This is a genomic window from Micromonospora sp. MH99 (assembly GCF_021442385.1).
Taxonomy (GTDB): Bacteria; Actinomycetota; Actinomycetes; order Mycobacteriales; family Micromonosporaceae; genus Micromonospora.
Genome location: NZ_MUZA01000052.1, coordinates 1 through 45951 on the forward strand (window position 1 = coordinate 1; position 45951 = coordinate 45951).

30 protein-coding genes and 3 pseudogenes are annotated in these 45951 nt (G+C 69.7%); 14 read left to right on the forward strand and 19 right to left on the reverse strand.

Annotated features, from left to right (window positions below; translation table 11 throughout):
• Positions 1-439, reverse strand: a pseudogene (locus tag B0E54_RS23355) (hypothetical protein); the annotation flags it as partial.
• A gap of 406 nt (positions 440-845) precedes the next feature.
• Between B0E54_RS23355 and B0E54_RS32830 the strand changes: the two are divergent.
• Entirely contained in the window at positions 846-7178 is a 6333-nt protein-coding gene (locus tag B0E54_RS32830) for an RHS repeat domain-containing protein (RefSeq protein WP_234588056.1), read from the forward strand.
• A 411-nt stretch (positions 7179-7589) separates the two neighbouring features.
• Here the strand turns inward: B0E54_RS32830 and B0E54_RS23365 are convergent.
• The 6 genes and pseudogenes from B0E54_RS23365 to B0E54_RS23395 all read right to left on the reverse strand — a co-directional run.
• Positions 7590-8063: pseudogene (locus tag B0E54_RS23365) on the reverse strand (alpha amylase C-terminal domain-containing protein); the annotation flags it as partial.
• 206 nt (positions 8064-8269) lie between these two features.
• Positions 8270-8443: a hypothetical protein gene (locus B0E54_RS23375; RefSeq protein ID WP_234588057.1), complete on the reverse strand. Its 174-nt coding sequence runs from the start codon at positions 8441-8443 to the stop codon at positions 8270-8272.
• Positions 8440-8799, reverse strand: coding sequence for a hypothetical protein (locus B0E54_RS23380; protein ID WP_234588058.1), 360 nt, complete (start codon positions 8797-8799; stop codon positions 8440-8442). Before B0E54_RS23380 ends, B0E54_RS23375 begins: the two co-directional genes overlap by 4 nt.
• Entirely contained in the window at positions 8796-9188 is a 393-nt protein-coding gene (locus tag B0E54_RS23385; protein ID WP_234588059.1) for a hypothetical protein, read from the reverse strand. Before B0E54_RS23385 ends, B0E54_RS23380 begins: the two co-directional genes overlap by 4 nt.
• Before the next feature lie 57 nt (positions 9189-9245).
• The gene (glgB, locus tag B0E54_RS23390) at positions 9246-11348 is read right to left on the reverse strand and encodes a 1,4-alpha-glucan branching protein GlgB (protein WP_234588060.1); all 2103 of its coding nucleotides are present in this window, start codon (positions 11346-11348) and stop codon (positions 9246-9248) included.
• 182 nt (positions 11349-11530) lie between these two features.
• Positions 11531-13606: pseudogene (locus B0E54_RS23395) on the reverse strand (maltotransferase domain-containing protein); the annotation flags it as partial.
• A gap of 261 nt (positions 13607-13867) precedes the next feature.
• Here B0E54_RS23395 and B0E54_RS23400 point away from each other — a divergent pair.
• Entirely contained in the window at positions 13868-14812 is a 945-nt protein-coding gene (locus B0E54_RS23400) for an inositol-3-phosphate synthase (RefSeq protein ID WP_234588063.1), read from the forward strand.
• Between the two features lie 33 nt (positions 14813-14845).
• On the opposite strand, the gene glgA is transcribed toward B0E54_RS23400, so the two are convergent.
• Positions 14846-16051 carry a glycogen synthase gene (gene glgA / locus B0E54_RS23405; RefSeq protein WP_234588065.1) on the reverse strand — a complete coding sequence of 402 codons (1206 nt, stop codon included), beginning with the start codon at positions 16049-16051 and terminating at the stop codon, positions 14846-14848.
• Positions 16052-16123: 72 nt separating this feature from the next.
• Between glgA and glgC the strand changes: the two genes are divergently transcribed.
• A complete protein-coding gene (glgC, locus tag B0E54_RS23410; protein ID WP_234588066.1) occupies positions 16124-17356 on the forward strand; it encodes a glucose-1-phosphate adenylyltransferase in 1233 nt (410 codons plus the stop codon).
• Positions 17357-17385: 29 nt separating this feature from the next.
• The gene (gene pgm / locus B0E54_RS23415) at positions 17386-19029 is read left to right on the forward strand and encodes a phosphoglucomutase (alpha-D-glucose-1,6-bisphosphate-dependent) (RefSeq protein WP_234588067.1); all 1644 of its coding nucleotides are present in this window, start codon (positions 17386-17388) and stop codon (positions 19027-19029) included.
• A gap of 46 nt (positions 19030-19075) precedes the next feature.
• Here the strand turns inward: pgm and B0E54_RS23420 are convergent, their stop codons facing one another.
• Positions 19076-19999 (reverse strand): NAD(+)/NADH kinase, encoded by a 924-nt coding sequence (locus B0E54_RS23420; RefSeq protein ID WP_255787537.1) that lies wholly within the window; start codon positions 19997-19999, stop codon positions 19076-19078.
• An 89-nt stretch (positions 20000-20088) separates the two neighbouring features.
• A complete protein-coding gene (locus tag B0E54_RS23425; RefSeq protein WP_234588069.1) occupies positions 20089-23190 on the reverse strand; it encodes a M14 family metallopeptidase in 3102 nt (1033 codons plus the stop codon).
• Between the two features lie 407 nt (positions 23191-23597).
• Here B0E54_RS23425 and B0E54_RS32635 point away from each other — a divergent pair, with 407 nt between their 5' ends.
• The 5 genes from B0E54_RS32635 to B0E54_RS23450 all read left to right on the forward strand — a co-directional run bounded on the left by B0E54_RS32635 (position 23598) and on the right by B0E54_RS23450 (position 29111).
• Positions 23598-24029: an acyltransferase gene (locus B0E54_RS32635; protein ID WP_308195390.1), complete on the forward strand. Its 432-nt coding sequence runs from the start codon at positions 23598-23600 to the stop codon at positions 24027-24029.
• A gap of 164 nt (positions 24030-24193) precedes the next feature.
• A complete protein-coding gene (locus B0E54_RS23435) occupies positions 24194-25138 on the forward strand; it encodes an NAD-dependent epimerase/dehydratase family protein (RefSeq protein ID WP_234588070.1) in 945 nt (314 codons plus the stop codon).
• Positions 25139-25146: 8 nt separating this feature from the next.
• The gene (locus tag B0E54_RS23440; protein ID WP_255787533.1) at positions 25147-26583 is read left to right on the forward strand and encodes a lipopolysaccharide biosynthesis protein; all 1437 of its coding nucleotides are present in this window, start codon (positions 25147-25149) and stop codon (positions 26581-26583) included.
• 19 nt (positions 26584-26602) lie between these two features.
• On the forward strand, positions 26603-27916 hold the full coding sequence (locus B0E54_RS23445) for a glycosyl transferase family 1 (RefSeq protein ID WP_234588072.1): 1314 nt from the start codon (positions 26603-26605) through the stop codon (positions 27914-27916).
• Between the two features lie 295 nt (positions 27917-28211).
• Positions 28212-29111, forward strand: a complete 900-nt coding sequence (locus B0E54_RS23450) for a glycosyltransferase (protein ID WP_234588073.1) — start codon at positions 28212-28214, stop codon at positions 29109-29111.
• A 16-nt stretch (positions 29112-29127) separates the two neighbouring features.
• Here the strand turns inward: B0E54_RS23450 and B0E54_RS23455 are convergent, their stop codons facing one another.
• Entirely contained in the window at positions 29128-30315 is a 1188-nt protein-coding gene (locus B0E54_RS23455; RefSeq protein ID WP_234588075.1) for an O-antigen ligase, read from the reverse strand.
• A gap of 188 nt (positions 30316-30503) precedes the next feature.
• Entirely contained in the window at positions 30504-31850 is a 1347-nt protein-coding gene (locus B0E54_RS23460; RefSeq protein ID WP_234588078.1) for a glycosyltransferase family 4 protein, read from the reverse strand.
• Positions 31851-32184: 334 nt separating this feature from the next.
• Between B0E54_RS23460 and B0E54_RS23465 the strand changes: the two genes are divergently transcribed.
• The 4 genes from B0E54_RS23465 to wecB are packed head-to-tail and all read left to right on the forward strand — an operon-like array spanning position 32185 to position 36702.
• Entirely contained in the window at positions 32185-33225 is a 1041-nt protein-coding gene (locus tag B0E54_RS23465) for an SDR family NAD(P)-dependent oxidoreductase (RefSeq protein WP_308195391.1), read from the forward strand.
• On the forward strand, positions 33219-34346 hold the full coding sequence (locus B0E54_RS23470) for an NAD-dependent epimerase/dehydratase family protein (protein ID WP_234588080.1): 1128 nt from the start codon (positions 33219-33221) through the stop codon (positions 34344-34346). Before B0E54_RS23465 ends, B0E54_RS23470 begins: the two co-directional genes overlap by 7 nt.
• Positions 34343-35581, forward strand: a complete 1239-nt coding sequence (locus B0E54_RS23475) for a glycosyltransferase family 4 protein (RefSeq protein WP_234588083.1) — start codon at positions 34343-34345, stop codon at positions 35579-35581. Before B0E54_RS23470 ends, B0E54_RS23475 begins: the two co-directional genes overlap by 4 nt.
• Positions 35578-36702, forward strand: coding sequence for a non-hydrolyzing UDP-N-acetylglucosamine 2-epimerase (gene wecB, locus B0E54_RS23480; RefSeq protein WP_234588085.1), 1125 nt, complete (start codon positions 35578-35580; stop codon positions 36700-36702). The genes B0E54_RS23475 and wecB overlap by 4 nt, the downstream gene beginning before the upstream one ends.
• Positions 36703-36806: 104 nt before the next feature.
• On the opposite strand, the gene B0E54_RS23485 is transcribed toward wecB, so the two are convergent.
• From B0E54_RS23485 to B0E54_RS23505, 5 genes are all read right to left on the reverse strand, one after another.
• Positions 36807-38621, reverse strand: coding sequence for a polysaccharide biosynthesis protein (locus tag B0E54_RS23485; RefSeq protein ID WP_374109308.1), 1815 nt, complete (start codon positions 38619-38621; stop codon positions 36807-36809).
• Positions 38622-38819: 198 nt separating this feature from the next.
• Positions 38820-39599: a GNAT family N-acetyltransferase gene (locus tag B0E54_RS23490; protein WP_234588089.1), complete on the reverse strand. Its 780-nt coding sequence runs from the start codon at positions 39597-39599 to the stop codon at positions 38820-38822.
• A complete protein-coding gene (locus tag B0E54_RS23495) occupies positions 39596-40228 on the reverse strand; it encodes a sugar transferase (protein ID WP_234588091.1) in 633 nt (210 codons plus the stop codon). The genes B0E54_RS23490 and B0E54_RS23495 overlap by 4 nt, the downstream gene beginning before the upstream one ends.
• Positions 40225-41280: a GNAT family N-acetyltransferase gene (locus B0E54_RS32835; protein ID WP_234588093.1), complete on the reverse strand. Its 1056-nt coding sequence runs from the start codon at positions 41278-41280 to the stop codon at positions 40225-40227. The genes B0E54_RS23495 and B0E54_RS32835 overlap by 4 nt, the downstream gene beginning before the upstream one ends.
• On the reverse strand, positions 41277-42404 hold the full coding sequence (locus B0E54_RS23505) for a DegT/DnrJ/EryC1/StrS aminotransferase family protein (protein WP_234588095.1): 1128 nt from the start codon (positions 42402-42404) through the stop codon (positions 41277-41279). Before B0E54_RS23505 ends, B0E54_RS32835 begins: the two co-directional genes overlap by 4 nt.
• 226 nt (positions 42405-42630) lie before the next feature.
• Here B0E54_RS23505 and B0E54_RS23510 point away from each other — a divergent pair, with 226 nt between their 5' ends.
• On the forward strand, positions 42631-43587 hold the full coding sequence (locus B0E54_RS23510; protein WP_234588099.1) for a DUF389 domain-containing protein: 957 nt from the start codon (positions 42631-42633) through the stop codon (positions 43585-43587).
• On the opposite strand, the gene B0E54_RS23515 is transcribed toward B0E54_RS23510, so the two are convergent.
• Together B0E54_RS23515 and B0E54_RS23520 are read right to left on the reverse strand one after the other, a co-directional pair.
• Positions 43508-43984 carry a hypothetical protein gene (locus tag B0E54_RS23515; RefSeq protein ID WP_234588101.1) on the reverse strand — a complete coding sequence of 159 codons (477 nt, stop codon included), beginning with the start codon at positions 43982-43984 and terminating at the stop codon, positions 43508-43510. The two genes, B0E54_RS23510 and B0E54_RS23515, sit on opposite strands and share 80 nt — an antisense overlap.
• 21 nt (positions 43985-44005) lie before the next feature.
• Positions 44006-44890, reverse strand: coding sequence for an aminoglycoside phosphotransferase family protein (locus B0E54_RS23520; protein WP_234588103.1), 885 nt, complete (start codon positions 44888-44890; stop codon positions 44006-44008).
• Positions 44891-45951 lie beyond the last annotated feature (1061 nt).

A 45951-nucleotide genomic window follows, 5' to 3' on the forward strand; every position in this document is an offset into this window, starting at 1 on the left:
GCGAGCGGTCGCCGCTGACCAGGTGTGCCATCGGCCCGCTGCCACCTCCGGACAGCGTGATGTCATGCGTGGTGGTGATCGCGGTGACGGCACCGTCGGCCCGTCGGTAGAGGGTGGGATCGAGCTGCTTCCAGTCGGTGCCCACGCGTTTGCGGGTCGGCACGGCGCTTTGGCTGAGCAGGATCTGGCCGTTGGGAAGGGCGGTCAGTTTCTCCGTCGAGGTGGTGGCGGCGGTCGCCTCGACCTGCTTGCCGGTCCGCTTGGCGTGGGCCAGGGCCGTGTCGACCCCGAGCGGTCCGGCCGGGACGGCAGCGGGTTTCGGCGGGGCGGGGGCGGCAGCGGCGGCCGGTGTGGCGAGCGGGACCGTGGCCGTGGCGATGGCGACGGCGGCCACCGCACCCGATGCGACAGCGCGTACGCGCAGTCGTCCTCTGATCATGTGACGTACTCCCCGTGAGTGACGTGAACGCGCGGACGCATCCGATCGAGCGGCCACAGTGAAGCAGTCGCGGCGGCCTACGGGAAACGTCTCTGGTCACTCGGTGCTGTCCTTTTGGCACTCACTGAGATGGGTTTGATGGCATCGAAAGCTGATCATCGTTATCGTTTCGTGACCTAACGAGGTGGTTGGACATGAAACATTGTTCGCGCCACGGGGGTGCATGATCGATCACTCTGTGTGGCCTCTCATTCCATCGCGCAGAGGTGAGGTCAGCATGGCCGTCCACGGGGGATACCGCCTGCTCAAACGTCCCAGACGTCTGGTTGCGACTGTCGCGGCCGCGGCGGTCGCGGCCAGCCTGTTGTCGGGTTCGCCCGCGGTAGCGAAGCCCAAGGGTCCGGAGGTGGCGAAGGCGCCAGCGACATCGCCGGGCCAGTCGGTCAAGGGTGTGAAGCCGTTGCCGACGAAGTTCGTCACGCCGCCTGATGACGCGAAGTCGACGTACCGGCCGACGCGTACGGCGTGGCCGAAGGCCGTGTCGGCGAAGGTCGACCTGCCGGCCGCACCGCTTGCTGAGGCGCGGGGCGCGGCTGCGGCGAAGGCGCGCGTGGCGGATGCGCCGGTGTGGGTTCAGCCGGTCAGGGAGAAGGCAGGCCCGCGCAGCCTGGCGGTGAAGGTCGCCGACCGCAAGGCGGCCGAAGCTGCCGGCGTGGACGGCGTGCTGCTTTCGGTGGCTCCGGACGTGTCCTCAGGCGCCGTGCGGGTGGGTGTGGACTACGCGGGGTTCGCCGAGGCGTTCGGCGGCAACTACGGTTCGCGACTGCGGCTGGTACGCCTGCCATCGTGTGTCCTGACGACGCCGACCCGCAGCGAGTGTCGGGTGGCGACGCCGTTGGCGTCGACGAACGACGCCGCGGAGAAGTCGGTGTCGGCGGAGGTGCCGATGGCGACGGACGCGCGGGCGCAGGCGGTCGGCGGCATGACCGTGTTGGCGGCGGTTGCCGCGGCCGGCGAGGAGGGCGGCAAGGGCGGCACGTACGCGGCCACGGACCTGAAGCCGTCGGGTTCCTGGACCGGCGGGGGTAGCACGGGTTCGTTCACGTACTCGTATCCGGTGACCGTGCCGCCGGCGGCGTCGGATCTGGTGCCGACGGTGGCGTTGTCGTACGACTCGGGCAGTGTGGACGGGCAGACGGCGTCGACGAACGCGCAGGCGTCGTGGGTGGGTGACGGCTGGTCGACGCCGCGCTCGTTCGTGGAGCAGACCTTCGCGTCGTGCATGGACGATCCGGGTGGCAGCGCGTCGCCGGTTAAGACGCCGGACCGCTGTTACGACGGCCTGATGCTGACGCTGTCGTTGAATGGTTCGTCGACGGCGTTGGTGTGGGACGCGTCCAAGAATGTGTGGAAGCCGGAGTCGGACAACGGTGAGGTCGTCACCCACGTCGAGAATTCCAACAACGGTTCGGGGACGTACAACACCGACTACTGGCGGGTGACGCTGCGCGACGGCACGAGCTACGAGTTCGGCCGTAACCGGTTGCCGGGCTGGGCCTCGGGCAAGGCGGAGACGAAGTCGGTGGACCACTCGCCGGTGTACTCGCCGCACTCGGGCGACCCGTGTTACAACTCGGCGGGATTCTCGTCATCGGTGTGCACGATGGCGTACCGGTGGAACCTGGACTACGTCACCGACACCCACGGTAACGCGATGGCGTACTACTACAACCAGGCTACGAACTTCTACGGCCGCAACAAGGGCGCCTCGGACGTGTCCTACATCCGGGACAGCAACCTGGCACGCATCGACTACGGCTTCACCGACGGCGGCGCGTACGGCACAGTGGCGAACCGGGTGGTCTTCAACACCGGCGACCGCTGCCTGTCGGGGACGTGTCAGCCGTTGAACTCGACGAACAAGGCGAACTGGCCCGACGTGCCGTTCGACCTGATCTGCGCCTCGGGAACCGACTGTGACGACTGGAGCCCGTCGTTCTTCTCCACGGTGCGCCTGACCTCGATCGAGGCCCAGCAGTACAACACGGCCACCAGCCAGTACGAGAAGGTCGACTCCTACGCCCTGTCACACAGCATGCCGGCGACCGGTGACGGCACGTCGCCGACGTTGTGGCTGACCTCGATCGCGCGCACGGGCCACGACACCAGCGCCGGCGGCTCTACGGCGGCGATCACGTTGCCGTCGGTGTCGTTCACCGGCATCAAGCTGCCCAACCGGGTCGACGTCACCGGTGGGCTGCCATCGTTCTACCGGCAGCGCATCGCCACGATCACCACCGAGACCGGTTCGGTCATCTCTCCGTCCTACGAGCTGCCCGTGCCGTGTACCGCCCCGGTCACCACCGACCCGGCGACGAACACGAAGTCGTGCTACCCGGTCTACTGGACCCCGGACGGCTACGTGAACCCGTTCAAGGACTGGTTCAACAAGTACGCCGTCACCCGCGTCACGTCCACCGACCCGACCGGCGGCGCGGCGGCCCTGTCGACCAGCTACAAGTACCTGGACGGCGCGGCCTGGCACTACGACGAGAACGAGGTCGTCAAGGCCAAGTACCGCAGCTACGGCCAGTTCCGCGGCTACGCCAAGGTGCAGACGTTCACCGGCGACGGCGTCAACGACCGCCGCACCCAGACCGAGACCGCCTACTACCGCGGCATGTCCAAGAACAACAACACCACCGTGCTGAACCTGACCGACTCGGTCGGCGGCAAGCATGAGGACGTCGACGAACTCGCCGGCAAGGAGTTGGAGAGCACCAAGTACCTCGGCGAGAACGGTCGCGTCGACTCCTCCACCATCACCTCCTACTGGGTATCCGGGGCCACCGCCACCCGGAGCAGGACGGGCTTGTCGGCGTTGACGGCGCAGTGGGTCGCGCCGGTCAAGACGTACACCCGCCAGGCTGTCACCAGCAGCGGCTCGGTGACCTGGCGTACCACCGCCAGCGACAACAGCTACGACGCGAACACCACCAGCGCCACGTTCGGCGAGCTGAAGAACACCTACACCTACACCGTCCCGGTCGACACGGCGTACAACCAGTGCACCACCTACACCTACGCCCCGGCGAACACCAGCAAGAACCTCGCCGGCCTGGTCAGCCAGACCGAGACTGTGGCCGTGGCGTGTGGCGGGTTCGCCCAGGGCAGCCCCGCGTCGGTGCCGGGCAGCGTCAACACCCTGACCGCCCCGAGCAGCGTCAACCGGCCCTCGCAGGTGGTGAAGGCCGAGCGAAGCTTCTACGACGTCCTGGATTTCTCCACGACGTTCCCGCAGGCGGCGGCACCGTCGAAGGGCGACGTCACCCTCGCCCAGACCGCCAAGGATTACACCTCCGGGGCGTACGTCTGGCAGACCACCGAGCGGTCGACCTACGACAGCTACGGCCGGGTCACCGACTCCTACGACGCCAAGGGCAACAAGACAAGCAGCGGCTACACCATGAACGCCGCCAAGCTGGTCACCGCCACCTCCAGCACGAACGCCGCGGGGCACGGTAGTTCCGTCACCTTCGACACGAAGCGCGGCATCCCGCTGGTCAGCACCGACGCCAACGGCATCGTCACCACCCAGCAGTACGACGTGCTCGGCCGCGCGACGTCGGTATGGCTGAATTCCCGTGCCACGAGCGTCGGAGCCAACTACAAGTTCGGCTACACCGTCTCGAAGACCGGAGTGTCCGCCACCACCACGGAAACCCTGAACAACTCCAGCGGCTATCAGAAGTCGGTCACCATCTACGACGCGTTGCTACGCACTCGCCAGACCCAGTCGGTCACCCCGACGGGCGGCCGAACGATCGCCGACACGTTCTACGACACGCGCGGATGGACCCGTGCGTCGTACAACGGCTGGTGGGACGACGGCTCGTTGCCGGCGGTCAGCACACCCGTGTCGGCGGCCGACTTGAGTAAGCAGGTACCGAACCAGACGTTCACCACCTACGACGGTCTGGGCCGGGCGGTCATCGTGACGGCGGCCAAGAACGGTGTGACCGTCTCAACGACGACCACCGTTCATGGCGGCGACCGCACCACCGTCGTTCCGCCCACCGGCGGTGTAGTTTCCGCCACGCTCACCGACCCGCTCGGTCGGAAGAAGGAGTTGCAGGAGTACAGCGTCCGTCCGACGGTGACCACACCGGCGGACACCTTCACCGGCACGTTCACCGTGACCGGTGGCACCGCGACGGTCAGCAAGTACGGCTACGACGAGCACGGCAACCAGTCGACGCTCACCGACGCCAGCAACAACGTGTGGACCTCGACGTACAACCTGCTCGGTCAGGTCGTGGCGAAGTCTGACCCGGATGCCGGTAGCAGCAGCATGAGCTACGACGCCAACGGCAACCTTCAGGAGTCCACCGACGGGCGCGGCAAGACCCTGTCGTTCACCTACGACTCTCTCGACCGCAAGACCGGGGAGTACGCGTCCACGGTGGCGAACCAGTCGTCGGCGAACCAGCGCGCGGCGTGGGTGTACGACAACAGCAACAACGTCGCGGGCGTCACCAACGCGCTCGGGAAGCTGGCCACCACCATCGCCTACCGCGGTGGACAGGCGTACACCACCCAGCAGAAGGCGTTCAATGTCTTCGGTAGCTCGCTTGGCACGACGGTCACCATCCCCGACACCGAGGGCGCCCTCGGCGGGTCGTACGTGTTCGGGCACACCTACTCCTCGACGCTGGGCCTGCCCCTGAGCGACACCTACCCCTCCAAGGGTGGCCTGCCCTCGGAGACCGTGCTGCACGGCTACACCGGGGTCATGGACCTGCCCACCACCCTCGGCGGGTTGGCCGGCTACAGCCAGAGCGTCAGCTACGACGCCTACGGCCGGGTCAACCAGCAGACCCTCGGCGCCGGCACCAACCTGGCGTATGTCACCAACACCTACGACCCGCACACCAGCCGGCTGACCAACCAGCTCGTCACCCGTTCGACGGCAACCCCGTCGAATGTGGACGAGCAGGAGTACAAGTACGACCTGGTCGGCAACATCACTCGCAAGATCAGCAAGCGGCTGGGTGCCACCACCCCGGCGGAGACGCAGTGCTACGGCTACGACGGCCTGGCCCGCCTCACCGAAGCCTGGACCGGCACTGACGCCTGCGCCGCCACGCCCACCGACGCCAACAAGTCAATGGTCGGCAACAGCATCGGCGCGGGTAGCGCCTACTGGACCAGCTGGCAGATCGACCTGATCGGCAACCGCACCCAGCAGACCGAGCACAGCCTGACCGGCGGTACCGACACCAAGACCACCTACGCCTACAACGGCAACGGTCAAAACAAGCCCCACACCCTGACCTCGACCACCACGACCGGCGGAGCCACCGGCACCACGTCGTACACCTACGACGGCGCCGGCAACACCACCGGTCGCAACGCCGCCCAGGGCAACCAGACCCTCACCTGGGACGATGCTGGCAAGCTCGCCGACGTCACCGGCGGCACGAGCGGCAACAACAGTTTCATCTACGACACCGACGGCAACCTGCTGCTGCAGAAGGAGCCGGGCAAGAACACCCTCTACCTGCCGGGGCAGCAACTCACCCTCAACACCGCCACCAGCGCCGTGACCGGCAGCCGCTACTACGCCCTCCCTGGCGGCGGTAGCTGCATCCGCACCGGCAGCGGCACGGCGTACACCTTCGCCATCGCCGACCACCAGGGCACTCCGTCGCTCTACCTCGACAGCACGGCGCAAAATCCGACCTGGCGGCAGTACACGCCGTACGGCGGCGCTCGGGGTGCGGCCGTCGCCGCACCCGACAACCACGGCTTCCTCGACAAGCCGATCAGCCCCGCTGGAATCAGCATCGTCGGCGCGCGCTCCTACGACCCGACGCTAGGCCGATTCATCTCCGTCGACCCACTTCAGGACACGGGGCAGCCGCAACAGTGGAACGGCTACTCCTACGCCAACAACACGCCTATCACCTCCAGCGACCCCACGGGCCTCATCCCCGAAGACTGTATGCACTTCGACTGCTACGGCTACAGCCCGAGCAAGGGTTGCAAAGACGGCTGCGGCAGTACCGCTAACGTCAAATGGGGTAGGGAAAACGGGAAGAGTACCACACGCTCGCGCAAGCGGACCGAGGGCATCAACGCGCCGCCCTTCTACACGAAGGGTCACCAAGGATGCCCCAGTCGAAATTCCTGCCGAGCTGACGACGCGGTGAAGCCCAAGCCGACACCGACGCCTCACCCGCAGCCGGCGCTTGGCTCTCGCCAGGTGACCTCCCCGACCCCTGCTCCGTCGCCGTGGGGAGACACTCTTCCTTACGACCGGGATCCCGCGCTAGACGAGCCGCCGCCGCCAGCCGAGCCGTTCACGTGGATGCTGGCCATCTGCGGCGGGCCCAATGTGCAGTTGGGCGGTGCGGGTTCATATTCCATATGCTTCGGTGTGGATCATGACGGCGTCGGCGTCTATCACGGTGTGAAGACAGGCATGGGTCCGGGTGCGGGTATCGGTGGTTCTGCTGGCTTCACACTCTCCAATGGCGGCGTCCGAGACCAGGGGGGTACGTCGTATTACCTTCAGGCTGGGGTCGAGCAGCCCGTTGGCGCAACAGGGGGCCTGTCGAAATCTACTACCAGTGATATCTATGGGCTTAGTCTTGAGGGTTCTGGAGGTCCCGGCGTTTCTTTTGGCGAGGCCGGTGTGTCAAACTCTTGGGTCTTAGGGCACGTTGACCTCTGGTAGGGGTGCAGGATTGGAGTGAGAGCCTTGGATGTGGTCGAATTCCAGAATACCCCGACGTATAAGCTGTTCGTGCGTTCGGTCCGGGCTGTTCTGCTGAGCTTTGTCGTCTTGGCGGCACTGTTTACAGCCATTACGCTTGGAGCTCCGGCCGTGTTATTCGGATGGATAGCGGCGATTGTAGTGATCACTGCAGTGGTTGCTTCGATGGTTGCTATTCCATGTGCAATGGCCGCGTCCAAATTCGTGAACTCGCTCGGAACCGGAGGGCGAAGCGTCAATGGGCAGCTAGAATTCTTGAAGGCTTTCTCAGGGGACCTGCTGCTTTTGCGACGCTCGCGAAATTGATGTTCCCGAAACCGGGAGGTCTGCGCAAGCGGACCTCCCGGTTTCTCTTGGGGTTGGCGGCCGTCGTCAGCCCTGGCGGAGCCAGATGACGCCCAGCGGCGGCACCTGCAGCGCCACGGACGCGACCAGTCCGTGCCAGGGCACGTCTTCGGCGTGCACCGCGCCCAGGTTGCCCACGCCGGACCCGCCGTAGTGGTGGGCGTCGGTGTTGAGCACCTCGGTCCACGTTTCGCCCGCCGGTAGGCCGATCCGGTAGTGGTGCAGCGGCCGGGCGGAGAAGTTCGCCACGCACACAAGCGTCGAGCCGTCCGGGGCGATCCGGACGAACGACACGGTGTTATTGGCGACGTCGTCTCCGGCGATCCAGCGGAACCCGGCCGGTTCGGTGTCGTGCGTCCACAGCGCCGGGGTGTCCCGGTAGGCACGGTTGATGTCACCGACGAGGCGCTGGACGCCGGCGCGGGTCGGGTCGTGCAGCAGGTACCAGTCGAGGCCGCGCTCCTCGCTCCACTTCCGCTCGTCGGCCAGCTCGGAGCCCACGAGCCCGCCGCCCACCCGGAGCACGTCGCCGAGGTGGGGATCCGCCGACCGTCCCCGACCCAGTCGGTGTTGGCCGCGAACCTGCCGGCCCCTACCGGCCGTCCTCGGGGCCGGTAGGGGCAGAAGTGGCTCTCCGCGCCCGACGACACCGGCCTGTGGCAGCTGCTGCGCGACGTCGGGCTGGTCTGACCGACGGCCCCTCTTGGCTACCGGCCGTCGAACACGTCTTCAAGGACAAGCCTCGCCCGGCCGGGGACCTCTTCGTCCGGGAAGATCTCGGCGCAGAGGCCGAGAACCTCTTCGGGGTTGTTCAGCCCGAGGTGCTCCACGAGGAAGCGGATGTCCTCGGCGTCTCGGCGTCGTGCCGCGAGAACCTTCATGGCGAGCAGATGCTCCGGGGACGCCGCCGAGACCCGCAGGCCAGGGTGATCGAAGACTCGTGGTGCCTCCGGGTCCCCGCCACGGCGACGTACGCGCTCGCCTGTTCGTTCAGCCACCACTGCGGCAGCCCTAGCTCGTCCGCGACGGCCCGCGCTTCGTCGAGGACGATGCCGTGCGGCTGAAAGACGGCGTCGGTGTCCCGCGTCGCCCGGCGGGCGTCGTAGGCCAGCGCCATGGCAGCCCCGCCGAAGATGTACAGGTCGGCGACCACACCCCGCTTTGCCAGCCGGTCACCGAGCCTGCGGAAGGCGTCTTCGATGGCAGTTCGATCGAGCAGCGGGTCGTCGGCGCTCACGCGACCTTCAACTCTTGCGGGGAAATGAACACCCCACGGCGTCGGAATGCCGCAGGCGCGTGCACCACGGCGTCGACGCGGGCGGCGCGGGTGTTGAAGGGGAACCAGAACTTTCGTAGCGACCGCGTCTCGACCCACGAGGGGGCGCCGCGCCCGTCGCGGGCGGAGAGATACTCCGCCAATGCCGCGAGGAAGACATCCCAATGATCGTCACCTGTTGGCGCTGGCTCCTGGGTCAGCAGGTCAGCGCGATGCTCGGATGCTTCCCAGCCGTACTCCTCCAGGAACTCCGCCACCAGACGCCACCGCCTGGTGTCGTCGCTCCCGACGAGCAGGACACCCAGGCGTGCCACCGTCATCGGTTCGTACCTCGCAGCACGATTGCTCACGGCGTCAACGCTAGTACAGGTCTGCGCCGATCGGCCGTAAGCCCTGCCCTCCGGCGATCAGCCCTGGCGGAGCCAGACGGCGCCCAGCGGGGGCACCTGCAGTGCCGCGGACGCCACCATCCCGTGCCACGGCACGTCCTCGGCGTGCACCGCACCCAAATTCCCCACCCCCGACCCGCCGTAGTGGTGGGCGTCGGTGTTGAGCACCTCGGCCCACGTCCCGCCGGCCGGCAACCCGATCCGGTAGTCGTGCAGCGGAGACGCGGAGAAGTTCGCCACGCACACCAGCGTCGAGCCGTCCGGGGCGATGCGGACGAATGACACGGTGTTGTTGGCGACGTCGTCGCCGGCGATCCAACGGAACCCGGCCGGCTCGGTGTCCTGCGCCCACAGCGCCGGGGTGGCCCGGTAGACGCGGTTGAGGTCACCGACGAGCCGCTGCACACCGGCGCGGGCCGGGTCGTGCAGCAGGTACCAGTCGAGGCCGCGTTCCTCGCTCCACTCCCGGTCGTCGGCCAGCTCGGAGCCCATGAACAGGAGTTGCTTGCCCGGGTGCGCCCACATGTACGCGAGCAGCGCCCGTACGTTGGCCAGCCGCTGCCAGGTGTCGCCGGGCATCTTGCCGGCCAGTGAGCCCTTGCCGTGCACGACCTCGTCGTGGCTGATCGGCAGCACGTAGTTCTCGCTCCAGGCGTACGCGAGGGAGAACGTGAGCTGGTGATGGTGGTGCTGGCGGTAGATCGGGTCCTTCGAGGTGTAGAGCAGGGTGTCGTGCATCCAGCCCATGTTCCACTTGAACCCGAAGCCCAGCCCGCCCTCGGCGGTGGAGGCGGTGACACCCGGCCAGGCGGTGGACTCCTCGGCGATCATCACGACGCCGGCGTGGTGCTTGTAGACGGTCGCGTTCACCTCCTGCATGAACGCGATGGCCTCCAGGTTCTCCCGACCGCCGTACTTGTTCGGCGCCCACTGTCCGTGCTCGCGGGAGTAGTCCAGGTAGAGCATCGACGCGACCGCGTCGACCCGCAGCCCGTCGACGTGGAACTGGTCGCACCAGTAGAGCGCGTTGGCGACCAGGAAGTTGCGCACCTCGCTGCGGCCGTAGTCGAACACGTACGTACCCCAGTCGGGGTGTTCGCCCCGGCGCGGGTCGGCGTGCTCGTAGAGCGGGGTGCCGTCGAAGCGCGCGAGGGCCCACTCGTCCTTGGGGAAGTGCGCGGGCACCCAGTCCAGGATCACGCCGATGCCGGCGGCGTGCAGGGCGTCCACGAGGTGGCGGAACTCGTCGGGATCGCCGAAGCGGGACGTCGGCGCGTAGTAGCCGGTCACCTGGTAGCCCCAGGAGCCACCGAACGGGTGCTCCATCACGGGCAGGAACTCCACATGCGTGAAGCCCAGCTCGGTGACATACGCGGTGAGCTGATCGGCCAGCTCGCGGTAACCGAGGCCGGGCCGCCAGGAGCCGAGGTGCACCTCGTACACGCTCATCGGCTCCTGGTGCGGCTGACGCTCGGCCCGGCGGGCCAACCAGTCGTCGTCGTTCCACCGGTACGTCGAGTGGTGCACCACGGACGCGGTGGCCGGCGGCACCTCGGCGTACGCCGCCATGGGGTCGGCCTTGTCCCGCCACTGCCCGTCGGCGCCGAGCACCCGGTACTTGTAGCGGGCCCCGACCCGGGCGTTGGGGACGAACAGCTCCCACACGCCGCTGGAGCCGAGCGACCGCATCGGCCAGCCGTCGTCCGGACCCCAGCCGGTGAAGTCGCCGACCACCCGCACGCCGCGGGCGCTGGGCGCCCAGACGCTGAACGCCACGCCCTCGTCGAAGACGCGCGCGCCGAGCGCGTCCCACAGCCGCTCGTGCCGGCCCTCACCGATGAGGTGCAGGTCCAGCTCGCCGAGGGTGGGCGGGTAGCGGTACGGATCGTCGTGGACGGTGCCGTCGACCTCCACCCGGTAGTCGAGCACGGTGCCCTCGACGTGGCTCTCGAAGACGCCCACGTCGTGCACGCGCTTCATCGGGTGCCGCTCATCGCCGACGAGCAGCAGCACATCGCCCGCGCCCCGGCGCATCGTGCGGATCGTCGTCCACCCGTCGGCGGGGTGCGCGCCGAGCAGCGCGTGCGGGTCGTGCGTCACGCCGGTGATCAGCTGGTCCATCGGTCGTCCTTCGGGGCGGCTTCGGTCGGTGCGGAGGCGGGCGGGCGGGGCTTCGCCGGGCGACCCCCGGCCGAGCGGGGAGGTGCCGGGCGGGGAGGTGCCGGGCGGGGAGCGGACGAACGCGCGGGCGTCCCAGCGCCGGTCGGCGCCGTCCCAGCGCCGGTCGTCGCCGGTCCAGCGCCTGCCGTCGGGCCAGCGCCCGCCGTCGGGGCCGGTGTCGTCGGCGCGGTGCCGCCGGACAGGTCGTCCGGGACGTCGGTGACCGTGAGGTCCGCCGGTTCGACGGCGGCAGGTGCCGGAGCGGTGGGCGCGACCGGGCGGCGGACGGTCAGCACGTGCGCCGGTTGCAGGTACGGGTCGAGGCGTACCGCGTTGCGCTGACCCCAGTCGTAGCTGGTGCCGGTCAGCTCGTCGTACACGGTGAACCGTTCGTGCCAGTCGAACCCCAGCTCCGGCATGTCGAGCGTCGTGTTGCCCCACTGCACCACACGTGGGTCGAACGAGCAGATCACGATGACGGTGTTGCCGGTGTCCGGGTCGTGCTTCGACCAGCACAGCAGCGCGGGGTTGTCGATCTCGTGGAAGCGCAGGTTGCGCAGCTGGTGCAGGGCCGGGTTGTCCCGGCGTACCCGGTTGAGGGTGGCCAGGAACGGCGCCAGCGAGCGGCCCTGCGCCTCGGCGCCGGCCCAGTCGCGGGGGCGCAGCTCGTACTTCTCGTTGTCCAGGTACTCCTCGGCGCCGGGCCGGGCCACGTGCTCGAACAGCTCGAAGCCGGCGTACAGACCCCAGGAGGGGGAGAGCAGCGCGGCCAGCACCGCCCGGATCTTGAACATCGGCGGGCCGCCGTGCTGCAACGAGGAGTGCAGGATGTCCGGCGTGTTCGGCCAGAAGTTCGGCCGCATGTGGTCGGCCGACGCGACCAGCTCCTCGCAGTACTCCCGCATCTCGGCGGCCGTCGTGCGCCAGGTGAAATAGGTGTACGACTGCGTGAAGCCGATCTTGCCGAGCCCGTGCATGATGGCCGGCCGGGTGAACGCCTCGGCGAGGAACAGCACGTCCGGATCGACAGCCTTCACCTCGGCGATCAGCCAGTGCCAGAAGTCGAACGGCTTGGTGTGCGGGTTGTCCACCCGGAAGATCCGGATGCCCTCGCCCACCCAGTGCAGCACCACTCGCAGCACCTCGGCGCGGATGCCCTCGGGGTCGTTGTCGAAGTTGACCGGGTAGATGTCCTGGTACTTCTTCGGCGGGTTCTCCGCGTACGCGATGCTGCCGTCGGCCCGGGTGGTGAACCACTCCGGGTGCTCGGTGACCCACGGGTGGTCCGGCGCGCACTGCAACGCCAGGTCCATCGCCACCTCCAGGCCCTGCGCCGCGGCCGCCTCGATGAAGGCGCGGAAGTCCGCAGGCGTACCCAGGTCGGGGTGGATCGTGTCGTGGCCGCCCTCGGCGGCGCCGATGGCCCACGGCGAACCGACGTCGGTCGGTCCGGCGGTGAGCGCGTTGTTGCGGCCCTTGCGGTTGACCCGGCCGATCGGGTGGATCGGCGGCAGGTAGAGCACGTCGAAGCCCATCGCGGCCACACCCGGCAGCCGCTCGGTCGCGGTGGCGAAGGTGCCGGAGCGCCCACCCGCCGCTCCTTCGGAGCGCGGGAAGAACTCGTACCAGGCCGAGAAGAGGGCCCGCTTGCGGTCAACCCAGAGGGTGTACGCCTCACCGGCGGTCACCAGCTCCCGCACCGGGTGCTCCCAGAGCAGGTCGGCCAGGGCCAGCGCCGGGTCGACGCGCTGCGGCAACGGAAGGCCGGTGTCCACGAGGGCGGTGAGCGCGTCGGCGAGGCGGGCCCGGTCAGCGGCCGGTACCAGTTCGCGGGCGGCGGCCAGCACACGTGCGCCCTCGGCCAGGTCGTTGGCCAGGTCCTCCGGCCCCTGCCCGGCGGCGATCTTCTTGGTCACCGCGTTCTGCCAGGTCAGGTACGGGTCTCCGAACGCCTCGACGGAGAAGGTCCAGGAGCCGACGGCGTCCGGGCGGATCGTGGCGTGCCAGCGGTCCTGGCCGGGCTCGCCGGGGCGCATCCGGGTGAACGGCCGTTGCTCGCCGTCCGGGCCGCTCCACACCACGTTGCAGCCCAGCGCGTCGTGCCCCTCCCGGTAGGCGCGCGCCGACACCGGAACCGGCTCGTCGACGACTGCCTTGGCCGGGTACCGCCCGCACGAGACGACGGGGGAGACGTCTTCGATCGGGAACCGTCCTGTCACCCCGCCAACCTACTGTGCGAGATCGGCTCGCGCGCGGCCAAGCCCGCCAGGTGCCCTTCTGCGCGATGACATCGGATGCCCAGGTGTTCCAGGGCGTGTCGCGGGACCTACCCCCGCGCCCCGCCCGGATCGTTGGCACCTCAGCAGCAGCACCCTCGGCGCGTCGAATTGCTCAACTGACAACGATCAAGGCCCGTCGCCGGGCTGGCCGGAGCGGATCACCGCACCACGGTGTGCGCGCAGGTGCCGTAGCCTCCGGCCATGATCGAAAAGGTGAAGGTCGCGGTCGTGGGCGTCGGCAACAACACCTCCGCGCTGGTGCAGGGAATCGCTCTCCACCGCGACAGCGGCAGTCTGGTGGGTGTCCGCCGGCCGATCGTCGACGGGCTCGCGGTGGGCGACATCGAGTTCGTCGCGGCCTTCGCCACCTCCCGGGAGAAGATCGGCCGGGATCTGACCGAGGCGATCTTCCTGCCGCCCAACAACTTCCCCCGACTCGACTGCGACCTGCCCGAGGCGGGTGTCGCCGTCACCGAGGGACTCGTCGACTCGACCGGGGTGGACCGGGTGGCGGCGGCACTGGCCGGGGCGGAGGTGCTGCTCTACTCGGCGCCGAGTGGCCGACCGGAGACCGCCCGGGCGTACGCCGAGGCGGCGCGTACCGCAGGCGTCGCCTTCATCAACACCACCGCCGACCCGATCTCCCGCGATCCGGACGTGATGAGCGGGTTCGAAGCGGCCGGTCTGCCGCTGCTCGGAGACGACCTGGCCAGCCAGTTCGGCACCTCGGTGGTGCACAACGCGCTGCTGCGGTTGCTCCGGGAACGGGGTCTCACGCTCGTCAGCTCCTACCAGGTCAACCTGGGCGGCACCGAGGACTTCCGCAACCTGGTCGAGAACCCCAACACCAAGAAGCAGTCCAAGCTCAACGCCCTGCCGGACGCCGACCGGGTCGAGGTGGCCCCGCTCGGCTATCTGCCGCACCTGGGATCACAGAAGGTGGCGCATCTCAACATCGAGGCGCAGGGCTGGGGCGAGACGGTGGTGAGCCTCGACGTGAAGCTGAAGGTGGACGACCCGAGCGGCGCCGCCGGGGTCAACATCGACCTCATCCGCATAGCGGCGAGCGCGCTCCGCAACGGCCACGGTGGTCACCCTGCTCAGGCGACGTCGTTGCTCAAGTCCCCGCCCGGAACGGCGATCTAGATCGGCCGGGCATCGTCGACGGGCTGGGCGCTGTCAGGCCCCCAGCACCGAGCGGTACACGTCGAGGGTCTGCCGGGCGATGGCGTCCCAGGAGAAGTGCTCCACCGCGCGCCGCCGGCCGGCCAGGCCGAACCGCTCGGTGCGCGCCGGGTCGGCGAGCAGCGTGTTGATCGCCGCCGCCAGGTCGGCCACGAACGTCTCCGGCTTCAGCGGCGTCCCGGACCCGTCGGTGGCCTGCTCGATCGGCACCAGCAGCCCGGTCTCGTCGTCGGCCACCACCTCGGGGATGCCGCCGGTGGCGGTCGCTACCACCGCCGTCTCGCAGGCCATCGCCTCCAGGTTGACGATGCCCATGGGCTCGTACACCGAGGGGCAGACGAAGACTGTCGCGTGGGTGAGCACCTGGATCACCTCGGGCTTGGGCAGCATCTCGGCCACCCAGACCACGCCGGAGCGGTTGGCCCGCAGCTCGGCGACCAGCTCCTGGACCTCGGTGGCGATCTCGGCCGTGTCGGGTGCGCCGGCGAGCAGCACGAGCTGGGTGTCCGCCGGCAGTTCCCGGGCCGCCCGCAACAGATACGGCAGGCCCTTCTGCCGGGTGATCCTGCCCACGTACACCACGCTGGGCAGCGCGGGGTCGATGCCGAGCCGCTCCAGCACGTCGGTGCCGGAGTCCCGCGCGTACTGCACGGTGTCGATGCCGTTGTAGACCACCCGGACCCGGTCCGGGTCGACCTGCGGGTAGGCGGCGAGCACGTCGTTGCGCATTCCCGCACTGACCGCGATCACCGCGTCGGCGGCCTCCATCGCGGTGCGCTCGATCCAGGAGGAGAGCGTGTAACCGCCGCCGAGCTGCTCGGCCTTCCACGGCCGCAGCGGTTCCAGGCTGTGCGCGGTCAGCACGTGCGGCACCCCGTGCAGCAGCTTCGCGGTGTGCCCGGCCATGTTCGCGTACCACGTGTGGCTGTGCACCACGTCGGTGCCGGCGGCGCCGGCGGCCATCTCCAGGTCCACACCCATCGTCCGCAGCGCGGCGTTCGCGCCGGTCAGGCCGGGCGGATCGGTGTACGCCGTGACGCCCGGCTCGGTGCGCGGCAGGCCGAAGCAGTGCACGCGTACGTCGGTGAGGTGGCGCAACTCCCGGGCCAGGTACTCGACGTGCACGCCCGCGCCGCCGTAGACCTCCGGTGGGTACTCGCGGGTGAGCAGATCGACGCGCAGCGGGGTGGGTTCCGTCATGACCCCGCACCCTAGTGCAGAAGACTCCCCGTACGAGTGGTGAAGTCCGACGCGGGTGGATAGCGTCGGGGCATGGCTGCCAAGGTGCTCGCGATCGTCCTGGCGGGTGGGGAGGGCAAGCGCCTGATGCCACTCACCACGGACCGGGCCAAGCCGGCCGTCCCGTTCGGCGGGATGTACCGCATGGTCGACTTCGTCCTCTCCAACCTGGCCAACGCCGGCTATCTCAAGATCGTCGTGCTGACCCAGTACAAGTCCCACTCCCTCGACCGACACATCACCAAGACCTGGCGGATGTCCACCCTGCTCGGCAACTACGTCACCCCGGTGCCCGCGCAGCAGCGTCGTGGCCCGTGGTGGTTCGCCGGCTCGGCCGACGCCATCTACCAGAGCTTCAACCTCATCAACGACGAGCAGCCCGACTACGTGATCGTCTTCGGTGCCGACCACATCTACCGGATGGACCCGCGGCAGATGGTGGAGGACCACATCGCCTCCGGCGCGGCGGTGACCGTCGCCGGCATCCGGCAGCCCCTCTCGATGGCCGACCAGTTCGGTGTCATCGAGGTCGGCGAGGACGGCCGGAAGATCCGTGCGTTCCGCGAGAAGCCCACCGACGCGGTGGGCCTGCCGGACGCGCCCGACGAGATCTACGCCTCGATGGGCAACTACGTCTTCACCACCAGCGCCCTCTGCGAGGCGGTCGAGCGGGACGCGGCCGACAAGTCCAGCAAGCACGACATGGGCGGCAGCATCATCCCGATGCTCGTCGAGCGGGGCGAGGCGAACGTCTACGACTTCCGCGACAACGAGGTGCCGGGCAGCACCGACCGGGACCGCGGCTACTGGCGCGACGTGGGGACGCTCGACTCGTTCTACGACGCGCACATGGATCTGATCAACGTGCACCCCGTCTTCAACCTCTACAACTTCGAGTGGCCGATCTACACGGAGCAGCCGCCGTGGCCGCCGGCGAAGTTCGTCCACCAGTGGGGGGAGCGGGTCGGCCGCGCGGTCGGCTCGATGGTCTCGCCGGGTGTGGTGATCTCCGGCTCGCTGGTGGAGAACTCGATCGTGTCGCCGAAGGTGCGGGTGCACTCCTGGGCGCACGTCGAGGGCTCCGTGCTGATGGAGGGTGTCGAGATCGGCCGGCACGCGGTGGTGCGCCGGGCCATCCTGGACAAGAACGTGTTCGTCCCCGAGGGCGCCGAGATCGGCGTCGACCTGGAGAAGGACCGGCAGCGCTACACCGTCTCCGACAACGGCATCGTGGTGATCGGCAAGGGCCAGCGGGTCGAGCCGTGACAGTCGCACTATCAAGGAGGTAGACCCCCGTGACCCATCCCCGTGCCGGCCAGCCCGCCGAGCCCGCCGACCTGGTCGACGTGCCGCGCCTGGTGACCGCCTACTACGCCGAGCATCCGGACCCCGCGGACCCGGCGCAGCAGGTGTCCTTCGGCACCTCCGGCCACCGGGGCTCCAGCCTGCGCAACGCGTTCAACTCCGACCACATCCTCGCTGTCACCCAGGCGCTCTGCGACTACCGGCGGGAGCAGGGCCTCGACGGCCCGCTGTTCCTGGCCCGGGACACGCACGCGCTCTCCGCGCCGGCCGCCGTGGACGCCCTCGAGGTGCTCGCCGCCAACGGGGTCACCGTGCTTCTCGACAGCCGCGACGGGTACACCCCCACCCCGGCGCTGTCGCACGCGATCCTCACCCACAACCGGGGCCGCACCAGCGGGCTCGCCGACGGCATCGTCATCACCCCGTCGCACAACCCGCCCGACGACGGCGGCTTCAAGTACAACCCCACCAACGGCGGGCCCGCCGACACCGACGTCACCCGCTGGATCCAGGACCGCGCCAACGCGATCCTCGCCGCCGGGCTCAAGGAGGTCCGCCGGATCACCTACGCGCGGGCCCGGGCCGCCGACACCACGGGGGAGTACGACTTCCTCGCCAACTACGTCGACGACCTGCCGGCGGCGATCGACATCGACGCGATCCGCGACGCCGGCATCCGGATCGGCGCCGACCCGCTGGGCGGGGCCAGCGTGGCGTACTGGGGCGAGATCGCCGAGCGGCACCGACTGGACCTGACGGTGGTCAATCCGACGGTCGATCCGACCTGGCGGTTCATGACCCTGGACGGGGACGGCAAGATCCGGATGGACTGCTCCTCGCCGAACGCGATGGCGTCCCTGATCGCCGCCCGCGCCGACTACCAGATCTCCACGGGCAACGACGCCGACGCCGACCGGCACGGCATCGTCACCCCCGATGCCGGCCTGATGAATCCCAACCACTTCCTGGCGGTGGCGATCGGGCACCTGTTCCGGACCCGCGCCGACTGGGGTCCGGCCGCCGCGGTGGGCAAGACCCTGGTCTCCTCCTCGATGATCGACCGGGTGGCCGCCGACCTGGGCCGGCCGCTGCTGGAGGTGCCGGTCGGCTTCAAGTGGTTCGTGCCCGGCCTGCTCGACGGTTCGGTCGGCTTCGGCGGTGAGGAGAGCGCCGGGGCGTCGTTCCTGCGCCGCGACGGCTCCACCTGGACCACCGACAAGGACGGGATCCTGCTCTGCCTGCTCGCCTCCGAGATCCTGGCCACCACCGGGCGCAGCCCGAGCGAGCACTGGGCGGAGCTGGCCGAGCGGTTCGGCGCGCCCGCGTACGCCCGGATCGACGCCCCGGCCACCCGGGAGCAGAAGGCCGTGCTCGCCAAGCTCTCCCCGGATCAGGTCGACGCCACCGAGCTGGCCGGTGAGCCGATCACCGCGACCCTGACCACCGCCCCGGGCAACAACGCCCCGATCGGCGGCCTCAAGGTGAGCACCGAGTCCGGCTGGTTCGCCGCGAGGCCCTCGGGCACCGAAGACGTCTACAAGATCTACGCCGAGTCCTTCCAGGGCCCCGACCACCTGAAGAAGATCCAGGAAGAAGCCAAAACCCTGGTAGACCAGGCCCTGTCCCAAGCCTGACCCACCCACCCCCACCCCGGCCCGGGCCCGGGTGGGGGTGGGTTGGTTAGCAGCGTGGGGGGATTTCGTTTTCGTTGGGGTTCTGGAGTTCCTTCGGGAGTAGTGCCTTGAGCTGTTCGGGAAGGAACGGCAGGTCGAGCAGGCTCATCTTCAACTGGTTGCGTTCCTGGTACCGCAGCGGGTCGAAGCGCACCACCAGCCCCGCGTTGCGCCGGTAGCTGATGTCTACCGCGCCCTCGTCCGCCGCGTCCCGGAACACCAGCCCGTCCATCTCCACCACGACTGCCGACGAGTGCGGCTCCAGCTCCAGCCGGATCTTCTCGTCCCCGGAGAGCACCACCGAGCGGGAGATGCCGGCCATCGGCGCCGACGGGGTGACGACCACGGCGTCCGCAGCCGGGGAGATCAGCGGACCGCCGGCGGCATAGCTGTACGCGGTGGAGCCGATCGGCGTGCTCACCACCACGGCGTCGGCGCGGTAGTAGCCGTACTCCTGCCCGTCGATGGCCAGGGTGGCGGTGACGAAGCCCGAGCCGGGCCGCCGGACCAGCGCGATGTCGTTGAACGCCACCACGTCGTCGCCGCACACGTCGCAGGCCAGGCAGGCGTGCGACTCGATGGTGAAGTCCTTCGACAGCAGCCGGCTCAGCGCCTCGGGCAGTGCCGGCGGCTCGATCTCGACGAGAAAGCCGAGCCGGCCCAGGTGCACGCCGAGCACCGGCTTCGGATCGCGGATGGCGGAGCGCAGCGCGCCCAGCATGGTGCCGTCGCCGCCGATGCTGATCAAGGCGTCGGCGCGGACGGCGACCTCGTCCTCCGGCAGGGGCTCGACGTTGGCCGGCACGCGGTGCTTGTCCTGGGCGCGCACGTAGAGCGACTTGTGGTGGCGCGTAGCCCACCGTTCGATGATCCCGACCACCTCGGTGACATCCCGGGTGGGGTGCAGTACCAGTCCCAGACCCGACACCAGTACAGCTCACCACACCGGCGTCGGACGCGTCCGGCGTACCGGGGAAGGTGCGCCGGCGGTCCACGGACCGCCGGCGCCCCGTCGTGGCGTCAGCGGCGAGGTCGGCCGGTCAGGTGGGTGAGCGAGCGGGCGACCAGGTCGTTGCGGGCCGCCGGCGGCAGACCCTCCAGCCCGAAGCCGAGGTACACGGTGTCCGTGGTGACCACCACCGACCCCTCCTCGAACGCCTGCTGGCTGCGGGACCAGTCGGTGGCGTTGCCCCCGGAACCCGCGGGCGGCCCGGCCACCGCCCAACCACCCAGGTCGGTGGTCTCGAACGAGGTCTCGGTGGCGGTGGCCCCGTCGACGAGCACCCGGGCGTCGTCCAGGAAGACACCCAGGCCCTGGGTACCCCAGTCCGAGACGTACGAGATCGACACCTCGACCTGCTTGCCGGCGTACGCCGACAGGTCGATCGAGAAGTCCTGCCAGCCGCCGGACGCGCCGGTGACCGCGTGCCACTCCCCGGTGCTGCCGGTGGCCGAGCAGTCCGCGCCCTGGTAGTGCGCCAGGAACGGGTGCAGGGTCTGCCAACCCGACTCGCAGCTCTCCCCGGTCTCCCGGCCGGTGTGCCCGTTGGCGTCGGGCAGGGTCGTCCAGTCGTCGCTGCCCACCTCGTGTGCCTCGACGATCATGAAGTCCCAGTTCGCTTCGATGTCGTACGAGGCGGCGAACCGCAACTCACCGCTGGTGGCCCCCGAGAGGTCCACCGTGCGGGTGAGGCGCTTGTACGACTCGTCGGCCTGCCCACTCCACAGGTACCAGTCACCCGTGCGCGGGTCGAACGGCGCCGACCCCGGACGGACCCAGTCCACCGGCGCGGAGCTGGCGAACTGGGGGAACTGGTCGACCGGCAGGAAGCTCGACGTGGTCAGGAACGAGGCCGTGTGCTCCTGGTTGCCCGCCGACCCCGCCGCGTTGAGGGTGCCGTCGAAGCCCGCGAACGCCCCCTCGGAGCCGTGGATCAGGAACGGACCGTCCGTGCCGGTGCCGCCGTCGCTGACGTAGGTGTGGGCGCCCAACCAGTACTGCTGGAAGTCGTTCAGCAGCGGCAGGCAGGCGGGATCGTCGCCGTCGGTGCACTCCGGCGGCGCGTCCGGGTGGTAGACGTACGACCCGTTGGCGCCCTGGGCGTAGAGGGCGTACTGGCCGCTGACGAGCAGCTTGCCGCCCTCGTTGAGGTAGTCCCGCACGGCCAGCTCGGTGTCCAGCGCCGCCTTGGCCGCGGTGCCGGCCACCTGGCCGGGCGAGCGCAGGATGACGTCGTCGCCGGTCTCCCAGACCACCGTCTTGTAGTGCGACAGCACACCGAGCGGGTGCGGGGCCGCGCGCCGCATGGCGTCGAAGTCGTACACGTCGCTGCTACGCCCGGCGGCGGTCAGCGACGCGGCGACCTCGTCGGCGTACTTCGCTGTGGTGCCGGTCTGCGTCGGGCTCAACCCGGTGACGTCCTCCATGGCGAGGACGAGCACGTCACCGCCGATGTCGCTGTGCACCCGGTAGGTGAAGTGTTCGCTGGCCACCACCCCGGCGCGTTGCTTGACGCCGGTGAACCAGACCTCCACCCGGTCGCCGGGCTTCGTGCCGGTGACCGTGCCGCGCAGTTCGGCGTAGTAGTCGTCGTTGGTGTCGCCGTACCGCTCGCCGCCGCGCCACTCGCGGACCCCGACGGTCTTCGGTCGGCCACCGTTGACGACGTAGTGCATCCGCACGTTCTTCAGGGCGCGGCGGGTGATCGAGGCGACCTGCTGGGTGCGCCCGTACGAGGTGTCGAAGGCGTCCACCACGAAGTCCGGGGTGCTGCGGCCCACCACCGACACCGGGTCGTCCGGGTCGGCCGCGGACTTCGCCACGGCCAGCGCGAACGGCAGGTTCTTGCTCACCTCGCCGGCGATCAGCGTCTCGTCGTCGGGGAAGATGAAGTCGCTGACGCAGTCCTCCGGGCGCCACTGGTCGTCCGGGTCGACGTTCGCGGCGGAGTCACAGGTCGACATCTCCGGGGTGAAGCCCAACGTGCCGTACCGGACGGTGGCGTGGCTGTCGGTGTCGCCGTTGGTGGTGTACAGCTCGGCGGAGATGTCCGGGTCGTAGCCGGGAACGGCCGGGTGGGCGTTGTCACCGACCATCGCCTGGTAGATCACGTCGTCCGGTGTCGGCGTGCTCACCTGCCAGCCGACGCCGTAGAGCAGCAGCTGGGCCGCCGAGTGGTAGTTGACGAAGAACTCGAAGCCGACCCGCCGCAGCAGCCCGTCCAGCGCCTTCGTCTCCGGCTCCGAGGCCGGGCGCGGGCCCCGGTAGGTCTCGCTGTTGGCGTCGGGCGAGGAGCCCTCGTTGTCGTACCCCCACTTGTAGGCGAAGTTGCGATTGAGGTCGACGCCGTCGCCGGGGCCGACCTGGCCGTCGCCGTCGTTGTCGCGCAGGTTCTTGCGCCACAGCCGGTTGCCGGGGGTGAAGGTGTAGTCGTAGCCGTCCGGGTTGGCCACCGGCAGGAACCACAGCTCGGTCGTGTCGAGCAGGCGGGTGATCTCCCGATTCGAGCCGTAGCTGTCGAGCACGTGGTGCATCAGCCGGCGGGTCATCTCCGGCGTGATCCACTCGCGGGCGTGCTGGGCGCCGGCGTAGAGCACCGCCGGTCGCTGGCCGTCGCGGACCTTCCTCGCGTCCCTGGTCACCTTGACGGCGAGGATCGGCCTGCCCTGCTGGGTCCTGCCGATGGTCTCCAACTTGGTCAGCTTCGGGAACCGCGCGGCCGTGGCGCTGAGCTCGTCGCGCAGGCCACCCGGCTCGCTGTACGGGCGAAACGCCGACCAGCCCGCCGCCGCCTGCTCCCGCAGCGCCTGCGACGCGTCCTTGCCGCGGACCTTCTTCACGGTGAGGGGGACGCCCCGGTCGGTCAGCCGCTTCGCCTGTCGGGGAGTGAGGACCGTCTCGACGGCGGTGCGGCCGGTGGAGTCCGCAGTGGCGTCGTGACCGAGGTCCACCCCGGCCTCGCGCAGCAGGTCGCGCTGCTTCGCGTCGACAGTGCCGACGTACACCTCCAGGCCCTCGCGGGCACCCGGATCCGATGGTGGCCGCGCGCTCGCCGGCGGGGCCAGCGCCACGGCGCCGAGCAGGGTGACCACGCCGGCGATCGCCAGTCGTCTCGGTCTCATCGCGCCTCCTTGGGTGAAGGACCTGTAGGCGCGAGCCTTCGGTGCGGCGTGACCGGTGTCAATGGGTCGATGGGTGCGAGGTCGCTGAACGTATCGGTGCAGATGCCTCACGTGACGGTCGGCGGTGTCGGCGCGGGAGTGGCCGTACTGCTGCCCGTCGACGGCCAGGGTGGCGCTGGCGGCCGGGAAGCCTGCGCTGCTGTCCGCTTAAGCATGAATAGCGGCATTTGCCCGTCTCTGTGCAGGTCGGGGATCGTTGCGGCTGGTGTTCAGGTGTGTTTTTCGAGTTGAGGAGAGCCGTGCGCAGCCAGTTTCGTGCCGCCGTCAGGCTGATCCGGGGTCGATGGGTCGCGGCCCGTGACCCACAGGCCTACGCCCGGATGGTCGGCGTCAACATGAGGGGGCGGGTGACGTTCTACGGCATGAGCCTGGGCATGTTCGGCTCCGAACCCTGGCTGATCACCCTTGGGAACAATGTTCACGTCACGGCCGGCGTGCAGTTCGTCACGCATGACGGCGGGACGCTGATCCTGCGAAAGGAGTGCCCGGACCTGGAGTGGACCGCTCCGATCACAGTTGGTGACGACGTCTACATCGGGATGCGGTCGCTCATCATGCCGGGCGTCGCGATCGGAGACCGATGCGTGATCGGAGCCGGAGCGGTTGTCACCACCGACATCCCCGACAACACCGTGGCCGTGGGTGTGCCGGCTCGGCCCATCCGCACCACAGACGAGTACCTCGCTCGACTTCAGGAGAAATCCCTGCGGATCGGGCACCTGCCAGCTCAGGCCAAGGCCGAGGCGATCAAGAAGATCTACGGCATCGCGACCCGCTGACGGGCGTGGCGCAATGCCGGTGCCGCCGGTCCTCGCCGTCTGCTGGCCGAGCCCAGTTGTCCGACTCACCTGCCGTGACCTGCGCGAATCCTGTTCGTTGCTTGAAGGAGACGGACTCGGCCGCTCCCGGTCGCCGTGGCCGCAGGGTGAGCGAGGAGAACGTCTTGAAGGTAATCGTCACGGGGGGCGCGGGATTCATCGGTGCCAACCTCCTCCGGGAGCTCGTCGACAACCCGCTGATGGATGAGCTGATTGCGGTGGACGACCTCTCGACCGGATCGGTGGACAATCTCGCTGATCTACCAGTCCGGTTGCTGCGCGGCTCGGTCCTCGATACGAAGGTCCTCGATGAGGCGCTGACCGGCGCGGACTGTGTGGTGCACCTCGGTGCGTTGGGGTCCGTCCCGAGGTCCATCGACAACCCTCTTGCCAGCCATCACGCCAACGCGACGGGCACCTTGATGGTGCTGGAAGCGGTACGACGGCATGACGTCCCGCACGTCATCGTCGCCTCCTCGTCGTCGGTCTACGGCGCCAACCCGATCCTGCCCCGTCAGGAGACGCTCCGGCCGATGCCGGTGAGCCCGTACGCGGTGTCCAAGCTGGCGACGGAGGCATACGCCCTCGCCCACTCCTCCTGCTATGGCCACGCGGTCCTGGCGTTCCGCTTCTTCAATGTCTTCGGTCCGCGACAGGCCGCGCACCACGCGTACGCCGCCGTGGTGCCGAAGTTCGTATCCGCGGCTCTCGCGGGCCAGCCCCTGCGGATTCACGGCGACGGCGGGCAAACTCGTGACTTCACCTACGTCGGTAGCGTCACTTCCACCATCATGGACGCGATCGTCCGACGAGTCTCCGCGCCCGATGCGGTGAACCTGGCCTTCGGAGCGCGTGTCTCCCTCCTCGAACTGGTAGCAGAGCTGGAATCCGTGCTGGGACGCCCGCTTGACCGGGTGCACGAACGGGCCCGCCCGGGGGACGTCCGTGACTCGCAGGCAGATTCCAGCCGACTGCGCGAGCTGTTCCCCTCCCTGCGCCGCTACTCGATGCGGGAAGGGCTGGAGGCGACCGTCGCCTGGATGTCTGAGCGCGTCTTGGCCGCACACTGACATCCGACATGCATCGCGCACCCCAGGGAACCCTCACCCCCGACGTCTCGCAGAACCGGAGCCCCCAGCGGCCCGACGCTTCATCCTCTGACGATCGGCAGGGTGCTGAACGTAGCCGTCGCCTCGCGGCCGGGATAGCCACTGCCGTTGCTGGCCGGGCCCTTGGCGTCGTGGTGCCGCTGCTCCTGATTCCCGTCACCCTGTCCTACCTGGGCCCGGAGCGCTACGGTCTGTGGGCTGCCGTGCTGGCGCTGGCCGGGATGGCCGCGTTCGCCGACCTCGGCCTGGGTAACGGCTTGATGACGAAGCTGACGTTGTGCCACGGTGCGGGCGACAGCGAGGGTGCCCGCCGGTACCTGTCCAGCGCGTACTTCCTCCTGGTGCCGCTGGCGGTGATGCTGTGCGTGCTGCTCTGGCTGATGGCGCCGGTGGTGCCGTGGGCTTCCCTGCTCGGTCTGCCGGGCAACATGAGCCCGGCAGACGTCCGCGGCATGGTGCTGGTCGGCTTGACCGCCGTGGTGCTGAACATTCCGCTGTCGTTGATCATCCGCGTTCAGTACGCCTTCCAGCAGGTCTCCATCAGCAACATGTGGCAAGCGGCGGGCGCTGTGCTGGCCCTGCCGCTTGTGTTGTCGGCGGTTTGGACGAAGCAGCCGCCCGTCATCGTGGTCGGAGCGGCGGTCATCGGTCCGCTTCTCGCGAACCTGGCGAATTCCGTGTGGGTCTACGGGCATCGAATACCGGAGATCTGTCCGCGGCTCAGTCAGGTGGACCGGACCCTCGCCCGAAGGCTGCTCCGGCTCAGTGGAATGTTCTTCGTGCTGACCGTGGTGATGTCGGCGGCCAACAACGCGGATACCTTGATCATCGCGCAGACCCTGGGCCTGGAGCAGGTCACTGCGTACGCCGTGCCGGCCAAGGTGCTGGCTCAGGCCGGAATGCTGGTCGGCCTGGTGAACGTGCCGCTCTGGCCGGCGAACGGCGAAGCCCTTGCCCGACACGATCTGGCATGGGTTTACCGGACGGTACGCCGGATGACGTTGATCTCCACGGCCATAACTCTGGTGCCCTCGGTGGTCCTGGTGATCCTCGGAGGGCCGTTCTTCGCTGCCTGGCTCTCCGTTCCGCTTGGCGGGGACCGGTGGCTCCTCGGCGGTCTGGCGCTGTGGTGGGTGCTGCTCGCGGGCATCTCGCCCCGGTTCATGGTGCAGAACGCGATGGGAGTCGTCCGCCCGCAACTGCTCGGGTGGGTGGCCTACCTGGTTCTCTCGCTGATCGGGAAGTGGTGGGCCGCGACCCTGTGGGGGATCACCGCGCTGCCCTACGTGGCCGTGGCCGCGTATTTGATCACGGTGCTGCCGGCCGCCATCTACGGCTACCGCAGGGCGCTGACGATGTCCGAACCGCAGTCGACCGAACGTGAGGTTGCGCTTGAGACTCGATGATGGTCACCCACGAGTTCTGGTGGTGGGGGCGAAACCGTTCAGCCGTTCGACGAATGAGGGGATCACGCTTTCCAACCTCTTTCAGGGGTGGCCGGCCGATCGGCTCGCGCAGGTGCACACCGTCGACGCACCACGCACCACGGACGTGTGCACGTCGTTCTACCACTTCGGGCTACGGAACTATCCGGTCGACCACGCTCTGCGTTCGATGCTCGCCGCCTCCGGCGGATCGCGAGCCACGCTGGGAGCACCAGGGGCGCTGGCGGCCAACCGAGGTCCCACGTCTCGCCTCGTCGCGCAGCTGCGGGCTGCGGCTGACCTGACCCCCTGCCGGTTTCCAGACGATCTGGCACCGTGGCTGCGCCGACACCAGCCCGATCTGGTCTACTCACTGTTGGGCAGCGTCCGTGTGAACCGGCTCGCCACGAAGATCGCCCGATCTGTGGGCGTGCCCCTCGTACCGCACTTCATGGACGACTGGCCGACGACCAACTACGGCTCGGGGGAGTTGTTCGGGCTGGCCCGGGCATCGTTGCTGCGTACGCTTCGCGCGGCGGTGCGAAGAGCACCGCGCGGCATGTGTATCAGCCTGCCCATGGCCGAGGAGTACCAACGGCAGTACGGCATTCCCTTTGGCGCCTTCGCCAACTGTGTGGATGACGCCGACTTCGCCGACGGCTCGGCCCAGGACAGCTCGCGCCCCTCCTCGCAGCCGCTGGAACTGGTCTACGTCGGTGGGCTGCATCTGGGCCGATGGCGGCCGCTGGCGCAGATCGCCGAGGCACTGGATCAGTTCGCCAGCGACCTACCGCCGCTGCGGCTCACCGTCTATGCACCGGAGCGCGACCTCGTGCAGTTCCGCGAGGCGTTCACCGGAAGCCGATCTGTCCACCTTGACCGTTGGTTGCACAGCGATGAAGTGCCCAAGATTCTCAAGGCCGCGGATATCCTCGTACACGTCGAGTCGTTTGCGCCCGGCCACCGGCGCTACACCCGACTGTCGCTGTCCACGAAGATCCCGCAGTACCTCGCGGCCGGGCGCCCGATCCTCGGCTTCGGCCCCGAGGAACTCGCATCCATGCGACACATTGCCGAGGCGCGGGCTGGTGTCGTGGTGGGAGCTGAGGGGTTGGAGCCGATGACGCGTGCTCTGCGGCTACTCCGAGATGCGGGTCTGCGCCATACCTGGGGCAGCAACGGCCTGGGGTACGCCCGCCGGCACCACCGCCGGGAGACGCTCAGCAAGCGCTTCGCCGAGTTCCTGGCCGAGGCCAGCAGGACCGGCGCGGGCGCTGTCGCGGAACTGAGCGAGCGGGAGCGCAGCAATGGATGAGTCCATGGTCCGCCATCGAGACTGGTTGGCGTACGTCGGTCCGTTTCAGTTTCCCTGGGGGCAGCCGGGCTCCCGGCGTGTCGTCGGCATCGCCAGCTCACTCGCCAGCTCCGGGTACCACGTTGTGGTAGCGAGCGGCGAGGATGGCCCTCGAGCCATCAGCACGTTGGAGGGCGTCGACGGGCCAGGTTCCGTCTCCTATCTCGGGCTCGGGGAGACAGCCTCCGTCGGAGGCTCGCTGCTGGCCAGGGCCGCCCACTTTGCTGTACGGCTCGGGCGGCGCACAGTCGACTGGTTGGACGCCCAGCCGACGCGACCGTCGCACGTGATGGTCTACGGCGGTGCCGCGCAGTACATGCTCCACTTACGCCGCTGGTGCCGGCGTAACCGGGTTCCGCTGTTGGCCGACGTGGTGGAATGGTACGACCCTCGGCACCTGCGCGGCGGTTTCCTCGGCCCGTTGCATCTGAGCTCGGAATCCGCGATGCGCTACTTCTATCCGCGTTGTGCCGGCATCGTCGCGATCAGCTCCTATCTTGAGGACTACTACCGCGGGCTCGGCACGAACGTGGTACGCGTACCGCCAACGCTCGACGTGCGTACCCTGCGGGTCGGTCCCGCCGTACGGCGTCAGGCGGCCGACCTGTCCCTGGTCTACTTCGGCACTCCAGGTCGAAAGGACCTGCTGGGCACGATGGTCCGTGCGGTCGACCGGCTCGAGCGACAGGGGGCCGCGATCGAACTGCACATCTACGGGCCCACGGCGACCCAGGTGCGGGACCTTGCGGGGCTTGAGCGGCTCCCGAAGGGCGTCGACGTGCGGGGTCGGCTCGCTCAGCAGGAGATGCCGCAGGCACTGAGGGAAGCCGACTTCAGCGTGATTCTGCGTCGGCCGGAGCGGTTCGCGCAGGCTGGTTTTCCGACGAAGTTTTGCGAAAGCCTCGCCAACGGCACACCGGTGATCGCTAACCTGACCAGTGACCTTGGTGACTATCTGCGTCACGGCGTCGAGGGTTTGGTCTGTGACGGCTGGTCCGAAACGGAACTGGCCGACGTCTTACACGCCGCGCTGGAGTTGGCCCCGGCCCAGCGGGATGCCATGCGAGGGGCTGCCAGGGCGCAGGCGCTGGAGTCGTTCGATTACCGCGGCTACGCTCCGCAGCTTTCCGTGCTTCTGGAGACGGCTCGACCGTGACCGTTGGTACGGCCGGTCACCGCACCGGCCTGGCAGGTCGGATCCCGTAAGCCAGAGGACGGCTGACGCCCCCGAACTCGTCCCGGAGTTCCGTCGATCGATGACGCCCGCCATTCTGCAGGTGCGCGTTCGAGGCAATCCCGACGACGGAGAGAAGCGCCAACACCAGCCAGGCGCCTTGTGCGTACTCCCAGTGCCCGCTCAGCCAGATCGGCAGCAGACTCGTCGCGAAGACACCGGCGAGCACTCGACCGGTGTGACCGGCGTTTCGGGCGGCGTAGGTCAGGGCTGCGATCATGGTCGACCCGTAGAGGAGAACGCCGATCAGACCGAGATCGGTACCGACGGTGAGGAGAAGATTGTGCGGGCCGATCTGGTAGGGATTCTCAAGTCGGAAGACGCCAGGACCGAGGCCCGCGAACGGATGCTCCATCCACGCCGATATGGCGACCGGCCACACCTCGAGCCTGCCGGACAGGTCGCCGGTCTCACGGCCGAAGAGACCGTCGAGCCGTTGCGCCGTCGAGCTGAAGAGGCTGGCAGCGGTGAACGGAAGCAGCAGGATCAACACCGGAACGCAGACGCGCGTCATCGTCCAGGCGAACTTCGACGTGATGCGGGACAGAGCGAGGATCGCCGCGCCCAGTACGAGCCCGAGCGTGGCGCCTTTGGAACCCGTCAGTAGAACGCCGTATGCCAACGCCAGCAGGGTGACGACAAGCACCGCCCGCATCGCCCGCGATCGGGGGCCGACGTGTAGTAGGACGACTGCGAGCACCGCCCCGGTCGCCAGAGTGTACGAGGTGTAGTTGATGTTGATGCCGTCCACGCCGTACCGAACGTTGTAGTCGAGGATCGCATCGCGCTGGTCGGCATTACCCCGCGCCCCTGTGATCAACGTGAAGCACGTCGCGACGCAGCCGGCCAGGTGCGCGTAGGCCACCGTGATGAAATACGACTTGTTCCTGATGATGTGCCGCGCCGCGATGAAGACCAGACATGCCGATGCGTACATGTAGCCAAGCCAACGGGTGGCTGGAGGGTCAACTGTGTCGAGCAGCGCGCTGCCAAGTGCCCACACAGCGGTGAGACCCGCAAGCACGTCGGGAAGACGAAATCGTGGGAGGTGTGAACTCAGCAGGACGGCGGCCACCGCCAGTGCGCCTCCGTAGGTGTTGGCCAGCTTCGGCGACCAGGCCGCCATGAAGGCTGCGGCGCAGATCAACGCCAGGCCCGGAACGTCTCTGCTCAGCAGTTTCCCGGCTGGGTTCGGGGCGTACCGAGCGCTATTTCGGAATCTGTCCGAGGCGTGACGCGGAGCAGAGAGGTGGGGTGGTCGGCCTGGGCCTGAGCGGGCAGGGCTGCTGGGGCTGAACGACGTCGTGAAGCTGCTCATCGAACTGCTTCTCCCTCAAGCGCTGTCGAGGCCGAACCGTCACGACGCGATCTCTGGTGCAAGATTCGCTCCGTCTCGCAGTCCTGCTGGGCGGCGGCTTCCCGCACAGCCCGATAAAAGTCATTGCGTCGTCGCTCGAGCGTGGCTTGGGAGAAGTCCCGGGCGCGTGCCAGGTTTCGAGCCGAAGCTTGGGCCCGCCGTGCGGGATCGTTCAGTAGCCGCCCTATCGCATCCGCCAAGGCAGCAGGGTCATCTGGAGGCACGATGTCCTCCTCGGCGAGCAGTTCCGGAATCCCGCCCACCGAGGATCCGATGGCAGGCAGCCCGCGAGCCATTGCCTCGACCAGCGCTTTGGGGAGACCTTCGGTCCGCGACGGCATGGCGAACACGTCGGCCGCGTCAACGTGCTGGCGTACCTGCTCGCCCGCGGGCACGGACCCGAGGAATTCAATCTTGTCCCGCACGCCGAGTTGCGTGGCGAGCCGTTCCAGGTAAGCCTGTTGGCGGCCGGTTCCGATATGGACACAGCGCACCGGCAGCCCGGCCGAGAGCAGCTGAGAGAGTGCCCTGATCAAGGTGTCGATGCCCTTGTACAGCATCTCCAGCGACCCGACGGAGACGATGACGTACTCGTCGCGGTGCCGAGGCAGGGGCGGTGCGGCCACGTAGGCATCGGGCGGCATTTCCACGCTTGAGTACGCGGCGGTGACGGCGTGTGCGCCCGGCGGGTACCGCAACTGCAGGTACCGCTCGGTCACATACGAAACACCGGTCGCGGCCCGGCACTGGCGCCGGAGCATGTTCGTGTATCGCCGTCTCAACAATGGGCGTAGTGGGTGGTTCACCACTCCCGGCGCGTAGACCGTGAAGGGGTCCGCCATCACCTCGACTGCGTAGGGGAGGCCCGAGCGGTCACGCGTGGTGGCAAGCAGCGATCCCAGTACCGTGGGCGCGCGAAGTATGAGGACGGCATGTGGATCGTCTGCCGCACGCAAGGCGCGAACGACAGCGCGCCGGCGCCGAAGGTACTGCCAGGGCCCGAGGTAGTGGGGGACAGGCCGCACCGTCACCCGGTGTCCGTCAACCCGATGGGAGTTGGGGGCCACGGATGCCACGTCCGCGACGCGGGCGAGTACCAACACCTCGTCGAAGGCAGACAGGTAGCGGGTGAAGAAGCCGTAGGCGGGTCCTTCTCGCGTCCAGATCGCCCCATCCGGTGTCCTGGCGAACCTCGCTTCGACGGCGACCAGTGCCTTGACGTCGGTCTTTTCCTGCGGCGTGCAGGGTTCACCCAGGTGTACCAAGCCGTGCGCCGGCGTGTGCTCTGGGCTGCGGTCAAGCATGTTGCTCCTAGGGCGGGGCGGGGGTCTCGACGTGCGACGGCAGGTACCGGCAGGGGCGATGCGCCAAGGCTTCGGCAGATGCGCGTGGAAGACGCTGAATGAGTCCTACCAGTTTCTATCGTGGCGATTCGGACTTTCACGATTTTCTACCGACATCGGCCTCACGAGTCGGACAGCTCGACCTCTCCGGGGAACTTCACGGCCGACACTCACTAATGCGAACTTTGGGCGTTTCCGTGACCGCTTGGGCTCGTTGCCCGATGTGTGACCGGCGGCCCGGCTGACGTGCCCACCGGCATGTGGTCCTCTGCCAGAGCGAGACGGAGAGCAAGCTGTGACTTTCTCGACCACCGGACGCCGCGTTCTCATCACCGGCGGTACGGGTTCCTTCGGCCAAACCATGGTGCGCCGACTCCTCGACCGTGGCGCCGGTGAGGTCCGGGTGCTCAGCCGGGACGAAGCCAAGCAGGACGCCATGCGTCGGTTGTTCGGCGACGAACGGGTTCGCTACTACGTCGGGGACGTGCGCGACTACGACTCGGTGCTCAAGGCCAGCCGGGGCATCGACTACGTCTTTCACGCCGCCGCCCTCAAGCAGGTGCCGTCGTGTGAGTTCTTCCCGCTGGAGGCCGTCCGGACCAACGTGCTGGGCAGCGCCAACGTCATCGAGGCCGCCGAGCGCAACGGCGTCGGATCGGTAGTCGTGCTCAGCACGGACAAGGCCGTCCAGCCGGTCAACGCGATGGGCATGAGCAAGGCCCTCATGGAGAAGGTCGCCCAGGCGCACGCCCGGAACAACCCGAACAGCAGCACCACGGTCTCCTGCGTGCGCTACGGCAACGTCATGTACTCGCGGGGATCGGTGATCCCCCTGTTCATCGAGCAGATCAAGGCCGGCCGGGCGCCGACCGTGACCGACGCCGGGATGACCCGGTTCCTGATGTCGCTCGCCGACTCGGTCGAGCTGGTCGAGCACGCCTTCCACCACGGTCGGCCCGGCGACATCTTCATCCGCAAGGCCGCCGCCTGCACTGTCGGCGACCTGGCCGAGGCGGTCTGCCACCTCTTCGACGTGCCCGCCAAGCTCGACGTGATCGGCGTGCGGCACGGAGAGAAGCAGGCCGAGACGCTCGCCAGCCGGGAGGAACTCGCCCAGGCCGAGGACTTCGGCGAATTCCTCCGGGTGCCGCTGGACGCCCGCGACCTCAACTACGCGCTGTACGTCTCCGAGGGTGACCTCGGCGGCGGGCCGAGCGAGGACTTCAACTCGGCGAACGCGCCGCAGCTCGGCGTACCCGAGATCATCGCGCTGTTGAAGACGCTGCCCGAGGTACGCGCGGAGCTGGCGCTGCGGGACCCGGTGCTGGCGTGCTGAGGCTCGCCGTCACCGGCGCCGGAGGGTTCCTCGGCTGGCACGTGCGGGTGCTGCTGCGGGCGCTGGCCTGGCCGGAACCGGTAGTGCTCACCCGGGCCGACCTCACCGATCCCGACGTGGTCGCCGCGAAGGTGGCAGGTGTGGACCGCGTGCTGCACCTGGCCGGCGTCAACCGGGGCGAGCCGGCCGATGTCGCGGCCGGGAACGTCCACCTCGCCGCGCAGCTCGCCGACGGCCTCAAGCGGTGTACGAATCCTCCGGCGCGGGTCATCTACGCGAACTCGGTGCAGGCCGGCAACGGCACCCCGTACGGCGACGCCAAGGCCACCGCCGCGCGGGTGCTGGCGGCCACCGGCGTCGAGGTCGACGACGTGTTGCTGCCGAACCTGTACGGCGAGCACGGGCGTCCGTACTACAACTCGGCCGTGGCGACGTTCTGCCGGGTGCTCGCCGAGGGCGGCCGGCCGGAGGTGCACGCCGACCGCGAGCTGAGCCTCGTGCACGTCACCGACGCGGCCGCCCGGCTCATCGGTGTGCCGGCGGGCGGTTCGTGGGATCCGGCCATGCCGCCGCTGCGGATCGGCGTGCAGGCTCTGGCCAGCCTGCTCACCGGCATTGCCGCGACGTACCGGACCGGGGAGTTCCCATCCCTGGTGGGCCGGCACGACGTGCGGCTGTTCAACACCTACCGGTCGCACTGCTTCCCGGCGCACTACCCGCTGGCGCTGCCCCGCAGGGCCGACGCCCGGGGCGAGCTGGTCGAGACGGTCAAGGCACACGGCGGCGCCGGGCAGACGTTCTGCTCCACCACCCGCCCCGGCATCACCCGAGGTGAGCACTTCCACCTGGCGAAGGTGGAACGGTTCGTGGTGCTGCGCGGCTCGGCCGAGATCAGTCTGCGCCGGGTCGACGACACCGAGGTGCTGCGGTTCCCGGTCAGCGGCGACGAGCCGGTGCTGGTCGACATGCCCACGATGTGGGCGCACAAGCTGGTCAACACCGGCTCGGACGATCTGGTGACGATGTTCTGGACCAACGAGCTGTTCGACCCGGACCGACCGGACACCTGGCCCGAACCGGTAGAGGCGACCCGGACGACGCCGGTGGCGGTCGGCGGGTGAAGGTTGGCCTGATCAGCCAGTGGTATCCCCCCGAGGGCGCGTTCATCCCCGGCAACCTGGCGAGCGGGCTCGCCGACCGGGGCCACCAGGTGCGGGTGCTCACCACCTTTCCGAGCTACCCGTACGGCCGGATCTATCCCGGTTGGCGGCAGCGCTGGGGGCACCGCGAAACCGACGGGCCGGTGGCGGTCCGGCGGGTGCCGGCCTATCCGAGTCACGACGCCTCCGCCCTGCGGCGGGCGTTGAGCCTGCTGTCCTTCGGCGCCAGCAGCGCGGTGCCCGGGGCGCGGTGGCTCGCCGACGTCGACGTCACGTACGTCTACCACCCGCCACCCACGGCCGTCGCCGCCGCGGCGCTGCTGCGCGCCACCCGGCGGACACCGATCGTCCTGCACGTGCAGGACCTGTGGCCCGACTCGGTGACACACTCCGGCATGGCGCCCACCGGCCGGGCCGGTCGCTCCCTGGAGGGGGCCGTCGGCGCGCTGATGCGTGCGACGTACCGGTTGGCGGACACCATCGTGGTGATCTCGCCGACGATGGCCGAGCGGGTGGTGGCGGGAGGCGCCGACCCGGACCGGGTGCGCGTGGTCTGGAACTGGACCGACGACGCCCTGTTCCGGCCGGTGCCGGTCACCGCCGAGGCCGGTACGGTGCTGGGTCATCGAGGACGGTGCACAGTGATGTTCGCCGGCAACCTCGGGCTCCTGCAGGGCCTGGACACGGCCATCCGGGCGGCTGCCGCCGCCCGGGACCGGTTGGACCTGGTGCTTGTCGGTTCCGGCGCGGGCGAGGACGCGGCCCGTCGACTAGCGGCCGAGCTGGGCGCCGACAACGTGCGGTTCATCGGTAGGCACCCGCCCGATCAGATGGCCCAGCTGTCCGCGGCCGCGGACTGGCAGCTGGTGTGTCTGCGTGACGTGCCCGCCCTGCGGGCCGCCGTCCCGTCGAAGCTCCAAGCGGCGTTGGCCTGCGGCATGCCGGTGATCGCCGCGGCGGGCGGCGACACCGCCGCCCTCGTCCGCTCGGCCGGGCTCGGTCTCGTGTGCCCGCCGGAGGACTGGCGGGCGCTCGCCGACCAGTTCGTGACGGCGGCCGACCTGCCCACCGACGTCCGGCGCGAGATGGGTAGCCGGGCCCGACACGTCTACCAGGAGCGGATGTCGCTGCGGGTGGGCGTCGACCAGTTCGAGGACATCCTGACCAAGGTGGCTGCGCAGAGAGGACGGGCATGACCAGGATCATGACTGTGGTCGGCACTCGACCGGAGATCATTCGGCTGTCCCGGGTGCTCGCCCGGCTCGACGACACGGTCGACCACGTTCTGGTCCACACCGGGCAGAACTGGGACCCGACGTTGTCCGACGTGTTCTTCACCGAGCTGCGGCTGCGCCAGCCCGACCGGTTCCTGGAGGTCGACACCTCGTCGCTCGGCCGGGTCCTCGGGGGCGTGCTGATCGGCATGGAGCAGGCGATCGCCGAGCTGCGGCCGGACGCGCTGCTGGTGCTGGGCGACACCAACAGTTGCATCGCCGCGCTGATGGCGCGGCGGATGCGGGTGCCGGTGTATCACATGGAGGCGGGAAACCGCTGCTTCGACCTGAACGTGCCGGAGGAGACCAACCGTCGGCTGGTCGACCACGTGGCGGACTTCAACCTGGTCTACACCGAACACGCCAGGCGCAATCTGCTCGCCGAGGGCCTGCACCCGCGCCGCATCCTGCACACCGGCTCGCCGATGCGGGAGGTGCTGGAGCACTACCGGGCGTCGATCGCCAGCTCGACGATCCTGCGGCAGTTGGAGCTGGAACCGGGCGGGTACTTCCTGGTCAGCGCACACCGCGAGGAGAACGTGGACCGCCCCGACCGGCTCCGCCGGCTGCTGGACTGCCTGGTCGCGGTGCGCGACAGGTGGGGCTTGCCGGTGCTGGTCTCCACGCACCCGCGGACCCGCAAGCGGCTGGAGGCGCTGGCCCCGGACGCCACCGCGCTGGACGGCATCGCCTTCCACGAGCCGTTCGGCCTGCTCGACTACGTGCACCTGCAGACCAGGGCGTACTGCACCCTGTCGGACAGTGGGACCGTCAGCGAGGAGTCCGCCATCCTCGGCTTCCCGGCGGTGACGCTGCGCGAGTCGATCGAACGCCCGGAGGCGCTCGACGCCGGCGGCATCATCATGACCGGTCTCGACCCGCAGGGCGTGGTCGAGGCGGTCGAGGTGACAGTGGCCCAGGTTGCCGCGCAGGGGGTCCCCTGCCCGGTGGACTACCAGGTGCCGGACACCTCCCGGCGGGTCGTCGACTTCATCCTCTCCACAGTCCGCCGGCACCACGACTGGGCGGGCATCCGCCGCTGACCCAGCCGGTGCCGAACCAGCCAGCGCCGAACCAGCCAGCGTCCAGCCGTACAGGCGACAGGGCCGGTCACCGCGAATCGCGGTGGCCGGCCCTGTGGCAATCGTCAGCGTGACTGCAGCGGTACGCCCAGCGGACCGTTCACCACCGGCGGCGTCGGCTGGGCGCAGAGCAGGGCGAGCTGCTCGACGACCTTCGCCGGCTCGGCGTACGGGTCGAGCCCGCGCACCTCCGTCGGGTCCAGCGCCGGAACCGTCACGTGTGACACCAGAGGGTGCAACGGCCGGGTGTCGATCTCGCCGGCCCCGAGCAGGTCCTCGTGCAGCTTCTCGCCCGCCCGCAGGCCGGTGTAGACGATCGGGACGCTGCTGGTGGCATGGTCGGCCATCTGCCGGGCGAGGTCGGCGATGCGCACCGGCTCGCCCATGTCCAGCACCAGAGCCTCCCCGTCCCGGCCGATCTCCGCGGCCTGGAGAACCAGATGGACGGCTTCCTGGAGGGTCATGAGATAGCGGGTCACGTCCGGGTGGGTGACGGTCAACGGGTTCCCGGCCTCGATCTGCCGTTGGAACGCTGTCACCACCGAGCCCCGGCTGCTCAACACGTTGCCGAACCGGACGCTGAGGAACGTGCCCGGAAACCGCGACGCGGCGTGCGCGGTCAGCAGCTCGGTGATCCGCTTCGAGTAACCGAGGACACTGATCGGGTTGGCCGCCTTGTCCGTGGAAATGTTCACGAACTTGGCCACGTCCCGGCAGGCGTCGAGGACCGACAGCGTGCCCCAGACGTTCGTCTTGACCGCCTCGCCGGGGTGCCGCTGGAGCAGGGTGAGGTGCTTGAGCGCCGCCGCGTGGAAGATGACGTCCGGCCGGCGTTCGCGGATGATCCGGCGGATGCCCTCGTCGTCGCGCAGGTCGGCGAGGATCAGCTCCGGGCCGTCGAGCAGGGCACGACCGGCCAGCGACATCTGGAGGCTGTGCAGGGCCGTCTCGTCGCGGTCCAGCATCATCACCTCACCCGGGTCGGCCTTCATGACCTGTCGGCAGAGTTCCGAGCCGATCGAGCCGCCGGCGCCGGTGACGAGGATCCGCAGGCCGGTCAGGCTGTTGCCGCTCAGCGGCAGGTCGGCGACGACCTGACGGCGGCCGAGCAGGTCACTGATCTGCACGTCGCGGACGTCGGTGACGGTGATCCGGTGGTCCACCAGGTCCCGAACGGGCGGCAGCACCTTGAAGGCGGCGCCCGTCTCGAGGGTCGCCTCGCGGATCTGACGGATCAGGGCGGCGTCGGCGTTGGCGACCGAGAAGATCACGGCACCGGCCCCGGTACGTCGGACGGCAGCGCCGACGTCGTGGCGGCCGCCCAGCACCCGCACCCCGCCGACGCGCAGGTCGCGCTTCTCCGGATCGTCGTCCAGCGCGCCGACCGGCAGGTACCGTCCGCGCGGGTCGCCGAGCATGGCCCGCAGCAGGCCCTGGCCCGCGTCGCCCATACCGAACAGCAGCACCGGCGTCGCCGAGCGAACGTCGGGGCGCATGGCCAGATCGTGGCGGTGCCGGTAGACGAACCGCGCGGCGAGCATGAACAGCACGGCCAGCGCGCCACCGATGAGGGGGGTGCTGGCGGGTACCGGTCGCTCGGCGAGCGGCAACAGACCGACAGTCAGGATGCCCGCGATCGTGATCGCCGTGCCGACGACACGCTGGACCTCGTGGAGGCTGCCGACGGGGTGCCGGCCCGAGCGGAGCCGCCGCAGCGGCACCAACCCGGTGTGCAGGACCGCCGCGATGCCACCGAGGGTCACCGCGCGCGTCAGTTCGCCAGCGGTGAGGGCGAACTCGTACCGCGCCCAGGTGGCCAGCACAACCCCGACGATCCAGGCGCCACCGTCCGTGCCGAGGAGCACAGCCGCCCGGGGCACCGCCCCCCATCGCACTCCAGCCCGTTCCGAGCGTCGTTCTTCTTCGATGTGCCGCGGCATGTGTGTCCTCGTCCCAATCGTTCGGCCGCCAGGACCGGCGGTGGCTTTTACGCCTTGTGTAGTGATACCTCCTATTTATTGATCAGTTGTCTTTTTCGCGTACTGCCTCGCCGGACGCTGTGCTCAGCTCCGGAGCTCTCAGCCCCGCAGCTCGACCGGACGCGACATCCGGGCAAAATGAGCGAACCCGTCGGCCGTCCCGGCCTCGGCTTTGCGGGTCGAGCTGATCCGATAGCAGCGGCTGGTCGGCACGACCTCCGCCAGGGCGGCGGCGAGACCCGGGCCGGGCGCGTCCGCGGCGAGACGCAGGGACGCGCCGACGACACGGACGCTCGTCGTGCCGGTCGCCCACCCGATCCGCAGATCGCCGAAGCCGAACGCCGAGTGGTGCGCCGCGAACGACGGCCAGTCGAGCAGGCGGACGGTGGGATCGGGTGCGACTCCATCGAGTCGCACCTCGGTCCACCGTGCGTACGACTCGTCGGTGAAGCCGCGTCGCTCGTAGAGGCGCCGCGCCCGTGGGTTTCCCAACGACACGTCCAGCGCGAGGTCGGCGCACCCGAGGTGGCGTGCCAGGTCGTACCCGTCGTCGAGCAGCAGTCCGCCCCACCCGCGTCCCCGCTGCCCGGCGGCGACCGCTATGCCGTTGAGGAAGAGTCGCCGCCCCAGCACCCGCCAGTCGGCGACCGCGCGTACCCGGGAGGCGTCGCGGACACAGCGGAGCACGACCGTACGGAGATCGCTGGGCGGGGCGACGGCTGCGCCGAGGAAGGCGGCGAAGTCGGTCGCGTGGTACGGCGTCAGACCCGCGCACCCGGCGGGTATGGACTGGCGGAGCAGCTCCACGATCCCGTCGAGGTGCGGATCGGTCGGCTCGTCGACGGTGACGATGCCGGTCCGCGGCACCAGGACTGTCACGTCAGCATCCGCTCCCGGTCGAGGTCCAGCATCTGCGCCGACGGGTCCGTCGCGACGCCGGCGCCGCTCAGGACCGCGCGGACGGTGCGGGCGATGATCCGCAGCTCCAGTCCGAGCGACCAGTTCGTGACGTAGACGACGTCCAGTTCGAGACGCTCGTTCCAGGGCAGCCCGTTGCGCCCGTGGATCTGCGCCAGCCCGGTGATCCCCGGGGGCACCTCGAAGCGCAGCCGTTCCCGTTCGGTGTAGAACGGGTCGTACCGGGGCAGCAGCGGGCGCGGCCCGACCAGGCTGAGCTCGCCCTTGAGCACGTTCACGAGTTGGGGCAGCTCGTCGATGCTCGCCCGCCGCAGCAGCAGGCCGATGCCCTTGCACCGTTCCCCGTCCGGCAGGAGCATGCCGTGCGCGTCGCGCTCGTCGGTCATCGTGCGCAGCTTGTAGACGGTGAACGGGCGGCCCGCCCGGCCGGTCCGTTGCTGGCGGAACAGGACCGGGGCGCCCAGCTGCCGGCGGATCAGGACCGCGGCCAGGGCCAGCACCGGAGAGAGCACGACCAGGATGGTCAGGCTCACCACGACGTCGATGAGCCGTTTGATCCGACGTTGCGTGTCGAGGGTCGCCGTGTTCATGCGACACCCGCCCGGTACGCCGGGAAGTAGCCGCTGGACTCCAGGTCCTCGGCCGTACGGCCCAGCCGTCGGGCCCGCGCGGCGACCAGCTCCCGGTAACGGGCCGGGACGATGACAGCGGAGCCCGTCCAGAACGGGGTGCGGGCGCCGCCGAAGGAGCGCTTGAACTGGAAGAGCCCGTCGTCGGCTCGAACGCCGCCGCCCAGGTGGACCAGCCGGCACCCGTGTTCGGCGGCCCACTCCAGGATGGTCCAGACCAGCAGGTTGTTGGCGCCGGCGCGCGCGGCGAGCGGGTCGGACCCGGCCAGGTGGTAGTGGGCCCGGTCCCGGTGCCGCAGCACGAGGGCGGCCGCCACCACGGCGTCGTCCGGGTCGCGTACCTCCACGATGGACAGCGCCTTGTCCAGCCCGACGGCAAGATGGCGGTAGTAGCGGTCCGGGAACAGATACCAGGGCTGGCTGCCCAGCCGGATCATTGTCGACTCGTAGAGCCGGCGGAACGGCGTACCGGGAAGCAGGTCCTCCTGCCGAGCGGGACGGACGGTGCCGGTCAGGCCACTCTTGCGGGCCTTGCGGATGGCGGTGCGGGATCGGCCCTCCATCCCGTTCCACACCTCGTCCGGCCCCGGCGACACGTCGACGGTGACGGTGTCGGCCCGGCGGGTCAACTCGACGGACGCGAGCCCCCGGACCGCCTCGACCGAGGCGGGATCCAGTGGCGAGAAGCGGAGGAAGAGCGTGACGACGCCGGCGTCCCGCCAGTGGGCGACCGCACGGGACCAGAAGCGGGCCAGGTCCGCGGGGGTGCAGCCGGCGTCGACGTGCAGGCCCGAGTAGCCGTACGGGCTAGCGGCGTCCGCGTCGGTGTCGTTCACCGACCGCAGTACGTGGGGCAGCATGAGTCGGTCGTGCTCGTGGATGGTCTGCCAGCTGCCCGATTCGGTCTCGGCGGCTGCCCGGCCGTAGCCGGCGGTGAAGTACACGTCGGGGCAGGAGGCGTCCAGCAGGGCGGCCGGGGCGCCGGGGCCGGTCACCGCGAATCCGTCGGTCACCGGCGGCCCAGGAACTCGTCGATGGCCCGGCGGACCCGCTCGCCCTCGTGTTCGGCCATCGCCGAGCCGCTGGGCAGGGTGAGGCCGGTGGTGAAGAGCCGTTCCGCAGCGCCGGTGAGCACCGCCTCCGCCCCGGCGTGCACGGGTTGCAGGTGCATCGGCTTCCACACCGGACGCGTCTCGATGTCCTGGGCGGCGAGGTGCGCGGCCAGCTCCCCGGGCCACCACCCGGAGATCTCCGGCTCCACCACGATGGTGGTCAGCCAGCAGTTGGCGCCGGGATCGCCGTCGCCGAGCAGCCGAACCCCCGGCACCGAGGCGAACAGCTTGGCGTACCTGTCGCGCAGCTCGTGGCGGCGGCGGATCATGCCGTCCAGCCGGGACAGCTGCGCTCTCCCGATCGCCGCGAGCACGTTGCTCAGCCGGTAGTTGTAGCCGATGTCGGTGTGTTCGTAGTGCGCGACGGGCTGTCGTGCCTGGGTCGCCAGGTACCGGGCGCGGGCCGCGAGCTCGGCGTCGTCGGTGAGCAGCATGCCGCCGCCCGACGTGGTCATGATCTTGTTGCCGTTGAAGGACAGCACCCCGGCGCGGCCGAACGACCCGGCGGCCCGGCCGGAGCGGGTGGCGCCGAGCGCCTCGGCGGCGTCCTCGATGACCGGATGGCCGGCACGGTCGCACACCGGAAGCAGGCGGTCGTAGTCGGCGCAGACGCCGAACATGTCCACCGGCACGACCGCCGCGACCCGTCGCCCCTCGGCGTCGAGCCGGGCGAGCAGCGACTCGAGCAGGTCCACGTCGATGTTGCCGGTCATCGGGTCGCAGTCCACGAAGATCGGCTCGGCGCCGGTGTAGACGGCGGCGTTGGCGGTGGCCGCGAAGGTCAGCGTCGGCATGACGACCACCTGCCCGGGGCCGGCGCCGACCGCCAGCAGCGCCAGGTGCAGGGCGGCAGTGCCGGAGCTGGTGGCCACGGCGTGCGACGTCCCGATCCGCTCGGCCAGCTCGGCCTCGAAGGCGTCGACATCGGGACCCAGCGGCGCCACCCAGCCGGAGCGGATGGCGGCAAGCGCGTACGACTCCTCAAGCTGACCGACGTCGGGCGGGGAGAGGTAGACCTTGCTCATGCTCGGATGACTCCCGCCGTCGCCGGGCCAAACTGACAAACCGGTTGTACCACCAGCACAGCTCCCATACATGCGTTTTGGCTTTTCGAGGCCGATTCCGGGATATACCACTCGCCGTGGGGGTGTCCGTCCCGGAAGACTCTTCGCGTCGAGCCCCCGTCAGCGGCGGCTACAGTGCTGCGAGCCGCGCCCACCGGTGGGCTCAACGCGCGAAGGGAGCCTGTGGGTGCTGCATCTGAGGGTGATCGCTCCGAAGGACCAGTCGGAGGCGGTGGCCGACCTGCTGGCCGCCGACCCCGGCGTGACCCACCTGGTGGTGCTGCCCGGTGTCGCCCGGCAGCCCCGCGGCGACCTCATCCAGTGCGACGTGGTCCGGGAGAGCGCCGACAACGTGCTCCAGGGCCTTCAGCGCCTCGGTGTGGAGGCGCGCGGGGGGATCGCCGCCGACGATGTCGAGCTGACCATCTCGGCGGCGGCCGACCGGGCGGCCGAGGAGGCGCCCGGCAGTGGCGCCGACGCGGTGGTCTGGGACGAGATAGCCGCCAAGACCGGCGAGCAGACCGAGCTGTCCGGCACCTACCTGGTGCTGATCATCGTGGCGACGATGATCGCCGGCATCGGCGTACTGCTGGACCAGCCGATCCTCATCGTGGGCGCGATGGTGGTCGGCCCCGAGTTCGGCCCGCTCGCCGCGCTCTGCGTGGCGCTGCTGCGCCGCCGCCTCGGCGTGATCGGCCGGTCGGTGCAGGCCCTGACGGTCGGCTTCCTGGCGGCCATGGTGGCGACCGTGCTGAGCACCTGGGCCCTGACCGCCGCCGGGCTGGTCAGCAAGGAGATGCTGCTCGCCGATCGGCCGCTCACCGACTTCATCTGGCGACCGGACGCGCTGTCCTGGGTCGTCGGCCTGCTCGCCGGCGTGGCCGGCATGCTCTCGTTGACCTCGAAGAAGTCGGGCAGCCTCGTCGGGGTACTGATCTCGGTGACGACGGTCCCGGCCGCGGCGAACGTGGCGGTCGCCGCCGCCTACGGAGTGTGGGACGAGGCCGGCGGCTCGGCCCTCCAGTTGGTGATCAACGTGTGCGCGATCGTCGTGGCCGGGCTGCTCACGCTCGTGGTGCAGCAGCTCTGGTGGTGGAACCTGGCTCGTCGGTCCCGTCGGTCCCGTCGCTCAGCCGCCGGTTGAGCAGGGTCCGCAGCGGGATCGACTCGCCGTCGCGGCCACCCGCCCCCACCACCAGCGGCGGCGGGCTGGGCTGCGGGTCGACGCCGAGGAGCCGGGCCCGCAGGCCACCCGGCACGGTCAGCAGGTGGAACCGCCCGGCCACGTCCACCGCCCGCGTCTCGGCCCGGTCGACGTACCAACCGGTCAGCCCGGTCCGGTAGCGCCCGCGTCCGTCGTACCCCCGGGCGACCAGGCGCGTGGTCGGCAGCCCGCGCCGGGTGGCCTCGGCCACGAACCAGGCCACCAGCTCCGCGGCCTGCGCCTGTTCGGCGGCCCGCCGCCGCGCGTCCGCGTCGGCGTGCGCCCGCACCGCGCGCTGCTGCCGCTCCCGCCACTCGCGGCCGTCGTCCTCACCCACGAGCCGACGGTACGCCCCGACTCAGTCGAGCACGGCCCGCAGGGTGTGCCGGGCGATGCCGGCCATCACGGGGTTGGTGTCGACGTAGTACGGCAGCGCGTTGATCGCCTGCTCCAGAGCCCAGCCGCGCCCCCGCTCCCAGGTGGCGTCGTCCACGCCCAACGCCCGCCGGTACGTCTCCCGCGGCCCGAGGTCCAACAGGTTCCACGCCGGCATCAGATCCACCGCGGGGTCGCCGACCGTGACCGACTCCAGGTCGATGACCGCGACCAGCCGCCCGTCGCGGACGAGCAGGTTGCCCGGCATCAGGTCGGCGTGGATCCACACGTCGGCCGGATCGTTCCGGCGCGCGTTGCGGCACCGGTCCCACACCTCGGCGAGCGCGTCGGTGTCGGTGAGTTCGCCGCTGACGGCGAGGGCAGCCCGTACGCCGGCATCCTGGTCCGCCAGAGGCCCACCCCGGCCGAACCCCGGCCACGACCGTCCGCCGGTGTCGATGCCATGCAGGGCGACCACGACGGCGGCCAGGTCACGGGCGAAGACGTCCGGGTCGTCGATCCGGTCGGCCCGGGCCGTCTCCCCAGGGATGAACCGGTACGCCGTCCACGACCCGGGGTAGCCGTCGCCCGGCGCACCGAGGCCGAGCGGTTCGGGCACCGCGATCGGCAGGTGCGCGGCGAGCAGCACGGCGTGTTCCTGCTCCCGCCGCAGCTCGTCGCGCAGCGCGGGGTCGGCGGAGGGGCGCAGCGGAAACCGCAGCACGAATTCGGTGCCGAGCCGGAACAGGGCGTTCACGGTGCCGGCCGAACGGAGGGGCCGCACCGGCAGCCCCCGCCAACGCGGAAACTGTTCGGCCACTAGCGCGGCAACAACGTCCGCGCTCACGTCCATCTGGTCGGCATGCATCCGCACCGCGAGATCATCACCCAGACCGCCACGGACACGCGACCCGTTTCCGCCCGCCGCCCTGCCCTGCTCGCCCTGCCCGCCCCCGCTCGCCAAGCCGCCCGTCGCCCGCTCGCGGTCCGCTCGCCGCTCGCCCCGCCGTGCGCTCGCTTGCTGTTCGCCCCGCCGTGCGCTCGCTCACCGCCCGCTCGCCCCGCCGCCGGCGGCCGACTGACACGGTCACGGCTGCCGCGCTCGGGACCCAACCTTGCCCCAGCGTCCCCTGTCGAGCTGCCCCAGATCTGGGGCAGGGCCGGCTGACGACGCCGACAACTCCAGATCTTGGACAGTTTCCGTTCGTGCCGAACGGAAACTGTCCAAGATCTACACCGAAATCGGGAAGCCGTGCGTGTGTGCGGCTGGCCGGGCCCGTGGGCGGGCCGGTTAAGGGCGTGTCGATGGCTGGCCTGCCCCACCCATGGGCCGCTCGCCCCCGACCGACGCGTGGGCCGCTCGCCCCGACCCACGCTGGACCGCTCGACCCGATCCACGCGTGGGGCCGTTGGCCCCGGTCCTCGCGTGGGGCTCGTTTCGGCCCGGTCCTCGCGTGGGGCTCGTTCGGCCCGGTCCACGCGTGGGCCCGTTGGCCCAGGTCCACGCGTGGGGCCCGTTCGCCCCGGTCCACGCCGGGGCTCGTTCGGCCCGGTCCACGCTTGGGGCCCGCTCGCCCCGACCCACGGGCGGGACAGCTCGGCCCCACCCATGGGTGGGGCTCGCTCGCCCCGCCCCACCCATGGGGCAGCTCGACAGGGCCCGCCAATGGCCCGGCGGGTCGGTCAATGCGGGGTGGTGGCCTGGGAGGCGCCGAGGATGACCGGCCCCTGCGGGGCATCCTGGGCGCCTCCTCACGGCGGCTGACCGATCGCGCTGATCAGGCCAATCCAGCGCGGCGCAGAGCCTCCGCCATCGCGTCGTTCGCCGGTGCCGGAGCGCCCTGCCGCTGCTGCCCGCCCCGTGCGCCCTGCCCGCCGCGACCGCCGGACCCACCCTGGCCACCAGACCTGCCCTGGCCGCCAGACCCG

Bases quoted from the DNA above. Each gene is read 5' to 3' on its own strand.
- B0E54_RS23375 (WP_234588057.1), bottom strand. From the start codon at position 8,443: ATGAAGGTTCTCGCGGCACGACGCCGAGACGCCGAGGACATCCGCTTC.
- glgB (WP_234588060.1), bottom strand. From the start codon at position 11,348: ATGGACCAGCTGATCACCGGCGTGACGCACGACCCGCACGCGCTGCTC.
- B0E54_RS23400 (WP_234588063.1), top strand. From the start codon at position 13,868: ATGATCGAAAAGGTGAAGGTCGCGGTCGTGGGCGTCGGCAACAACACC.
- glgA (WP_234588065.1), bottom strand. From the start codon at position 16,051: ATGACGGAACCCACCCCGCTGCGCGTCGATCTGCTCACCCGCGAGTAC.
- glgC (WP_234588066.1), top strand. From the start codon at position 16,124: ATGGCTGCCAAGGTGCTCGCGATCGTCCTGGCGGGTGGGGAGGGCAAG.
- B0E54_RS23425 (WP_234588069.1), bottom strand. From the start codon at position 23,190: ATGAGACCGAGACGACTGGCGATCGCCGGCGTGGTCACCCTGCTCGGC.
- B0E54_RS23440 (WP_255787533.1), top strand. From the start codon at position 25,147: ATGCATCGCGCACCCCAGGGAACCCTCACCCCCGACGTCTCGCAGAAC.
- B0E54_RS23455 (WP_234588075.1), bottom strand. From the start codon at position 30,315: ATGGCGGCCTGGTCGCCGAAGCTGGCCAACACCTACGGAGGCGCACTG.
- B0E54_RS23460 (WP_234588078.1), bottom strand. From the start codon at position 31,850: ATGCTTGACCGCAGCCCAGAGCACACGCCGGCGCACGGCTTGGTACAC.
- wecB (WP_234588085.1), top strand. From the start codon at position 35,578: ATGACCAGGATCATGACTGTGGTCGGCACTCGACCGGAGATCATTCGG.
- B0E54_RS23495 (WP_234588091.1), bottom strand. From the start codon at position 40,228: ATGAACACGGCGACCCTCGACACGCAACGTCGGATCAAACGGCTCATC.
- B0E54_RS23505 (WP_234588095.1), bottom strand. From the start codon at position 42,404: ATGAGCAAGGTCTACCTCTCCCCGCCCGACGTCGGTCAGCTTGAGGAG.
- B0E54_RS23520 (WP_234588103.1), bottom strand. From the start codon at position 44,890: ATGCATGCCGACCAGATGGACGTGAGCGCGGACGTTGTTGCCGCGCTA.